This window comes from Rhizobium sp. USDA 4016 (assembly GCF_056279705.1).
Window position 1 is genome coordinate 4,320,772 of the sequence record NZ_JBWCCY010000004.1, and the last position, 50,021, is coordinate 4,370,792.

Annotated in this window: 40 protein-coding genes and 4 pseudogenes (1 of these 44 running past the window's edge); 32 read left to right on the plus strand and 12 right to left on the minus strand. The window is 60.1% G+C overall.

The annotated features are described in order from the left end of the window. From sucC to lpdA, 9 genes and pseudogenes are all read left to right on the plus strand, one after another. Positions 1-219, plus strand: the 3' end of a protein-coding gene (gene sucC / locus ACZ9DP_RS37105; RefSeq protein ID WP_476205361.1) for an ADP-forming succinate--CoA ligase subunit beta. 978 nt of this gene lie to the left of the window's left edge; only the last 219 of its 1,197 coding nucleotides appear in the window; its start codon lies off the left edge, out of view; its stop codon occupies positions 217-219. A gap of 3 nt (positions 220-222) precedes the next feature. Continuing rightward, entirely contained in the window at positions 223-1,128 is a 906-nt protein-coding gene (gene sucD, locus ACZ9DP_RS37110; protein WP_074069912.1) for a succinate--CoA ligase subunit alpha, read from the plus strand. 169 nt (positions 1,129-1,297) lie between these two features. After that, positions 1,298-4,282 carry a 2-oxoglutarate dehydrogenase E1 component gene (locus ACZ9DP_RS37115; protein WP_476205362.1) on the plus strand — a complete coding sequence of 995 codons (2,985 nt, stop codon included), beginning with the start codon at positions 1,298-1,300 and terminating at the stop codon, positions 4,280-4,282. Positions 4,283-4,294: 12 nt separating this feature from the next. Beyond that, a complete protein-coding gene (locus tag ACZ9DP_RS37120; protein WP_476205363.1) occupies positions 4,295-4,612 on the plus strand; it encodes a YciI family protein in 318 nt (105 codons plus the stop codon). Positions 4,613-4,641: 29 nt separating this feature from the next. After that, complete coding sequence (gene odhB, locus ACZ9DP_RS37125; protein WP_194728377.1) at positions 4,642-5,904, plus strand: 2-oxoglutarate dehydrogenase complex dihydrolipoyllysine-residue succinyltransferase; 1,263 nt, start codon at positions 4,642-4,644, stop codon at positions 5,902-5,904. 53 nt (positions 5,905-5,957) lie between these two features. After that, positions 5,958-6,512: a hypothetical protein gene (locus ACZ9DP_RS37130; RefSeq protein ID WP_418335969.1), complete on the plus strand. Its 555-nt coding sequence runs from the start codon at positions 5,958-5,960 to the stop codon at positions 6,510-6,512. Further along, complete coding sequence (locus tag ACZ9DP_RS37135) at positions 6,509-7,261, plus strand: SDR family oxidoreductase (RefSeq protein WP_476205364.1); 753 nt, start codon at positions 6,509-6,511, stop codon at positions 7,259-7,261. The genes ACZ9DP_RS37130 and ACZ9DP_RS37135 overlap by 4 nt, the downstream gene beginning before the upstream one ends. A gap of 24 nt (positions 7,262-7,285) precedes the next feature. After that, positions 7,286-7,428: pseudogene (locus ACZ9DP_RS37140) on the plus strand (LysE family translocator); the annotation flags it as partial. Positions 7,429-7,454: 26 nt separating this feature from the next. Then, positions 7,455-8,861 (plus strand): dihydrolipoyl dehydrogenase, encoded by a 1,407-nt coding sequence (gene lpdA / locus ACZ9DP_RS37145; protein WP_476205365.1) that lies wholly within the window; start codon positions 7,455-7,457, stop codon positions 8,859-8,861. Between the two features lie 180 nt (positions 8,862-9,041). Here lpdA and ACZ9DP_RS37150 read toward each other — a convergent pair whose 3' ends face one another. Then, positions 9,042-10,118 (minus strand): TraB/GumN family protein, encoded by a 1,077-nt coding sequence (locus ACZ9DP_RS37150; protein WP_476205366.1) that lies wholly within the window; start codon positions 10,116-10,118, stop codon positions 9,042-9,044. Between the two features lie 86 nt (positions 10,119-10,204). Continuing rightward, entirely contained in the window at positions 10,205-11,140 is a 936-nt protein-coding gene (locus tag ACZ9DP_RS37155) for a tyrosine recombinase XerC (RefSeq protein ID WP_476205367.1), read from the minus strand. 141 nt (positions 11,141-11,281) lie between these two features. On the opposite strand from ACZ9DP_RS37155, the gene ACZ9DP_RS37160 reads away from it, so the two are divergent. The 10 genes and pseudogenes from ACZ9DP_RS37160 to ACZ9DP_RS37205 all read left to right on the plus strand — a co-directional run bounded on the left by ACZ9DP_RS37160 (position 11,282) and on the right by ACZ9DP_RS37205 (position 20,834). After that, entirely contained in the window at positions 11,282-12,229 is a 948-nt protein-coding gene (locus ACZ9DP_RS37160) for a GNAT family N-acetyltransferase (protein WP_476205368.1), read from the plus strand. 135 nt (positions 12,230-12,364) lie between these two features. Next, positions 12,365-12,584, plus strand: a pseudogene (locus tag ACZ9DP_RS37165) (AAA family ATPase); the annotation flags it as partial. 157 nt (positions 12,585-12,741) lie between these two features. Further along, positions 12,742-14,958: a primosomal protein N' gene (locus ACZ9DP_RS37170; protein ID WP_476205369.1), complete on the plus strand. Its 2,217-nt coding sequence runs from the start codon at positions 12,742-12,744 to the stop codon at positions 14,956-14,958. An 82-nt stretch (positions 14,959-15,040) separates the two neighbouring features. After that, on the plus strand, positions 15,041-15,430 hold the full coding sequence (locus ACZ9DP_RS37175) for an AGROH133_08824 family phage infection protein (protein WP_194728370.1): 390 nt from the start codon (positions 15,041-15,043) through the stop codon (positions 15,428-15,430). 254 nt (positions 15,431-15,684) lie between these two features. Then, positions 15,685-16,251: a F0F1 ATP synthase subunit delta gene (locus ACZ9DP_RS37180; protein ID WP_074069901.1), complete on the plus strand. Its 567-nt coding sequence runs from the start codon at positions 15,685-15,687 to the stop codon at positions 16,249-16,251. Beyond that, positions 16,251-17,781, plus strand: a pseudogene (atpA, locus tag ACZ9DP_RS37185) (F0F1 ATP synthase subunit alpha). Before ACZ9DP_RS37180 ends, atpA begins: the two are co-directional and overlap by 1 nt. A 26-nt stretch (positions 17,782-17,807) precedes the next feature. Continuing rightward, a complete protein-coding gene (locus ACZ9DP_RS37190; RefSeq protein ID WP_239596628.1) occupies positions 17,808-18,692 on the plus strand; it encodes a F0F1 ATP synthase subunit gamma in 885 nt (294 codons plus the stop codon). 23 nt (positions 18,693-18,715) lie between these two features. Then, positions 18,716-20,188 carry a F0F1 ATP synthase subunit beta gene (gene atpD / locus ACZ9DP_RS37195; protein WP_476205370.1) on the plus strand — a complete coding sequence of 491 codons (1,473 nt, stop codon included), beginning with the start codon at positions 18,716-18,718 and terminating at the stop codon, positions 20,186-20,188. Continuing rightward, positions 20,188-20,427, plus strand: a complete 240-nt coding sequence (locus ACZ9DP_RS37200; RefSeq protein WP_022717430.1) for a hypothetical protein — start codon at positions 20,188-20,190, stop codon at positions 20,425-20,427. The genes atpD and ACZ9DP_RS37200 overlap by 1 nt, the downstream gene beginning before the upstream one ends. Beyond that, positions 20,427-20,834, plus strand: coding sequence for a F0F1 ATP synthase subunit epsilon (locus ACZ9DP_RS37205; RefSeq protein ID WP_022717431.1), 408 nt, complete (start codon positions 20,427-20,429; stop codon positions 20,832-20,834). The genes ACZ9DP_RS37200 and ACZ9DP_RS37205 overlap by 1 nt, the downstream gene beginning before the upstream one ends. A 68-nt stretch (positions 20,835-20,902) precedes the next feature. On the opposite strand, the gene ACZ9DP_RS37210 is transcribed toward ACZ9DP_RS37205, so the two are convergent. Further along, the gene (locus ACZ9DP_RS37210; protein ID WP_476205372.1) at positions 20,903-22,087 is read right to left on the minus strand and encodes an acyltransferase family protein; all 1,185 of its coding nucleotides are present in this window, start codon (positions 22,085-22,087) and stop codon (positions 20,903-20,905) included. A gap of 221 nt (positions 22,088-22,308) precedes the next feature. After that, positions 22,309-22,885: pseudogene (locus ACZ9DP_RS37215) on the minus strand (NADPH-dependent FMN reductase). 66 nt (positions 22,886-22,951) lie between these two features. Here ACZ9DP_RS37215 and soxR point away from each other — a divergent pair. Further along, entirely contained in the window at positions 22,952-23,413 is a 462-nt protein-coding gene (gene soxR / locus ACZ9DP_RS37220; RefSeq protein ID WP_074069895.1) for a redox-sensitive transcriptional activator SoxR, read from the plus strand. A 244-nt stretch (positions 23,414-23,657) separates the two neighbouring features. Here the strand turns inward: soxR and ACZ9DP_RS37225 are convergent, their stop codons facing one another. Further along, positions 23,658-24,701, minus strand: coding sequence for a saccharopine dehydrogenase family protein (locus tag ACZ9DP_RS37225; protein WP_476205373.1), 1,044 nt, complete (start codon positions 24,699-24,701; stop codon positions 23,658-23,660). Between the two features lie 103 nt (positions 24,702-24,804). Here ACZ9DP_RS37225 and ACZ9DP_RS37230 point away from each other — a divergent pair, with 103 nt between their 5' ends. Beyond that, positions 24,805-25,401 carry a TetR/AcrR family transcriptional regulator gene (locus ACZ9DP_RS37230; protein WP_074069893.1) on the plus strand — a complete coding sequence of 199 codons (597 nt, stop codon included), beginning with the start codon at positions 24,805-24,807 and terminating at the stop codon, positions 25,399-25,401. A gap of 202 nt (positions 25,402-25,603) precedes the next feature. Here ACZ9DP_RS37230 and ACZ9DP_RS37235 read toward each other — a convergent pair whose 3' ends face one another. Further along, complete coding sequence (locus ACZ9DP_RS37235; protein WP_074069892.1) at positions 25,604-26,380, minus strand: DeoR/GlpR family DNA-binding transcription regulator; 777 nt, start codon at positions 26,378-26,380, stop codon at positions 25,604-25,606. Positions 26,381-26,474: 94 nt separating this feature from the next. On the opposite strand from ACZ9DP_RS37235, the gene ACZ9DP_RS37240 reads away from it, so the two are divergent. From ACZ9DP_RS37240 to ACZ9DP_RS37280, 9 genes are all read left to right on the plus strand, one after another. Next, on the plus strand, positions 26,475-27,245 hold the full coding sequence (locus tag ACZ9DP_RS37240) for an SDR family NAD(P)-dependent oxidoreductase (RefSeq protein ID WP_476205374.1): 771 nt from the start codon (positions 26,475-26,477) through the stop codon (positions 27,243-27,245). A gap of 102 nt (positions 27,246-27,347) precedes the next feature. Beyond that, entirely contained in the window at positions 27,348-27,689 is a 342-nt protein-coding gene (locus ACZ9DP_RS37245) for an ArsR/SmtB family transcription factor (RefSeq protein WP_074069891.1), read from the plus strand. A gap of 69 nt (positions 27,690-27,758) precedes the next feature. Then, a complete protein-coding gene (locus tag ACZ9DP_RS37250) occupies positions 27,759-28,652 on the plus strand; it encodes a LysR family transcriptional regulator (protein ID WP_039846333.1) in 894 nt (297 codons plus the stop codon). 140 nt (positions 28,653-28,792) lie between these two features. Then, on the plus strand, positions 28,793-29,272 hold the full coding sequence (locus ACZ9DP_RS37255; RefSeq protein WP_239596644.1) for a formate dehydrogenase subunit gamma: 480 nt from the start codon (positions 28,793-28,795) through the stop codon (positions 29,270-29,272). Beyond that, complete coding sequence (locus ACZ9DP_RS37260) at positions 29,269-30,825, plus strand: formate dehydrogenase beta subunit (RefSeq protein ID WP_476205375.1); 1,557 nt, start codon at positions 29,269-29,271, stop codon at positions 30,823-30,825. The genes ACZ9DP_RS37255 and ACZ9DP_RS37260 overlap by 4 nt, the downstream gene beginning before the upstream one ends. Positions 30,826-30,831: 6 nt before the next feature. After that, complete coding sequence (gene fdhF / locus ACZ9DP_RS37265) at positions 30,832-33,711, plus strand: formate dehydrogenase subunit alpha (protein WP_476205376.1); 2,880 nt, start codon at positions 30,832-30,834, stop codon at positions 33,709-33,711. A 59-nt stretch (positions 33,712-33,770) separates the two neighbouring features. After that, a complete protein-coding gene (gene fdhD / locus ACZ9DP_RS37270) occupies positions 33,771-34,538 on the plus strand; it encodes a formate dehydrogenase accessory sulfurtransferase FdhD (protein ID WP_372432660.1) in 768 nt (255 codons plus the stop codon). Continuing rightward, positions 34,528-34,773 carry a formate dehydrogenase subunit delta gene (locus ACZ9DP_RS37275; protein WP_074069886.1) on the plus strand — a complete coding sequence of 82 codons (246 nt, stop codon included), beginning with the start codon at positions 34,528-34,530 and terminating at the stop codon, positions 34,771-34,773. The genes fdhD and ACZ9DP_RS37275 overlap by 11 nt, the downstream gene beginning before the upstream one ends. A 91-nt stretch (positions 34,774-34,864) precedes the next feature. Then, positions 34,865-36,523, plus strand: coding sequence for an OFA family MFS transporter (locus tag ACZ9DP_RS37280; protein WP_074069885.1), 1,659 nt, complete (start codon positions 34,865-34,867; stop codon positions 36,521-36,523). A 113-nt stretch (positions 36,524-36,636) separates the two neighbouring features. Here ACZ9DP_RS37280 and ACZ9DP_RS37285 read toward each other — a convergent pair whose 3' ends face one another. The 3 genes from ACZ9DP_RS37285 to rocF form a co-directional block, all read right to left on the minus strand. Then, positions 36,637-37,113, minus strand: a complete 477-nt coding sequence (locus ACZ9DP_RS37285) for a chemotaxis protein CheW (RefSeq protein WP_074069884.1) — start codon at positions 37,111-37,113, stop codon at positions 36,637-36,639. Between the two features lie 228 nt (positions 37,114-37,341). Beyond that, the gene (gene rocD / locus ACZ9DP_RS37290) at positions 37,342-38,541 is read right to left on the minus strand and encodes an ornithine--oxo-acid transaminase (RefSeq protein ID WP_074069883.1); all 1,200 of its coding nucleotides are present in this window, start codon (positions 38,539-38,541) and stop codon (positions 37,342-37,344) included. A gap of 12 nt (positions 38,542-38,553) precedes the next feature. Continuing rightward, complete coding sequence (rocF, locus tag ACZ9DP_RS37295) at positions 38,554-39,489, minus strand: arginase (RefSeq protein WP_476205377.1); 936 nt, start codon at positions 39,487-39,489, stop codon at positions 38,554-38,556. A 132-nt stretch (positions 39,490-39,621) separates the two neighbouring features. On the opposite strand from rocF, the gene ACZ9DP_RS37300 reads away from it, so the two are divergent. After that, on the plus strand, positions 39,622-40,050 hold the full coding sequence (locus tag ACZ9DP_RS37300) for an Lrp/AsnC family transcriptional regulator (protein ID WP_074069881.1): 429 nt from the start codon (positions 39,622-39,624) through the stop codon (positions 40,048-40,050). On the opposite strand, the gene ACZ9DP_RS37305 is transcribed toward ACZ9DP_RS37300, so the two are convergent. From ACZ9DP_RS37305 to ACZ9DP_RS37315, 3 genes are all read right to left on the minus strand, one after another. Further along, positions 40,047-47,114, minus strand: coding sequence for a translocation/assembly module TamB domain-containing protein (locus ACZ9DP_RS37305; RefSeq protein ID WP_476205378.1), 7,068 nt, complete (start codon positions 47,112-47,114; stop codon positions 40,047-40,049). The genes ACZ9DP_RS37300 and ACZ9DP_RS37305 overlap by 4 nt on opposite strands. Before the next feature lie 62 nt (positions 47,115-47,176). Beyond that, the gene (locus ACZ9DP_RS37310; RefSeq protein WP_476205379.1) at positions 47,177-49,099 is read right to left on the minus strand and encodes an autotransporter assembly complex protein TamA; all 1,923 of its coding nucleotides are present in this window, start codon (positions 49,097-49,099) and stop codon (positions 47,177-47,179) included. Between the two features lie 155 nt (positions 49,100-49,254). Beyond that, the gene (locus ACZ9DP_RS37315; RefSeq protein ID WP_074069878.1) at positions 49,255-49,509 is read right to left on the minus strand and encodes a YMGG-like glycine zipper-containing protein; all 255 of its coding nucleotides are present in this window, start codon (positions 49,507-49,509) and stop codon (positions 49,255-49,257) included. A 285-nt stretch (positions 49,510-49,794) separates the two neighbouring features. Here ACZ9DP_RS37315 and ACZ9DP_RS37320 point away from each other — a divergent pair. After that, a partial coding sequence (locus ACZ9DP_RS37320; protein WP_476205380.1) for a (2Fe-2S)-binding protein occupies positions 49,795-50,021 on the plus strand: 227 nt, incomplete at its 3' end.

The following is a 50,021-nucleotide window of genomic DNA, read 5'->3' on the forward strand; positions in this document are numbered from 1 at the left end:
AATATCTTCGGCGGCATCATGCGCTGCGACGTCATCGCCGAAGGCGTGATCGCGGCGGTGAAGGAAGTAGGCCTCCAGGTGCCGCTCGTCGTCCGTCTCGAAGGCACCAATGTAGAACTCGGCAAGAAAATCATACGAGAGAGCGGGCTGAACGTGATCCCTGCCGACGATCTTGACGACGCGGCGAAGAAGATCGTCGCTGCTGTGAAAGGGAACTAAGGTATGTCCATTCTCGTCAATAAAGACACCAAGGTCCTGGTCCAGGGGCTGACCGGCAAGACCGGCACTTTCCACACCGAGCAGGCGCTTGCCTATTACGGCACCAAGATGGTCGGCGGCATCCATCCGAAGAAGGGTGGCGAGACTTGGGGGTCGCTCGAAGGCGAAGCACATCTGCCGATCTTCGCCTCCGTCGCCGAGGGCAAGGAAAGGACCGGTGCCGACGCATCGGTGATCTATGTGCCGCCGGCCGGCGCCGCCGAGGCGATCATCGAGGCGATCGAGGCGGAAATTTCGCTCATCATCTGCATCACGGAAGGCATTCCGGTCGAGGACATGGTCAAGGTCAAGTCCAAGCTCGACAAGTCGAAGTCGCGCCTAATCGGTCCGAACTGCCCGGGTGTTTTGACGCCTGAGGAATGCAAGATCGGCATCATGCCGGGCTCCATCTTCAAAAAGGGTTCGGTCGGCGTTCTCTCGCGCTCCGGCACGCTGACCTATGAAGCCGTCTTCCAGACCTCGAATGAAGGTCTCGGCCAAACCACGGCAGTCGGCATCGGCGGCGACCCGGTCAAGGGCACCGAGTTCATCGACGTACTCGAGATGTTCCTTGCCGACGACGAAACCAAGTCGATCATCATGATCGGCGAAATCGGCGGATCGGCTGAAGAAGACGCGGCTCAGTTCCTCAAGGACGAAGCCAAGCGTGGACGCAAGAAGCCGATGGTCGGCTTCATCGCCGGGCGCACGGCACCTCCGGGCCGCACCATGGGTCATGCCGGCGCCGTGATTTCCGGCGGCAAGGGCGGCGCGGAAGACAAGATCGCGGCTATGGAAGCGGCCGGCATCACGGTGTCGCCGTCTCCGGCTCGTCTCGGCAAGACGTTGGTTGAAGTCCTCAAGGGCTAAGCCAACTTATATATCCGGGCGGAAGAAAGCACCTGCGCTTCCGCCCGGGCCCCAGGTTTTCGACAGCAGGTGTGCCGCGGACAGGCGGCAAATTCGAATGCGGCAGCCGGGTAGAGCCGGCAAATTCATCAAAAGTCAGGAGGCGGGCGGAAAGCGTCCGCGTAAAACCATGGCACGGCAAGAAGCCAACGAGCAGTTTCAGATCACCTCGTTTCTGGATGGCGCCAATGCTGCCTATATCGAGCAGCTCTATGCGCGCTACGAAGAGGATCCATCATCGGTCGACGATCAGTGGCGGACTTTCTTCAAGGCGCTGGAAGACGATCCGAACGATGTGAAGAAGGCGGCCAAGGGCGCTTCCTGGCGCAAGAAGAATTGGCCGATTCAGGCCGGCGGCGATCTTGTATCTGCGCTCGACGGTGATTGGGGCGCGGTCGAGAAGGTCATCGAAACCAAGGTGAAGGCAAAGGCCGAAGCTGCCGGCAAGCCGACCGACGGCGCTGACATCCTCCAGGCGACGCGCGATTCCGTGCGTGCCATCATGATGATCCGTGCCTATCGCATGCGCGGCCATCTGCATGCCAAGCTCGATCCGCTAGGCATCGCAGCACCGGTCGAAGACTACAAGGAACTGTCGCCGGAAGCGTACGGCTTCAGCGCGGCCGACTACGATCGCAAGATCTTCATCGACAACGTGCTCGGTCTCGAATACGCGACCATTCCGCAGATGATCGAGATCCTCGAGCGAACCTATTGCTCGACTCTCGGCGTCGAGTTCATGCACATGTCCAATCCGGAAGAGAAGGCTTGGGTTCAGGAACGCATCGAAGGGCCGGACAAGGGCGTTGCGTTCACGCCGGAAGGCAAGAAGGCGATCCTTGCCAAGCTCGTCGAAGCGGAAGGCTATGAGCAGTTCCTCGACGTCAAGTTCAAGGGCACCAAGCGCTTCGGCCTCGATGGCGGTGAATCACTGATCCCGGCTCTTGAGCAGATCCTGAAGCGTGGCGGCCACCTCGGCCTGAAGGAAGCCGTGTTCGGCATGGCGCATCGCGGCCGCTTGAACGTGCTCAGCCAAGTCATGGGAAAGCCGCATCGCGCCATCTTCCATGAGTTCAAGGGTGGTTCCTATGCGCCCGACGAGGTCGAAGGTTCAGGCGACGTGAAGTACCATCTCGGTGCATCTTCCGACCGCGAATTCGACGGCAACAAGGTTCACGTTTCGCTGACGGCAAACCCTTCGCACCTTGAAATCGTCGACCCCGTCGTCATGGGCAAGGCGCGCGCCAAGCAGGACATGAGTGCTACCGTCTGGGAAGGCGATATCATTCCGCTCTCCGAGCGCGCCAAGATTCTGCCGTTGCTGATCCACGGCGATGCGGCTTTCGCGGGCCAGGGCGTCATCGCTGAAATTCTCGGCCTTTCGGGTCTTCGCGGTCACCGTGTCGCCGGCACGATGCATGTCATCATCAACAACCAGATCGGCTTTACGACGAACCCGGCCTTCTCCCGTTCGTCGCCCTATCCGTCCGACGTTGCGAAGATGATCGAGGCCCCGATCTTCCACGTCAATGGCGACGATCCGGAAGCTGTGGTCTACGCCGCGAAAATCGCGACCGAGTTCCGCATGAAGTTCCACAAGCCGGTCGTGATAGACATGTTCTGCTACCGCCGCTACGGCCACAACGAAGGCGACGAACCGTCCTTCACCCAGCCGAAGATGTACAAGGTCATCCGTGGCCACAAGACGGTGTTCCAGCTTTACGCCGAGCGTCTTGTTGCGCAAGGCCTGCTGACCGAAGGCGAAGTCGAGAAGATGAAGGCCGACTGGCGCGCTCATCTCGAGCAGGAGTTCGAGGCCGGGCAGTCCTACAAGCCGAACAAGGCCGACTGGCTGGACGGCGAATGGTCTGGTCTGCGCACGGCCGACAACGCCGATGAGCAGCGCCGTGGCAAGACGGCCGTGCCGATGAAACAATTGAAGGAGATCGGCCGCAAGCTCTCGGAAGTGCCGGCGGGCTTCAACGCGCACCGCACGATCCAGCGCTTCATGGAAAACCGGGCCAACATGATCCAGACGGGCGAAGGCATCGACTGGGCAATGGGCGAGGCGCTCGCTTTTGGCGCACTCTGCCTCGAAGGCCATAAGATCCGCCTTTCGGGTCAGGATTGCGAACGCGGCACTTTCTCGCAGCGCCATTCGGTCCTTTACGATCAGGAGACCGAAGCGCGTTATATCCCGCTCGCCAACCTGTCGCCGACGCAGGCCCGCTACGAGGTCATCAACTCGATGCTCTCCGAAGAGGCCGTTCTCGGCTTCGAATACGGCTATTCGCTGGCGCGCCCGAACGCGCTCACGCTCTGGGAAGCGCAGTTCGGCGATTTCGCAAACGGTGCGCAGGTCGTCTTCGACCAGTTCATTTCGTCGGGCGAACGCAAGTGGCTGCGCATGTCGGGTCTCGTCTGCCTGCTGCCGCATGGTTACGAAGGTCAGGGTCCGGAACACTCTTCGGCGCGCCTGGAACGCTTCCTGCAGCTTTGTGCGGAAGACAACATGCAGGTTGCCAACGTCACGACCCCGGCGAACAACTTCCATATCCTGCGCCGTCAGTTGAAGCGCGACTTCCGCAAGCCGCTGATCCTGATGACGCCGAAGTCGTTGCTGCGCCACAAGCGGGCGGTTTCGAGCCTCGCAGAGATGGCCGGCGAATCCTCTTTCCACCGCCTTCTGTGGGATGATGCAGAGGTCATCAAGGACGGACCGATCAAGCTGCAGAAAGACAACAAGATCCGCCGCGTCGTCATGTGCTCCGGCAAGGTTTATTATGATCTTCTGGAGGAGCGCGAAAAGCGCGGTATCGACGATGTCTATCTGCTGCGCGTCGAACAGCTCTACCCGTTCCCGGCCAAGGCGCTCATCAACGAGCTCTCCCGCTTCCGCAATGCCGAAATGGTCTGGTGCCAGGAAGAGCCGAAGAACATGGGCGCATGGTCGTTCATCGATCCGTATCTCGAGTGGGTTCTTGCCCATATCGATGCGAAGTATCAGCGCGTCCGCTACACCGGACGTCCGGCTGCCGCTTCGCCGGCAACGGGCCTGATGTCCAAGCATCTGTCGCAGCTCGCTGCATTCCTTGAGGATGCGCTGGGCGGCTGAGGAGTTGGGGCGATGGCATATTTCTTCTTGAGACTTGTGCCGCCTCGTTCCCGCTTTCCGAACGACGCGACCGGGGAGGAAATGGCTGCGATGGAACGGCATGCCGAATATTGGCGCCACAACGCAGAAGCGGGATCGGCAATTGCTGTCGGCCCCGTCTTCGAGGGCGAAGGCGCCTGGGGTATGGCGGTCGTTTCAGTCGAGGATCGGGAGGCCGCAAAGGCGCTCGCCGATGCCGATCCGATCATCCGCTCCAGTTTCGGTTTCCACTTCGAAATTTTACCAATGCCCTCGATCATTCTCCGGCCGTCTGCTGCCGGAAACGAATAAACGAAAACAAGCAAATCAGGATTTGAACAATGGCCACAGAAATCCGCGTTCCAACTCTCGGTGAATCCGTCAGCGAGGCAACCGTCGGCACCTGGTTCAAGAAGGTTGGCGACGCCATCAAGGCCGATGAGCCGATTCTCGAGCTTGAAACCGACAAGGTGACCATCGAAGTCCCGGCACCGAGCTCCGGCACGCTGTCCGAAATCGTTGCCCAGGCCGGCGAAACCGTGGGCCTCGGCGCTCTGCTCGGCCAGATCGCCGCAGGCGCTGCAGCCCCGGCTGCCGCTCCCGCCAAGGCCGCCGAGCCGGCCGTCGCTGCTCCCGCCCAGGCAACGCCTGCTGCTCCGGCGGCTGCCGCTGCGGCACCGGTTGCTTCCGCCCCGGCCCCGGCTTCCACCATGCCGGCGGCGCCGGCTGCCGCCAAGATGCTCGCTGAGAACAATCTCTCGGCCGATCAAGTCGAAGGCAGTGGCAAGCGCGGCCAGGTGCTGAAGGGCGATGTGATCGCTGCCGTCGCCAAGGGCCTTTCCGCCCCGGCTGCTGCGCCTGCCGCTCCCGCTGCAGTTCGTGGCCCATCGACGGTCGAGGACGCCGGCCGCGAGGAGCGCGTGAAGATGACGCGCCTGCGCCAGACGATTGCCAAGCGCCTCAAGGATGCGCAGAACACCGCAGCCATGCTCACCACGTACAACGAGGTGGACATGAAGGCAGTCATGGACCTGCGCGCCAAGTACAAAGACGTCTTCGAAAAGAAGCATGGCGTCAAGCTCGGCTTCATGGGCTTCTTCACCAAGGCTGTGACGCACGCCCTGAAGGAACTGCCGGCCGTCAACGCCGAGATCGATGGCACCGACATCATCTACAAGAACTACTGCCACATCGGCATGGCTGTCGGCACAGACAAGGGCCTGGTCGTTCCGATCATCCGCGATGCCGACCAGATGTCGATCGCCGAGATCGAGAAAGACCTTGGCCGTCTTGCTAAGGCCGCACGCGACGGCACGCTCTCGATGGCCGACATGCAGGGCGGCACCTTCACGATCACCAATGGCGGCGTCTATGGTTCGCTGATGTCCTCGCCGATCCTCAATGCGCCGCAGTCGGGCATTCTCGGCATGCACAAGATCCAGGAGCGTCCGGTCGTTGTCGGCGGCCAGATCGTCATCCGTCCGATGATGTATCTGGCACTCTCCTACGATCACCGCATCGTCGACGGTAAGGAAGCCGTGACCTTCCTCGTCCGCGTCAAGGAAAGCCTGGAAGATCCGGAGCGTCTGGTTCTCGATCTCTAAGAGAATGATGGGGCCGCGCGAGCGGCCCTGTCTTTCGCGGCAAGGAGTGCCTTATGGCGCGTGGAGTTCCGGCAGTGGACGGCAGTTCGCTCCTAATCGTTAGGCCGAAATTGGCGGCTGCCTTGGCGGCGCCACTTTTCCTGTGCGCGATGACGGGAGCTGCGCTTTCGGCCGAGTGCAAGCAGTCTGATGCCGTCTATGCCGATCGCGACGGCGCTTATGAACTCCGCTTTTCGCCGCTCGGTTCCGAAGCCGCTGCGGCAAGCAATCAGTTCAAGATCAATGTCTTGAAGACCTCGATCGTTCTGGACGGCTATGTGATGCCGTCGGAGGATCCCGATCGTGCTATCGGCATCGTCATGTTCAAGTGCCCGGATGGTGATGTGACGGGTGCGGATCTCGATGCCTGCACGATCTGGCAAGGGCCGGTCTACAGCGTCCGTGCCCCGGGCGAACTGGATAATCTTCAGGCTGAGGCGCAGGGCGCTGCTGACAGGATCGTGCTACCTGGTCTCGGTCCGGCGATCCGCGAGTCCTCGATTTGGGGCGAAGGCAAGGCGACGGTCGCGCCCTGGGATGTCCTGACATTCAAGGAATGCGCGAAATGAGTGATGTGCCTGTTCTGCTCGTGACCGGCGCAAGCCGCGGCATCGGTGCTGCCGTCTCAAGGCTTGCTGCCAAGCAAGGCTGGCGGGTTGCCGTGAATTATGTCTCGAACAGGGCAGCCGCGGATGCCGTCATTGAAGCGATCACGGCGGACGGCGGCGAGGCGATTGCCGTCAAAGGCGATGTCGGCAACGCCGCTGAAATCACCTTGATGTTCGAAACCGTTGATCGCCATTTCGGGCGGCTTGACGGGCTGGTGAACAATGCCGGTATCATCGATACGGCTCAGCGCGTCGACGAAATGAGCGTCGAGCGCATCGAGCGGATGATGCGCGTCAATGTCACCGGCTCCATTCTCTGCGCGGCGCAGGCCGTTCGCCGCATGTCGAGCAAGCATGGTGGCAAGGGCGGAGCGATCGTCAACGTCTCGTCGATGGCGGCGATCATCGGATCACCGTCGCAATATGTGGATTACGCCGCTTCGAAGGCGGCGATCGATACCTTCACGATCGGGCTCGCCCGCGAAGTCGCTGCGGATGGCATCCGGGTGAATGCGATCCGCCCGGGAATTATCGACACCGATATTCACGCCTCCGGCGGACTGCCAGACCGTGCGCGCGACATGGCGCCGAGCATTCCGATGCAGCGGCCGGGAACGGCAGAAGAGGTGGCCGATGCCGTCCTCTATCTTCTTTCTCCTGCGGCCTCCTATGTCACCGGTGCAATCCTCAACGTCAGCGGTGGGCGGTAGGTCGCAAAGGGTAAACGATGCAAATTCTTCGCCGGCGTCTCGATCTTCTTCACCGTCAAGCCCGTCACGACCGCTTCATTGCCAGCGGCAAATGGTTCAACCGCATCACCGGCGCCGCATTGGTCGGCTTCGGCTTCCGCCTCGCACTCACCCGCGCGGCCGACTAAACGATTAAAGCAAAGGAAAAGAAACAATGTCCTATGATGTGATCATTATCGGAACCGGCCCCGGCGGCTATGTCGCCGCGATCAAGGCGGCCCAGCTCGGCCTCAAGGTTGCGGTCGTCGAAAAAAGCGCGACCTTCGGCGGCACCTGCCTTAATGTCGGATGCATTCCCTCCAAGGCGTTGCTGCATGCTTCCGAAATGTTCCATCATGCCAGTCATGGCATGGATGCGCTCGGCATCGAAATACCGGCTCCGAAGCTTAATCTCGAAAAGATGCTGGCGCACAAGGATGCGACGGTGAAGTCGAATGTCGACGGCGTCGCCTTCCTCTTCAAGAAGAACAAAATCGATGCCTTCCAAGGCACCGGCAAGATCGTTTCCGCCGGGAAAGTTTCCGTGACCGCCGACGACGGCAAGATCCAGGAGATCGAAGGCAAGAACATCGTGATAGCCACAGGCTCCGATGTTGCCGGCATCCCAGGCGTTCAAGTCGAGTTCGATGAAAAGGTGATCATCTCCTCGACCGGCGGTATTGCGCTGGAGAAAGTGCCGGAAACGATGATCGTCGTCGGTGGCGGCGTCATCGGTCTCGAACTGGGCTCTGTCTGGTCGCGCCTCGGTGCGAAGGTGACCGTCGTCGAATATCTCGACACGATCCTCGGCGGCATGGATGGCGATGTAGCCAAGCAGTTCCAGCGCATGCTCGCCAAGCAGGGCATCGAATTCAACCTCGGCGCCAAGGTCGTCGGCGTCGAGAAGGGCGGCACGGGTGCCAAGGTGACGTTCGAACCGGTCAAGGGCGGCGACAAGGTGACGCTCGAAGCGGAAGTCGTTCTCATCGCCACTGGCCGCTTGCCCTATACGGCAGGCCTCGGCCTTGAAGAGGCGGGTGTCAAGCTCGACAATCGCGGCCGCGTCGAGATCGACGGCCATTTCAAGACCAATGTCGCCGGCATTTATGCAATCGGCGACGTCGTGAAGGGTCCTATGTTGGCGCACAAGGCGGAAGACGAAGGCGTGGCGCTTGCCGAAATCCTTGCCGGCCAGGCCGGTCATGTGAATTACGACGTCATCCCGAGCGTCGTCTACACACAGCCGGAAGTCGCTTCCGTCGGCAAGACCGAGGAAGAACTGAAGGCTGCAGGCATCGCCTATAAGGCTGGCAAGTTCCCGTTTACGGCAAATGGCCGCGCTCGCGCGATGCTCGCGACAGACGGCTTCGTAAAGATCCTGTCGGACAAGGCAACGGACCGCGTTCTCGGCGGTCATATCGTCGGCTTCGGTGCCGGCGAGATGATTCACGAGATTGCCGTTCTCATGGAATTCGGCGGTTCTGCCGAGGATCTCGGCCGCACCTGCCATGCGCATCCGACAATGTCGGAAGCAGTGAAGGAAGCGGCACTCGCTGCCTTCTTCAAGCCGATCCATATGTAAATCCCGAAGACCGAAGCTCAGACGCCGCGGTTCGCAAGGACCGCGGCTTTTTTAATGGGCTTTAGCCAAATGCCTTCACCTTACTGGTCTGAAGAGCGATTAAGTCATGGCTTCGCTCCCGCGGCACGGGCAACCGGATAAAACTGAAATGAAGGATATACCCGCGCTTTGCGCGTAGCTTCAATTCACTTGCGTGACGGTGAAACCCTGTTTGCGCAGAAGTTCGATGATTCCGCCATCGCCCGGCAGATGTAGGGCGCCGACAGCCATGAAGACATTACCACTGGCGAGAATCGGAGCTGCGCGCTCGGCCATTATTTTGTTGCGGTCGAGGATGATGCGCTGCTCGAAGCTGGCGTAATCGCTCTCCTCGTCCTTGCCGTCCGGCGAAACTGTTTTCAGCATCGGTATTGTCATGCCGATGTCGCCGGAGAGATAGAGATCAGTCATCGTTTCCACGACGTCGTTCATCTTGGAGCCGAGCTCCAGGGTCTCGATCAGTGACTTCAGATGGAATTCGACCGGAAGTTCGGCCATTGCCTGCAGTTGTTCGGCAAGCGTTTCGAGCCCGCGCACCTGCTTGCCTTCGGCGGCTGCGTCGGCTGCGATCTTCTGATCGAGGAAGGGGATACCCTTGGCCTTGCGGGAAATCTCGCAGGCGGGGAGCGCGACGGCGCTCGCAATCATCCAGGGGCGCATGCGCGAAACGGCGGAGAGCGGAATGCCGCGTCGCTGGAGGCCCGCACCGAGTCGGGCGTAATCCTCGCGCGACAGGAGTTTTTCGATCGTCGTCCCATCGGTGAACATAGTGAGATCCGGCCGGGTGAGGAGAGCGGCGGCCGCCTTTTTTTCGCTCAGGATCTCATCGGATTCGATGACGATCGTATCGGCGCCATCACGAGCGGCCTGGGCGTAGAGCGGCAGGTTCAGCACGCGCGGATCAGTAACATGCATGCTGCCAAGCAGCCACGAGGTCTTCAGGCCGGGCTTTTCGATCTTCCAGAAAATGCCTTTGCCGTTCGGCGTCGCATCCGCTTCCTTGACGACCTCTGCATAGCGGGCAGGATCGTTCTGCTGAAGCTCGGTCATCAGGTTCTTGCCGGTGCAGGTATCGTCGGCAGCCTGCGCCGAAGACACCGCAAGGAGCACGGCGAGAAGCGCGGCGGCAAGCAGCATATGGAAGGCTGCAATCAGCCCGAGCAACATATTGCCCGGTGTCGCAACGCGCAGACTACGGTGGCCGACGGTGATCGTCATGATGATGTTCCGGTCACAATGTATGAGAGCTCATGCTCTACGCCTCGCATGCGCATATTGCCTTAAGAGAATGCGTTAACAAAAGATTACGCCCTCGGATGGGCACGGTCGTAAACTTCCAGCAAACGCGATGAATCGACGCCGGTATAGACCTGGGTCGTGGACAGGCTTGCGTGACCGAGCAGTTCCTGGATCGTCCTCAGATCGCCGCCGCCAGCCAGCAGATGGGTTGCAAAAGAATGCCGCAGCGCATGCGGTGTTGCCGTTTCCGGCAAACCGAAGGCGCTGCGCATCCGCTGCATCGTGCGCTGGATGATCCCAGCCTGGAGCTTGCCGCCGCGAGCGCCGCGGAAGAGCGGTTCTCCTTTCTCCAGATGGTACGGGCAGAGAGAGCGGTATTTCTCAACGGCTTCAAGAACAATGGGCAGCAGCGGAACCAGGCGCGTCTTGTTGCCCTTGCCGGTGATGCGCAGTGTCGTGGCGCCTGCGTGCAAGCTGTCCGCAGTCAGGTCAAGTGCCTCGGCAATGCGCAGACCGCAGCCATAGAGGAGCGTGAAAACGGCGGCGTCGCGCGCAGCGATCCATGGTTCCTCGTGAAGCTGTGCCTCGTCGCTGGCGACATTGATCGCCTGCTTGTCGGAGAGTGGTTTCGGCAGCGATTTCGGCTGTTTCGGTGAGCGAACGGCTCCTGCTCCGGCGGCGTTCACCAAACCTTTTTTTTCCAGATATCGCAGCAGCGACCGAAGACCGGCGAGATTGCGGCCAAGCGATCGCGCCCCGGAACCTTCTTTCCGGCGGGCAGCCAGGAAGCCGCGGAAATCGGCCGGGCGAAGAGATTCAATGTCCTTCAACGTCGCCGGGCCGCCGATATGGCCGGTCAGGAAGGTGAGGAACTGGCGGCTATCACGCTCGTAGGCGTCGAGCGTGTGTTCGGAAAAGCGCCGCTCGCGCTCGAGATTTTCAAGCCAGGCGCTGCGTTCCGCCATCAGGCGCGGGTCGGCGATAATCAAAAGTTCGTTCACTGGCGCGGGCCTTGATTTTGTTCTTGCCTTTGCCAAGTTTGAAGGAGGGACCGTTAGGGAATTGCTAATATCGGCCAAGCTCTTGTCATGCTTCCATCATAATAGGTTGCGATAGCTGTTCCGAACGAAACAGGACTTTGCATGGCACGGCGCCAATCCACGACGGCTTTCGGACAGCTCGCGGAAGCGATCGCTCTGGTTTCCAACGGCAACCCCGGACACATCGTTGATACTCTGATCGCCGAGCGCGGCCAGCGAATCGTCCGAAACCCGCTTTGGCCGGTGATGCGGCCCTTTCTCTATGCGCTTTTGCGCTATAACAAGGCGCTTCAGTTCGCCAACGACGTAGCGAACATGCCGGGCTTTCAGTGCTTCGAATATATGAGCAACCTGCTGACGCTGGACATCGCGGTTAGAAATGCCGAGCGTATCCCTGCTTCCGGCGGCTTCATACTCGTCAGCAATCATCCGACCGGCATTGCCGATGGTGTTGCAGTTTTCGACCTCCTGAAGAACCGCCGCCCGGACATGATGTTCTTTGCCAACCGGGACGCGGTGCGCGTCAATCCGCGTTTTGCGGAAATGGTGATCCCTGTGGAATGGCGGGACGAATACAAGACCAAACTCAAGACCCGTGAGACGCTGCAGCTTACGAACCACGCCGTGAAGCAAGGAAAGGCAACTGTATTGTTTCCCTCGGGCCGCATCGCCTATTGGGCGAACGGCCGGCTGAATGAAAGGCCGTGGAAAAACTCTGCGGTCGGCCTTGCCCGCAAATACAATCTGCCGATCTTGCCAGTGCACATGACCGCGCGCAACTCCGGTCTTTTCTACTGGTTTGCAAAGTGGTCGACCGAACTGCGCGACATGACGGTGTTTCACGAACTTCTCAACAAGCGCGGCGATCGTTTTGATTTCATCATCGGCAATCTCGTTCCGGTGGGGCATCTGGACGGCGACATAAACGAAGTGACCAAGGCGCTTGAAAAACACACGCTACATGATCTGCGTGCGGACAGCGATGCACGGTTCCTGCCGCTTATGCAGCCGCCCGCGCCGGAGATAGTGGCGGCCCATTCATTTCGTTGAGCGGACAGGTTAAAGCGAGGCATGCTGCTCCGCTCGATGTTTGCCCAGAAGGAAAGGTCGCTGCGATCGATCCGCATGGATCTTTCGGGCATCAATCTTTTCGTCGGCGAAAACGGCGCGGGAAAAGCAACGCTCCGGCGCGCTATCGATGGCTGGCGCTTCTTTCATGGATTGAGGGCCGACCGATCGTCGCCCCTGCGCACGCCATGTCTGGCGGTCACGGCACCGATGCTCGACGAGGACGGAAGCAATCTGGCGGCTGTTTTGGCATCATTGGTGCATAGGGGAGGATACCGTCGATCTCGACCGCGCGATTGCTTCCGCACTTGGCGCTGCCAGGCCGATTGTGCCGGAGAGCTTCTTGCCGCCGCGGCCGAGGAGTGATGCCGGCGTGCGGCAGGACGGCTCACATGGATCGAGGGCATGCGGTTGACCGGCGTCATCGATGAGGACGAGCAGGCGATGTTCTCGCAGGTTTTCTTTTTGCTTTATTGCGGGCATGGTCACGGCCGATGAGCACAGATTCTTCCGATCTCTTTGGCGCGTTACTCGAGGCACCAGCCGGAACCCGCACGGTTCCGGTTCTCGTGCCCATGCCTGCACCGAAACCCTATTCCTATTCCGTGCCGGATGGCATGGCGGCCGAGCCTGGTTCGGTCGTGCAGGTGCCGCTCGGCCCCAGACAGGTGATCGGCGTTGTCTGGGACGGCGGTGAAGATGGCGTCGATCCGAAGAAGCTTAGACCGATCACGCATGTCTTCGATTGCCCGCCGCTTTCCAAGGAAATGCGGGAGTTCATCGACTGGGTGGCTGCGTACACGCTGTCGCCGCCCGGTCTTGTTGCCCGCATGGCGCTTCGTGCACCGAATGCCTTCGAGCCGGAGCCGATGGTGGAAGGATTGCGCTTCGTCGGCGGCGAACCGGAGCGGATGACGCCTGCGCGTGCCCGAGTGCTCGATACGGCATCGGACGGTATCTCGTGGACACGGACCGGACTTGCACATGCCGCCGGTGTTTCCACGAGCGTTGTCGATGGCCTCATCAGCCAAGGGCTTTTCGAGACAGTTTTCCTGCCTCCGCCTCCGGTCGTGGCAAAACCCGATCCGGACTTTGCCTCGTCGCGGCTGCAGGGGCCGCAGAAGGATGCCGCCGAAGAGATTTTGAGCGAAGTCACAAAAGGTGAGTTTGCCGTTTCGCTGATCGATGGCGTGACGGGATCTGGCAAGACCGAGGTCTATTTCGAGGCGATCGCCGACACGCTTCGCCGCGGCAAGCAGGTGCTGATCCTCCTGCCGGAAATCGCGCTCACCGCAAGTTTCCTAGAGCGCTTCCAGGACCGGTTCGGCGCAAAGCCGGCCGAATGGCATTCCGATCTCGCGCCGCGCATGCGCGAGAAAGTCTGGCGGCAGGCGGTGACCGGCGGGGTTCGCGTGGTTGCCGGTGCCCGGTCGGCATTGTTTCTGCCGTTCGAAGACCTGGGGCTCATCGTCATCGATGAGGAGCATGATCCTGCCTACAAGCAGGAAGACCGCGTCTATTACAATGCCCGCGACATGGCAGTCGTGCGCGGTCGCATCGGCAATTTCCCGGTTGTTCTCGTGTCGGCGACGCCTTCCGTCGAAAGCCAGGTGAACGGTCAGAACGGACGCTACAGCACCATCCATCTGCCGACACGCTACGGCGACGCGGCGCTGCCCGATCTGCATCTCGTCGATATGCGGCGGCACGCGCCGAAAAGGGAAGGTTTTCTCTCGCCGGTCTTGATCCGGGCGATCGGCAAGACGGTCGAAAAGGGCGAGCAGGCGCTGCTCTTCCTCAATCGCCGCGGCTACGCACCGCTGACGCTCTGCCGTGTCTGCGGCCACCGCTTCCAGTGCCCGCAATGTTCGAGCTGGCTCGTCGAGCACCGTTTCCGCAGCCAGCTGCAGTGCCATCAATGCGGCCATACGGAGCGGACGCCGGAGGCTTGTCCGGAATGCGGAACGCTCGATCACCTCGTCGCCTGTGGGCCGGGGGTCGAGCGCATCGCGGAAGAAGTTGAGCGTCATTTCCCCGACGCGCGGACCATCGTGTTATCCTCGGACATCATGGGCGGCGTCAAACGCCTGCGGCTGGAACTCGAGGCGATCGCCAAGGGCGAAGCGGATATCGTCATCGGCACGCAGCTCGTCGCCAAGGGGCATAACTTTCCGTTGATGACACTGGTCGGCATCGTCGATGCGGATCTCGGTCTCGCCAACGGCGATCCGCGCGCGGCGGAAAGAACATTCCAGCTTCTTTCACAGGTGACGGGCCGGGCGGGGCGAACGGGTCTGAAGAGCCATGGGCTGCTGCAGACGTACCAGCCGCAGCATCCCGTCATGCAGGCGATCGTTTCAGGCGACGCGAGCGCGTTTTATGAGCGGGAAATCGCCGAGCGCGAGAGGGCAAGTTTGCCGCCTTTCGGACGCCTCGCGTCGATTATCGTCTCGGCCGAAACGCGCCATGACGCGGAAAACCATGCCCGCGGCATGCGGAGCGCGGCGCCGCAGGTTTCCGGCATTTCCGTGCTCGGCCCCGCCGAAGCACCGCTGGCGCTGGTGCGCGGCCGCTACCGTTTCCGGCTCCTCGTACACGGGCGGCGGAGTTCCGACATGCAGGCATTTCTGCGCAGTATGCTTGCGCAGGCGCCGAAAGAGCGTGGCTCGGTGCACGTGCAGCTCGATATCGACCCGCAAAGCTTCCTGTAGATCGGCGATTGACCGCCGTTTTCCACCCGGCGCAATCATGCCATAAGGGGCAAGCATTCGCAGCGTGATTTGGGGTTGATCCATGGAATTTTATTTTCCCGAGACCTTTGGCGAGCAGCTCGCATTCTGCTCGGCGGCGTTCACCGCTCTTGCGGGTCTCGTCATCATGTTCGCGCCCGGATATGCGATGCAGCTTTTCGGCCTTCAGCCGCGTGGAGAGCGCCGGGATGGTTTCGCCGAGCAACGCTCCGTCGGCGGTTTCTATCTCGGATTTGGACTGGCGGCGATCATGCTGGCGCAGGATTTCATCTACATGGCGCTTGGGGCGGCATTTGCGATGGCGGCTTTCGCCCGGATCGTTTCGCTTCTTTCCGATAAGGGGAGCACGATTCTCAACTATTTACTTCTGGTTGTGCAGGCCGTTCTAGCGGCACTCCCGCTCGCCTATTCCTTGGGCTTCTTCGCAACCTAGATTACAGCGCCGCGAGCCGCTCGCTCGCCGGGCTTTGCGCCATTTCACGATTTTGCCGATAGAAAAGCATTCGAAAGGCATATTCGGGCATTACGCGTGTTGCGAGTCCCGACATCCTATGTTAGACGGACCCCGAATTTCGGAAGAAGCAAGAGGCTTCTCTTGCGATTTCTGGGGGAAATCAAAACGAATTCAAGAGCATAGGTCGGGCGCCCGCCAAAGGCCGGATTCTTGGGTTGAAATCAGGGAAATTTGTGCCCGTGGCAGACACGTCCCAGCTTGCTTCTGGTGTTGCAGAACGATATGCGTCCTCGCTGTTCGAACTGGCTCTTGAAGAAGGCGCCGTCGAGAGCGTCACTGCAGATCTTAATCGTTTCCAGGCGATGCTGGACGAGAGCGACGACCTGAAGCGCTTCGTTGCAAGCCCGGTATTCTCCGCAGACGATCAGCTCAAGGCGGTCGCTGCAATCAGCGAGAAGGCCGGCATCAGCGGCTTCTTTGCGAATTTCCTGAAGGTTGTGGCGCGTAACCGCCGCCTCTTTGCCCTTCCGGGCATGATCAAGGCCTTCCGCATCATTGCTGCTCGCCAGCGTGGCGAAATTTCTGCCGAGGTCGCCTCGGCCCATGCGCTGACGGCAGCGCAGGAAACCGAATTGAAGGCGGCGCTGAAGGGCGTCACCGGCAAAGACGTGACGATTGCCGTCACGGTTGATCCGTCAATTCTTGGTGGTCTGATCGTGAAGGTCGGGTCCCGTCAGATTGATACGTCGCTTCGTACCAAACTTTCTACCCTCAAGCTTGCATTGAAAGAGGTTGGCTGATGGATATCCGCGCCGCGGAAATTTCCGCAATTCTCAAAGATCAAATTAAAAATTTCGGCAAAGAGGCGGAAGTCTCGGAAGTCGGCCAGGTGCTTTCTGTCGGTGACGGTATTGCTCGCGTTTACGGTCTGGATAACGTTCAGGCGGGTGAAATGGTCGAGTTCCCCGGCGGCATCCGCGGCATGGCGCTGAACCTTGAGTCCGATAACGTCGGTGTCGTTATCTTCGGCAACGACCGCGACATCAAGGAAGGCGACACCGTCAAGCGGACCGGCGCCATCGTTGACGTTCCGGTTGGCCCGGAACTGCTTGGCCGCGTCGTTGACGCTCTCGGCAATCCGATCGACGGCAAGGGCCCGATCAACGCGACGCGCCGTGCGCGTGTCGACGTCAAGGCTCCCGGCATCATCCCGCGCAAGTCGGTTCATGAGCCGATGTCGACCGGCCTCAAGGCAATCGACGCTCTCATCCCCGTCGGGCCGCGGCCAGCGCGAGCTTGTCATCGGCGACCGCCAGACCGGCAAGACCGCGATCCTTCTCGACACGATCCTGAACCAGAAGGCCATTCACGACTCCGGTCCGGAAGCTGAAAAGCTTTTCTGCGTCTACGTCGCCGTCGGCCAGAAGCGCTCCACGGTTGCACAGTTCGTCAAGGTTCTCGAAGAACGTGGCGCCCTGAAATATTCGATCATCGTCGCCGCGACGGCTTCCGATCCCGCTCCGATGCAGTTCCTGGCTCCGTTTGCCGGCTGCGCCATGGGCGAGTATTTCCGCGACAACGGCCAGCATGCGCTGATCGGTTACGACGACCTGTCCAAGCAGGCTGTTTCCTACCGTCAGATGTCGCTGCTGCTGCGCCGCCCGCCGGGCCGCGAAGCCTATCCGGGCGACGTCTTCTACCTGCATTCGCGTCTCCTCGAGCGCGCTGCAAAGATGAGCGACGCAATGGGCGGCGGTTCGCTGACTGCTTTGCCGGTCATCGAAACGCAGGGCAACGACGTTTCGGCTTTCATTCCGACCAACGTGATCTCGATCACCGACGGCCAGATCTTCCTCGAAACCGACCTGTTCTACCAGGGCATCCGTCCGGCGGTTAACGTCGGTCTGTCGGTTTCGCGCGTCGGCTCGTCCGCACAGATCAAGGCGATGAAGCAGGTTGCAGGCTCGATCAAGGGTGAGCTCGCCCAGTATCGCGAAATGGCCGCCTTCGCCCAGTTCGGTTCGGACCTTGACGCTGCGACGCAGCGTCTGCTGAACCGCGGTGCCCGCCTGACCGAACTCCTGAAGCAGCCGCAGTTCTCGCCGCTGAAGGTGGAAGAGCAAGTCGCGGTCATCTTTGCAGGTGTCAACGGCTACCTGGACAAGATCGCTGTCGCTCAGATCGGCAAGTTCGAGCAGGCATTGCTCTCGTACCTGCGCTCGGAAGGCTCGGCCATCCTCGACACGATCCGCACGGAAAAGGCAATCAGCGACGATACCAAGGGCAAGCTTGTGGCTGCTCTCGATACCTTCGCGAAGTCTTTCGCCTGATCGCACCTAATTAGGACGGAAAACGGATGCCTTCACTTAAGGATCTGAAAAACCGGATCGCCTCCGTCAAGGCGACGCAGAAGATCACCAAGGCGATGAAAATGGTCGCCGCGGCGAAGCTTCGGCGTGCGCAGGAGGCGGCCGAGGCCGCCCGGCCCTATTCGGAGCGCATGGCGGCTGTTCTTTCGAACATCTCCAAAGCGATGACGGATGGCGATAGCGCACCAGTGCTCATGACGGGTACGGGCAAGGCTCAGGTTCACCTGCTCGTTGTCTGCACCGCCGAGCGCGGCCTCTGCGGCGGCTTCAATTCACAGATCGCGCGCTTTGCCCGCGACCATACCCGCAGGCTCATCGCCGAAGGCAAGACCGTCAAGATCTTCACCGTCGGCAAGAAGGGCTATGACGTTCTTCGTCGCGAATTTGCTTCGCTCATCGTCGAGCGCAAGGAGCTTCGCGACGTGAAGCGCATCGGCTTCGAGAATGCCGACCAGATCGGCAGGCGCGTTATCGAGATGTTCGAAGCCGGCGAATTCGACGTTTGCACGCTGTTCTACTCGGAGTTCAAGTCGGTCATCTCGCAGGTGCCGACGGCTCAGCAACTCATCCCGGCTTCGGCTCCGGAAGCTGTTGCTGAAGACGTTGTGCATGCAGGTGCCGTCTATGAATACGAGCCGGATCCGGCATCGATCCTGAACGATCTGATCCCGCGCAACATTTCGGTCCAGATTTTCCGCGCGCTCCTTGAGAACGTCGCCGGCGAAATGGGCGCGAAGATGAGCGCGATGGACAGTGCGACGCGCAATGCTGGTGAGATGATCAACAAGCTGACGCTCAGCTACAACCGGCAGCGTCAGGCTCAGATCACCAAGGAACTCATTGAAATCATTTCGGGCGCGGAAGCGCTCTGAGGTTAGAGAAAGAGGGTATGAAAATGGCTAGGGCAGCTACCCCGAGGGCGGCAGCGAAGACCGCTGCTAAGAAGACCGCCACAGGCTCTGTCGGCAGGGTCACACAGGTTATCGGCGCCGTCGTCGACGTTGCTTTCGAAGGCGAACTGCCGGCGATTTTGAACGCGCTCGAAACCACCAACATGGGCAACCGCCTGGTTCTGGAAGTCGCGCAGCATCTCGGTGAAAACGAAGTCCGCACGATCGCCATGGACTCGTCCGAAGGCCTGGTCCGCGGCCAGGAAGTCATGGACACCGGCGCTCCGATTTCGGTTCCGGTCGGCCCGGAAACGCTCGGCCGCATCATGAACGTCATCGGCGAGCCGGTTGATGAAGCCGGTCCGCTGGTTACCGCTTCCAAGCGTGCGATCCACCAGGACGCACCGTCTTACGTCGAGCAGTCGACGGAAGCACAGATCCTCGTCACCGGCATCAAGGTCGTCGATCTTCTGGCTCCTTACGCCAAGGGCGGCAAGATCGGCCTCTTCGGCGGCGCAGGCGTCGGCAAGACGGTTCTCATCATGGAACTGATCAACAACGTTGCCAAGGCGCACGGTGGTTACTCGGTGTTTGCAGGCGTTGGTGAGCGCACCCGCGAAGGCAACGACCTCTATCACGAAATGATCGAATCGGGTGTCAACAAGCATGGCGGCGGTGAAGGCTCGAAGGCAGCCCTCGTTTACGGCCAGATGAACGAACCGCCGGGCGCTCGCGCTCGCGTCGCTCTGACCGGTCTGACGGTTGCCGAAAACTTCCGCGACCAGGGCCAGGACGTTCTGTTCTTCGTCGATAACATCTTCCGCTTCACGCAGGCAGGTTCGGAAGTGTCGGCTCTGCTTGGCCGTATTCCTTCGGCCGTTGGTTATCAGCCGACGCTCGCAACCGACATGGGCCAGATGCAGGAACGCATCACGACGACGACGACCGGCTCGATCACCTCGGTTCAGGCTATCTACGTTCCGGCCGACGACTTGACCGACCCTGCTCCGGCAACTTCGTTCGCGCATCTTGACGCGACGACCGTTCTATCGCGCTCGATTGCCGAAAAGGGTATCTACCCGGCCGTCGACCCGCTCGACTCCACCTCGCGCATGCTCGACCCGATCGTCGTCGGCGAAGAGCACTATGAAGTTGCTCGCAAGGTTCAGTCGACGCTGCAGCGCTACAAGGCCCTGCAGGACATCATCGCCATCCTTGGCATGGACGAACTGTCCGAAGAGGACAAGCTCGCCGTCGCCCGTGCCCGCAAGATCGAGCGTTTTCTGTCGCAGCCGTTCTTCGTTGCCGAAGTCTTCACCGGTTCGCCGGGCAAGCTGGTTGCTCTCGAAGACACGATCAAGGGCTTCAAGGGTCTCGTCAACGGCGAATACGACCACCTGCCGGAAGCTGCCTTCTACATGGTCGGCTCGATGGACGAAGCCATCGAGAAGGCCAAGAAGCTCTCCGCAGCTGCTTGATGAACGACGCTCGTGACGAGATTTTCTGCTGCGACTCCCTGAAGGAAGTCGTGGCAGGACTTCCCGCCCCGGCGGCGCCGACCGTTTACAGAGCAGATAACGGCGTGCTGATGATGGTAGTGGGTTTGGTCCAGACCGAGGAAGGTCTGGGATATCTCGATCAGGCGATAATGCACTGCCCGTTCTGCGGGACCAAACTGCAAGATGCAAAGGCCATAGCCGAGAAGGTAAGTCACTGATGGCTGACAATTTCAATTTTGAACTCGTATCTCCGGAGCGCCTGCTCCTGTCGGAGATGGTGACGGAAGTTGTCATTCCGGCAACCGAGGGCGAGATGACCGTCATGGCGCACCACGCCCCGACGATGACGACCATCAAGCCGGGCATCGTCAGCGTCCGCTCCAGCGGTGGCTCCAAGCAGGACTACGTTGTTTTCGGCGGCTTCGCCGACATCCTGCCGACCGGTTGCACGCTGCTTGCAGAATCCGCTGTCGCGGTCGAGGACCTGAGCAAGGACGAGTTGACCCGTCGTATCGAGGCTGCGAAGAAGGAGCTTGAGGATGCCCTGCATCACGAGCACAAGTCCAAGCTCGAGCATTTCATCATGGAACTGACGCATCTGCGCGGCATCGTCCAGCAGGACTGATCGGGATTGCAACGAAATGACCCAAAGCGGCCTCAGCGGGCCGCTTTTTGTTTGCGGCAGGGGCCGGCTTAACGTGGGACGGCATGGACTTTCACTAAGACCGGCCGTTCGACGAAAATATAGCTGAGGCTTCCGATGACGAACACAAGGGCTGCTGCGAGGAGCGACCAGAGCAGCCAGCCGTAGAGAAGATTGTCGCTGATCGGGCCGAAGGCGGAAGGAAAAAGCGCCTTCACGGCTGAAATGACCGGATCCTGCCAGATATAGATGCCGAACGAGATTTTCGCGGTGAAGCGGACCGCTCGACTATCGAGACAGTTCCCAAGCCATAGCGAGCGCGCCAGCGCGACAAGCGCCACTGCAATAGCGATCGGAAAGAGCGGAAACCTATAAGGAATTCCGAGCCAGCCATAGGCCTCCCAAGGCCCGCCTGCGGACGAGACGAGGGCAGCGACGCTACCGGCTATGGCGAGACAGGCGAGGACATCGAAGAGAGCTACCCTTCGCTTCGGCAGGATCGTCTCGACACCCGAAGCAAGGATACCGAGCGCGAAAATCGCAAAGAAGCCGATCGGATTGTAACGCGGCATCCATTCCTTCGCACCGCCCGCCATGCCGAACTGCCAGCCGCGCTGCACGTGGTCCGGCTGCAAGGCGTTGACGATTAACCAGTGCAAGACAAGAGCGGTCGCTATGGCGCCAAGCCAAAGGAGACGCGTGGACAAGCGCGGCAGCGGGCGGCTGAAGTGATGAAGAGCGAGCATGAACGCCGGCAGCAAAACATAACAGGTCGCTTCGAATGGAATCGACCAAAGCGGCCCGTTCCCTTCGACCGGAAACAAAGTGCGCCAATGCCACTGGCTCATCAAAAGGAAGCCTGCGGCATAACGCATGCCGAGCTCGGCCGTTGGTGGATCTCCGAGCAGCGTGATGCTCAAAACGAAGCCTGCGGTCAGCGCCACCCAGTAGCCAGGCAGGATACGTGCCGCACGATGTATGGCGTAAGTCTTCATACCCGGCAATGGGCGGTGCTCATCGAGAGCTCGCCAGAAGGGCCGCGCAAGCAGATAGCCGCTTAGAACAAAGAAGATCGCCACGCCGAAATTGCCGAAGCGGGCAATGACCAAGGCCGATTGCGCGGCCGGATCCACCTGATTGATGTCGATGCGCAGGACAAGATGATGAATGAGCACGAGCAGGCACGCGGCCGCACGCATGGCATCGGCACCTGCCAGCCTCCGATCTCTCTCCATTCGTGCCTCGCCTGTCTGCTTTTCCTCAGGCCTAGGACATGATGGCGCGTAGGACAAGGGCGCTGCTTTGGGACCGCCGGCATGTGGACGAGCGCGCGATCATCTTCGCCGGCCATCGGGCGCGAAAGCTAACATATGCACCGGGCGAACACCCGGACATAGGCCAGCCCGGGTGCTCGCCGGCGTTTTCCGTACCTGCCGGGAACGGAAACAGGCGTGGTTCAGGCGGCGATGTTTCGATAAGGTCGCTCGGCGCGCGCGGCGGACAACGCATGCGCCCACCATTGCAGCCTTGCCATCATCCTGGCGAGAAGCTTGAGCGCGTCTTCGGGCCGCTCGAGGTTGCCGTCTTCATCGAAACGGTTCCAAGGTGCCGCAATGCTCACGGTGTCACGTATGGTGACGGCATGGAGTTCGGCGAAGACAAGCCGCAGCTGTTCGACAGCACGCAGACCGCCCGAGATGCCTCCATAGGATACGAAGGCTACAGGTTTGCCGTGCCAGGGTTCGTTGAACGAAATCGAGCACGAATTTGAGTGCCGCTGTGAAGCTGTGGTTATATTCCGGCGTGACGACGATGAAGGCATCTGCCGTATTCAGACGAGAGGCGAGACGCTCTATTTCCGGATGATCGCTATCATGCCGGGCAGGCAGATCGAAGTCGAGCGGATCGATGATATCGAGGTCGATCAGCGGGTAGAGCGTGAGCTGCCGGGTCAGCCATTTCACCACCCGGTCGCAGATCCGGCCTTCGCGTATGCTTCCGTAGATGACGCCGATTTTGATGGCTGTTTGCATATATTGCCCCTTCTTTACGCTGCAAGGAGCTTGGCTTATAAAACCTCAACCAACATTGAGGTCAATATGCAAACAAGTTCGTCGACCAATTTCAGCAGGCTTCTCACTGTAGGCGAAGTGGCAGAGCGTAGCGGACTGGCCGTCTCGGCACTGCATTTCTACGAGGCCAAAGGCCTGATTTCGAGCATGCGGTCGCGCGGCAACCAGCGGCGTTACGGGCGCGATGTCCTGCGCCGTCTCGGCATCATCAAGGTGGCGCAGAGGGTCGGCATACCGCTGGCCGAAATTCAGGCGGCCTTCGATACGCTGCCGCAGGGGCGCACCCCAACTGCGGGTGACTGGCAGAAGCTCTCGCAGATGTGGAAGGACGATCTGGATTCGCGGATCAAGCGGCTGACGTTGCTTCGCGATCGTTTGACCGGTTGCATCGGCTGTGGTTGCCTGTCGATCGAAAGCTGCCCGTTGCGCAATCCCTGCGACAAGCTTGGGAAAGAGGGAACCGGTGCGCGCCTGCTGGAGGAGGCTTAGGCGGCCGCTGCAATCGCCCGCATGTAGCTGTCCAGGGCAGCCGCCTCATCCATTTGCAGATATAGCCCGTTCTTTGTCCTTCGCCACAGGATGTCTTGAGCGGTGACGGCCCATTCGGGGTCGTTTGCGGGAGGGGGCGATTTACTACCTAAAGGCCTCGTCGGCCCGAAGCTGCGGATACGCGGGAGAATCAAAGTCCCCCACGCCATTGTGAGGGACTTTCTGAAAATCTGAGGTTTCCGAACTAAGTTTCCGATATCTCGACCGACAGATCCGGGTCGAGCGCCTGCAGGAAGCTGGCGGCATTGAAAATGGCTGCCGGCGGCTTTGCGCCGACATCGCGGATATCCCTCGACAGGATACGCTGGACCGCTTCGCAGATAATCGGCGCCGAGACGGCGTAGATGTCCTGCCCCTGCGCGACGATCCGGCGGCGCATGTCACCCTGCGCGACGATCACCTCTACCGCGAAGCGCTGCGCCGAACGCCCGGTTTCGTCGATCGCCTGCGGCGGAGGCGTCGATGGATCACGAACATCCCGCAGGGCGATTGTGCTGAGAAAGGTGTGCAGCTCCTTCGTCCGGACGTGACGGGCTATCAGCGGCACCTCCGAAAAGGGAAGTTCGACAAACGTCTGCCGGCCGAACGGGGCCGGTAGGATCGACACCCTTTCGGCAGGCGGTTGATGCACCGGCTCCAGCTGCCCGCCGCTGACGGCCAGGCGCCGCGCGGTGTTTTTTTCTCCGGTCACACGTGTGCCTCTCGTCGGGAGCCAGCTGTCGAGCGCAACTCGAATTTCGATGGTGTCGGCGTGCTCCCACTCGTCCATGACGGCCGCCACGAGCAGGTCGGCCAGGCCGCCATAGAAACCCATGGCCGGGATGATGGCCACGCCTGCTTTCCGGGCTGCGACCTCGTGGCGCTCGAACGTGGCTTGTACGCTCGGCTGCTCTGCCGTCACGTCGAGATAATGAATCCCCGCCCGCAACGCGGCACGCGCCACCGCGTCGGCCGTATCCATGAACGGGCCTGCGCAGTTGATAACTGCCGCCGCGCCGGCGAGCGCCCTGTCCAAAGCCCCATCATCCTCGACAACTGCTTCGCGGCATTGGATGCCGCGCTCCGGAAAGCCCGCAGCCGCCAGCCTCTCGGCATTCCGTCCGATGGCGATCGGTTTCAGACCGCGCCGCAACAGCTCGGTCACAACAAAACGACCGGTATGGCCGTTCGCTCCCAAGACCGCGACGGATTGGGTTGTCTTCGTGATGTCAGTTTTATCGATGGTCATTGCTCTCTCCTTCGCTACAGACCTGTCTGTACCTACTAAAACATACAGGTCTGTAGCGTGTCAATCCGTTTGCTGTTATGGTCGCGGAATTGGAGGTGCACGAATGACGAAAAGCACAACCAACTCCCCTGCCTCACGCGGCAACGAGGTGCGGGACAGGATTCTCGAGACAGCGTCGGAACTCTTTTACCGGCGCGGCGTGCGCGCCGTCGGCGTCGATCTTGTGGTCGAAAAGTCCGGTGTGGCCAAAACCAGCCTCTATCGCCATTTCGGCACGAAGGACGACCTCATCGCGGCCTTCCTCAAGCGTGAGGACCTGGACTTCTGGAGCACCTGGGATCGAGTGAGGGAACGGCATCCGGACGATGCCTGGGCCGAGCTTGTCGCCCATTTCGAGTGGATCGGCGAACGGGTCGGGCGGGAAAATTACCGGGGCTGCCCGCAGATCAATACCGCGGCCGAGTTCCCCGAAGCGGATCACCCCGCCCGCAAGGTCGCCGAAGCCCACATGCGCGAGATGCGGCGGCGTCTGAAGACCATCGCCGAGGGGCTGGCGGTTGCCGCACCCGATCGGCTCGCCGGCCAACTGGCGGTTCTGATCAACGGCGCCTTTGTCAGCATGCAGCTGTTTGAACCCGGCGAGGCAACTGGATTGCTCCGTGATGCAGCGCATGCCCTGGTCGCCGCCAGCCGTAGCTGATTACACTGGACGTCCACTGGAAGCACAGATTACTGGGTGAGGACGCAAAGCTCATAGCTGATCCGGTTCACACGGCCATCGTCATTTATGACGGAATTGCGCCATCTGGCCGCAATAACCTCGTCAATCGGCACTTCCTCCATCGGCACGAACGAAACAATATAGCGCCAAAACGAAGAAAACCGAATGTCAAACGAACGCTCTACGACAATTCTTTTTCCGAGGTTTCGATCAGATTGATGCCGCTTTCCGCGCAGACCTTCCTGAGGGATTCGACATTGCAGTCGTCGGTGACGAAGGTGTGGACCTGTGACAGATGGCCGATGCGCACCGGAGCTGTGCGTTCGAACTTGGTGGAGTCGGCAACGAGGACGACGTGGCGGGCATTCGCCATGATTGCCTGCGCGACCTTCACCTCGCGGAAATCGAAGTCGAGAAGCGCACCATCCGGATCGATCGCCGACGCGCCGATGACGGCGTAATCGACTTTGAACTGCCGGATGAAATCGACGGCTGCTTCGCCGACGATGCCGCCATCCGAATGGCGCACCACGCCGCCCGCGATGACGACCTCGATCGAGGGAAAAAGGCGCAAGCGGCTGGCAACGTTGATATTATTGGTGATCACCATCAATTCCTGATGGTCGACGAGCGCTTCCCCGACGGCCTCGGTCGTCGTTCCGATATTGATAAAGAGCGAGGCTTTGTCGGGAATAAGATCAGCGGTCGCGCGGCCGATCGCGAGTTTTTCGCTGGCGGCGATCGAGCGGCGCGCCTCGTATTTCACGTTCTCCGTCCCGCCAGGAAAAATCGCTCCGCCGTGAATGCGCGTCAGCACATGCCCATCGCAAAGATCGTTCAGATCCTTGCGGATGGTCTGCGGCGTGACGGAGAAGCGCGATGCCAGATCTTCGACCAGCACGCGGCCTTCCGCTTTGGCGATATCGAGGATCTCCGTCTGCCGTCCGGACAGAAACATGGTTTCGCTCCCTTTCTTTCGTTGGGCCGGATCATATGTTAAAGCGAAAATTGCGCAATCGGCGACTGGCGGCCGGAGCCGGGAGGGTTCAAGCGTGTTTCATCCCAAGCTTTTTGAGAATCGCAATGTTGTGGTGACCGGAGCAGGACGTGGAATCGGCCTCGAAGTCGCGCGGCAGTTCCTAGATTGCGGCGCGCACGTCCTGGTTCACACTGGCCGCAACAGCGAAAGGGATTTGCCGGATTTCCTGCTGACGGCAGAGCAGGAGCGGCGTGCGGTTCTCGTTGCAGCCGATTTTCTCGCGCCGAACGGCACTGCCTCTTTCGCAGCGAAAGCTCTGGATACTTTCGGCATCATACACGCACTCGTCAACAATGCCGGCACCATGGTCGGCCGGTTTTTGGCAGACACGTTGACCGATAGGGAGTACGACACGATCGTCAGACTCAACCAGACATCTGTCGTCGAACTCACGCGTGCGCTGCTGCCGGCGTTGCGGGCAGCCCACGGGGCGGCGATCGTCAATACGGTTTCCATCTCGGCGCTGACCGGCGGCAGTCCCGGTTCGGCAATCTATTCCGCCTCCAAGGCTTTCGTCGCCACTTATTCTAAAGCGCTCGCACGCGAGCTGGCGCCGGATGCGATCCGGGTCAATTGCGTGTCGCCCGGCACGATCGAAACCGACTTCCACGGGCGTTATTCCTCGCCGGAGAAGCTGGAGCAGACCCGCAAGGGCATACCGCTGCAACGTCTCGGGACTGCCGAGGATTGCGCGCCCGCCTATCTCTTTCTGGCTGCGCCATCGCTCTCCGGCTACATCACGGGCCAAGTGCTCGAAATCAACGGTGGCCAGCTTATCTGCTGATTTGTTTGGACTTTTTTTGGTATTTCGCCAATTGAGTACAATGCCGGCGTGTGGATATGTTATCGTTGCGGCTACCTGAAGTGCATCCAGCAGAGATTCAGAATGCCCTTGCCAACGACCGAACCGGGAATAACCGGCCAGGAACTGCAGAAGCTTGCTGTAAAAGCCCACGAAGCAAGCGATCTGCTGAAAGCAATGGCGCATCAAACCCGGCTTCTCATTCTCTGCATCCTCGCCAACGAGGAAAAGACGGTCAGCCAAATCGAAGAATTGCTCGGTATGCAGCAAGCGATGGTTTCACAGCAGCTTGCGCGGCTGCGCATGGAGGGCCTCGTCAACACTCGCCGGGCAGGCCGGCTGGTCTATTACAGCATCGGCAATGCCAATCTGACGATTTTCCTGGATTCTCTCTTCGGCTTGTTCGAAGCGACCGATCCCGACTGATTCCTGCCCTTGCGATTATTGGCGGCTAGCGCCAAAGATGGCTTGTCCCCGAAGCGGGCGGGAGGCCGGATGATCGACAAACTTGAATTCTTCATTGCCCTTGCCAACGAAAAGCACTTCGGCCGTGCTGCCGAGGAGTGCGGCATCTCGCAGCCCACGCTGTCGGCTGCAATTCGGCAACTTGAAGATCAACTGGGCGTCATGCTGGTGCAGCGGGGCTCACGATTCCAGGGTCTGACGCCGGAAGGCCAACGTGTCCTCGAATGGGCAAGGCGCATCGTCGGTGACACGCGCACCATGCGCGAAGAGATGCGCGCGGCGCGCAAAGGTCTTTCCGGCCATCTGCGCCTTGCTTCCATTCCGACAGCTCTGGCGATGCTACCGCGTATTACGACGCCTTTTCAGGAGCGGCACCCGGACGTCACCTTCTCCATCGTTTCGCGCAATTCGCTGCAGGTGTTGAGCATGCTCGAAAATCTCGAGATCGACGCCGGGGTGACGTATCTTGAAAACGAGCCGCTTGGGCGTGTAACGACCGTGCCGCTTTATGCCGAGCGCTATCACCTGATCACTGCCGCTGGAAGTCCGCTTTCCGATCGCGAGACCGTGACCTGGCGCGAAGTGGGCGACCTTCGGCTTTGCCTATTGACGGCTGACATGCAGAACCGCCGCATTATCAACCGGCACCTCGCGGAAGCGGGCGCCAGCGCGCATCCCACTTTGGAATCCGGTTCGATGATCGTGCTGTTTTCTCACGTCAGAACCGGGCGCTGGGCGAGCATCATGCCGCGTAATGTCGCTGAATCCTTTGGATTTCCGGCCGAAATACGCATGATTCCGATTGTCGAGCCGGCGGCCCATCATTCGGTGGGCTTGGTCGCCACACATCGCGAGCCTTTTACGCCTCTCGTGTCTGCGTTGCTGCACGAGGCGAGAATACTCGCAGAGAGCGAAAGTCTCTGATAGAAATTTCCTATCAGTCGACGGAACAGCTTTATTGATCGCTCGATGTTTCCCTGAAAGACTCCCTTCGAGATACCGGATCGGCATGGGGAGGCCGTTGCGGTGAGCGACACAGCAAAGCCTCGGGAGGCCTGCCGAAAATGAATGCTCATGTCGCCAATGGCGATATTGCCGAACGCACGCGCGCGATTGTTGGTGCCTTGCGCTCTCTTGAAGGCCCGCTCCTTCCAATCCTTCACGAAGTGCAGGATGAATTCGGCTATGTGCCGCACGAAGCGCTGCCGGTTATTGCGAGCGAGCTCAATCTCTCGCGCGCCGAAGTGCATGGTGTGATGACGTTCTATCACGATTATCGCGATCATCCTGCCGGCCGCCATGTCCTGAAGCTCTGTCGTGCCGAGGCCTGTCAGTCGATGGGCGGCGATGCTGTCGCCGATCGTATGAAGACACTGCTCGGTGTCGATTTCCATCAGACCGCGCTCGACGGCAGCGTGACCTTGGAGCCAGTTTACTGTCTCGGGCTCTGCGCTTGCGCGCCCGCAGCCATGCTCGACGGCGAGCTCTATGGGCGGGTCGATGATGAGACAATTGCCGACCTCGTTGCGCAGGTGCGGCGATGAGCGTGACGATTTTTGTTCCGCGCGACGCCGCAGCGCTAGCGCTCGGTGCCGAGAAGGTGGCTGAAGCGGTTACCCAGGAGATCGCAGCCCGCGGCATCGATGCGAAGATCGTGCGCAACGGCTCGCGCGGAATGTTCTGGCTAGAACCTCTGGTAGAGGTCGAGGTATCGGGCAAGCGCATCGGCTACGGGCCGGTAAAAGTGAAGGATGTCGCTGCACTTTTCGATGCGGGGTTGGTCAGCGGCGGCGATCACGCGCTCTGTCTGGGGGAGGTCGAAGGCCTCCCATTCCTCAAGGAACAGACCCGCCTGACCTTCGCCCGCTGCGGCGTCGTCGATCCGCTTTCTTTGAAAGATTATGAGGCACATGGCGGCCTTGCCGGCCTTCGCCGCGCGGCGGCCATGGCTCCCGCGGACGTGGTCAAGGAGGTGACCGATTCCGGTCTTCGCGGCCGCGGCGGTGCTGGTTTTCCAACCGGCATCAAATGGAAGACGGTACTCGATGCCGCGGGCGAGCGGAAATACATCGTCTGCAATGCAGACGAAGGCGACAGCGGCACCTTCGCAGACCGCATGATCATGGAGGGTGATCCCTTCGTGCTGATCGAAGGCATGGCAATTGCCGGGCTCGCGACGGGTGCGACGAAGGGCTTCATCTATATCCGCTCCGAATATCCCCATGCGATCGCGACAATGACGGAAGCGATCGAGGTCGCCGGCGGCGCCGGCATTCTCGGCGCTTCGGTACTCAGTTCTGGCCGCGCGTTCGATATTGAAGTCAGAACCGGTGCGGGCGCTTATGTCTGCGGCGAGGAAACGTCGCTGCTGAACAGCCTGGAAGGCAAGCGCGGCGTCGTGCGCGCCAAGCCGCCGCTGCCGGCGCACAAGGGACTCTTTGCCTGTCCCACGGTCATCAATAACGTGATCTCGCTGGCCTCCGTTCCGGTCATCCTGGACAAAGGGGCTGTTTTTTACCGCGATTTCGGGATGGGCCGGTCGCGCGGCACAATCCCGCTGCAGATCGCCGGGAACGTCAAGCATGGCGGTCTTTATGAGACGGCCTTCGGGCTATCACTCGGCGATATCGTCGACAGGATCGGCGGCGGGACAGCAACGGGCCGGCCGGTGAAGGCGGTGCAGGTCGGCGGTCCGCTTGGTGCCTATTTCCCAAGGACACTCTTCGATACGCCTTTTGACTACGAAGCCTTTGCTGCCAAGGACGGCCTCATCGGTCATGCGGGCATCGTCATATTCGACGACACCGTGGACATGCTGAAACAGGCGCGGTTCGCCATGGAATTCTGTGCGGTCGAAAGCTGCGGCAAGTGCACGCCCTGTCGCATCGGCTCCACGCGCGGCGTCGAAACCGCAGACAAGATCGCGCAAGGAATCGAGCCGGAAAAGAACCGGGCATTACTCGCCGATCTCTGCAACACCATGAAATTCGGCTCGCTTTGCGCACTCGGTGGTTTCACGCCCTATCCGGTGACGAGCGCGATGACGCACTTCCCGGACGATTTCGCGCCAACACCCCTCATCGAAGCGGCGGAGTAAGGATCCATGTCTCTCGTTCACGAAATCGACTACGGCACCCCAGCTTCGAAATCCGAAACAAGCGTGACGCTGACCATCGATGGCCGTCAGATCAGCGTGCCGGAGGGTACGTCCGTCATGCGCGCCTCGATGGAGGCCGGAATTCAAGTGCCGAAGCTTTGTTCGACCGATATGGTCGACGCCTTTGGCTCCTGCCGCCTCTGTCTCGTGGAGATCGAAGGCCGTAATGGGACGCCCGCATCCTGCACGACGCCGGTTGCAGCGGGCATGGTGGTCCATACGCAGACCGGACGCCTCAAGGATATTCGCCGCGGGGTGATGGAGCTCTACATTTCCGATCACCCGCTCGACTGTCTGACCTGTGCTGCCAACGGCGATTGCGAGTTGCAGGATATGGCAGGCGCCGTCGGCTTGCGCGACGTTCGCTACGGTTATGAAGGCGACAATCACGTCAAGGCACGCAACAACGGCGACAACAATCTCAAATGGATGCCGAAGGACGAGTCGAACCCGTATTTCACGTATGATCCGTCAAAGTGCATTGTCTGCTCCCGCTGCGTGCGTGCCTGCGAGGAAGTGCAGGGAACCTTTGCGCTGACGATCGAGGGCCGCGGTTTCGGCTCGCGCGTTTCGCCGGGCATGCACGAGCACTTCATCGATTCCGAATGCGTTTCATGCGGTGCGTGCGTGCAGGCCTGCCCGACGGCGACGCTGACCGAAAAATCGGTCATCCAAATCGGCCAGCCGGAACATTCGGTGGTGACCACCTGTGCTTATTGCGGCGTCGGCTGCTCGTTCAAGGCGGAGATGCGCGGCGAGGAGCTGGTGCGCATGGTGCCGTGGAAGGACGGCCAGGCCAACCGCGGGCATTCCTGCGTCAAGGGGCGTTTTGCCTATGGCTACTCGGCGCATAAGGACCGGATCCTCAATCCGATGATCCGCGAGAAGGTCACCGACCCTTGGCGTGAAGTGACCTGGGACGAGGCTTTTGCGCACGTGGCGTCGGAATTCCGCCGCATCCAGTATCAGTATGGCCGCGATTCGATCGGCGGCATAACGTCGTCGCGTTGCACGAACGAGGAGACGTTCCTCGTTCAGAAACTCGTGCGCGCGGGCTTCGGCAACAACAATGTCGATACCTGCGCTCGCGTCTGCCATTCGCCGACGGGCTATGGCCTTGGCCAGGCCTTCGGCACCTCTGCCGGTACCCAGAATTTCGACAGTGTCGAGGATTCGGATGTCGTCATCGTCATTGGTGCCAATCCGACGGACGGCCATCCGGTCTTTGCCTCGCGACTGAAAAAACGGCTGCGTCAGGGCGCCAAGCTGATCGTCATCGACCCGCGGCGCATCGATCTCGTCAAAACACCGCATGTCGAGGCTGCCTATCACCTGCCCCTGAAGCCTGGCACAAATGTCGCCGTCATGACGTCGCTGGCGCATGTAATCGTGACCGAAGGGCTCTATGACGAAGCCTTCATTCGCGAGCGCTGCGATTGGTCTGAATTCGAAGATTGGGCGGCTTTCGTCTCGGAGCCCTATCACAGCCCGGAAGAGACCGAGAAGTTCACCGGCGTTCCGGCGCAATCCGTTCGTGGCGCAGCGCGCCTTTATGCGCGCGGCGGAAACGGGGCGATCTACTACGGCCTCGGCGTCACCGAGCACAGCCAGGGTTCCACGACCGTTATGGCGATCGCAAACCTGGCGATGGCGACCGGCAATATCGGCCGTCCGGGCGTCGGCGTTAACCCGCTGCGCGGCCAGAACAATGTGCAGGGCTCCTGCGACATGGGTTCCTTCCCGCACGAGCTGCCGGGTTACCGCCATATCTCGGACGATGCGACGCGCGATATCTTCGAAAAGCTGTGGGGCGTCAAACTCAACAACGAACCCGGACTTCGCATCCCGAACATGCTGGACGCCGCCGTGGATGGCACGTTCAAGGGTTTGTATGTCCAAGGCGAGGACATTCTCCAATCCGATCCGGATACGAAGCATGTGGCGGCCGGTCTTGCTGCAATGGAATGCGTCGTGGTTCAGGATCTCTTCCTGAACGAGACGGCAAACTACGCGCATGTCTTCCTGCCGGGCTCGACCTTCCTGGAAAAGGACGGCACTTTTACCAACGCCGAGCGTCGTATCAACCGCGTGCGCAAGGTCATGACGCCCCGCAACGGTTATGGCGATTGGGAGGTGACGCAGAAGCTGGCACAAGCCATGGGGCTCAGCTGGAATTACCAGCATCCGTCCGAGATCATGGATGAGATCGCGGCAACGACACCGAGCTTCGCGCTGGTTTCATACGACTACCTGGAAAAGATGGGATCGGTTCAGTGGCCCTGCAACGAAAAGTCCCCGCAAGGTTCGCCGATCATGCATGTGAACGGCTTTGTTCGCGGCAAGGGCAAGTTCATCCGGACGGAATATGTCGCGACTGACGAACGGACCGGACCGCGCTTCCCGCTTCTGCTGACGACCGGCCGTGTCCTCAGCCAGTATAATGTCGGCGCCCAGACGCGGCGCACCGACAACGTCGTCTGGCATGCCGAGGACCGGCTGGAAATCCATGCGCATGATGCCGAAATGCGCGGTATTCGCGATGGCGACTGGGTGAAGCTTGCCAGCCGCTCCGGCGATACGTCGCTGCGGGCGCTGATTACCGATCGCGTCGCACCCGGTGTCGTCTACACGACCTTCCATCATCCGAACACGCAGGCAAACGTCATCACCACCGATTTTTCCGACTGGGCGACGAACTGCCCGGAATACAAGGTGACGGCGGTACAGGTCTCGCCGTCGAACGGCCCTTCACAGTGGCAGACCGAATATGACGAGCAGGCACGCCAAAGCCGTCGCATTGCCGGCAAGCTGGAAGCGGCCGAATAATGGAAAGGCGGGCGGCGCGCATTTCCGTCAAACGCATCGCCCGAAAGGGCGGGGTCGTTATGCCGGGTGAGCGCGTCGTGCCGGAGGAGATACCGGTTGCCTTTTCCTACGGCGGCACGGCGCATGCGGTAATGATGGCGACGCCGGAGGACATAGAAGACTTTGCGATCGGATTCAGCCTGACGGAAGGCATAATCCAGGACGCGGGCCAGATCTCCGCAATCGAAATCGTCGATGAGCCGCAGGGTATCGATGTCCAGGTAACGCTGACAGACGATGTCGCCGACGCGTTGCGTGCGCGCCGACGCAGCATGGCTGGACCGGTTGGTTGCGGGCTTTGCGGCATCGAATCGATCGATCAGGCTGTCCGTCCGGTGCCCGATGTTTCCTCTGCGGATCTCAAGCTGACGCATGGCGACATCGTCCGAGCCGTCTCGCTCCTTAATGCCGCCCAGCCGCTTCACAGGGAAACACGTGCGGTCCACGGAGCGGGCTTCTACATTCCTGGTAAAGGCTTGCTCGCCGTTCGCGAGGATGTCGGCAGGCACAATGCACTCGACAAGCTCTGTGGAGCTGTCATTGGCACCGGAACGACCGGCTCAAAGGGGGCTGTAGCCGTCACGAGTCGGCTGTCGGTCGAGATGGTGCAGAAAGCCGCGATCCTGGGAAGCTCTGTCCTCATCGCGATTTCTGCGCCGACGGCTCTTGCCATCCGAACTGCCGAGCAAGCCGGCATGACGCTCGTTGCGCTTGTGCGCGGCGATGACTTCGAGATTTTCACCCACCCGCACCGTATTTTGCCTGAAAGCATTGCCGATGTCGCATGATCCGCATTCAAAGCTCGTCTACATGGCCAACCAAATTGCGACCTTTTTCAAGAGCCAGCCTGAGAGCGAGGCAGCTCAAGGTGTTGCGACGCATATCAACAAATTCTGGGAGCCGCGCATGCGGCGGCAATTGTTTGAAATTCTCGAAAGGGACGACAACCGCTTGAACGCGCTCGTCATTCAAGCCGCACCTCTGATCCGCAGGCCCGAACCGGCCGAATCAATCCGGAAATAAATATCGATTTCACGCTGGAGGGGGCACAGGCATTTCGCCTGCTCAAGCATGAATTATTGCAAGAAAAGTCTTTAATCAGGAGGAATTATTCATGACTGCAGCGGACACAGATACCACAGGTGATTTAGCCGAACTTGGCCTGCTTGATCGGGAGAGGATCATTGCTAAGCCGGGTTTCAATCGCTGGCTTGTGCCGCCGGCAGCGCTCGCCATACATCTTTGCATCGGCATGGCTTACGGCTTCAGCGTCTTCTGGCTGCCGCTTTCGAAATCGCTCGGGATCACGGCATCGACGGCATGCCCCGATCTGACGCTCGCGTCCGCGCTGTTCACGACGATATGTGATTGGCGTGTCGCCGACCTCGGCTGGATCTATACCCTCTTCTTCGTTCTGCTCGGTTGCTCCGCCGCCATCTGGGGCGGCTGGCTGGAGCGTTCCGGACCGCGCAAAGCGGGCTTTGTATCCGCTTGCTGCTGGTGCGGCGGCATTCTCGTTGCTGCCTTGGGCGTGATGACGCATCAGCTGTGGCTGATGTGGCTCGGCGCCGGCGTCATCGGCGGCATCGGTCTCGGCCTCGGCTACATTTCGCCGGTGTCGACGCTCATTAAGTGGTTTCCGGACCGCCGCGGCATGGCGACGGGCATGGCCATCATGGGGTTTGGCGGCGGGGCGATGATCGGCGCACCGCTCGCTAACCTGCTGATGAACCATTTCAAGACCGACACCTCGGTTGGCGTCTGGCAAACCTTCATCGTTATGGCGATCATCTATTTCGGCTTCATGATGGGCGGTGCGTTCGGTTATCGCATTCCACCCGCCGGCTGGCGTCCGGAAGGCTGGACCGCCCCTGCAGCCAAGAGCGCGATGATCACCACCAAGCACGTTCACCTGCGCGATGCGCACAGGACGAAGCAGTTTTGGCTGATCTGGGCGGTGCTCTGCCTCAACGTGTCTGCAGGTATCGGCGTTATCGGCATGGCCTCGCCGATGTTGCAGGAAATCTTTGCTGGTTCGCTGATCGGTTTGCCGGATGTTGGCTTTGCGCAGCTTGACGCGGCGCAGAAAGCATCCATCGCCACGATCGCTGCCGGGTTCGCCGGACTTCTGTCCCTCTTCAACATTGGCGGCCGCTTCTTCTGGGCCTCGCTCTCCGACAGAATCGGCCGCAAGAACACCTATTATTGCTTTTTCATCCTCGGTATCGCGCTTTATGCACTTGCGCCAACCTTTGCGGGCATGGGCAACAAGGCGCTCTTCGTCCTCGCCTTCGCCATCATACTCTCGATGTATGGCGGCGGTTTCTCGACAATTCCAGCCTATCTTGCCGATATTTTCGGCACGCAATTCGTCGGCGCTATCCACGGCCGCCTACTGACAGCGTGGGCAACCGCCGGCATCGTTGGTCCTGTGGTCGTGAACTATATTCGCGAAGCGCAGATAGCAGCCGGTGTTGCGCCGGGACCGGCTCTCTACACAGGGACCATGTATATCCTGGCTGGCATGCTGGCGCTGGGTCTGTTTGCCAACGCCCTCGTCCGGCCGCTTGCCAGCAAGTGGTTCATGTCCGATGAGGAGGTCGCAGCACTTCAGGCGAAATCCGCAGCCGCAAGCATAGGCCCGACCGGCTCGTTCGGTATCGGCAAAGGCGGCTTCGACGCGAAGGCTCTGCTTGCCTGGGCCGTCGTCGGCATCCCGCTGCTTTGGGGCGTATGGGTCACGCTGAAGGCAACCTTTGCGCTGTTCGGTTGATTTGACCATTCTCGAAAATCAAGGCACGCGCGTCGGCGCGTGTTTTTTAATGATGCGCCACCATGAAAAAAGCCGCCTTGCGGCGGCTTCTCCGGAAATCATGCTTAGGTGGCTTACGCTGCCAGTTCGTCGGTTTCGTTTTCCTTGAACATCTTGGCAAGGTTCAGGAAGCAGATCATGCCGTTCTCCGAGGCGATGACGCCTTCGCAGTAAGCGCGATCGAAGGATGCCGTCACTTCCGGTACGGGCTGAACCTGGCTGGAGGCAATCGTCAGAATGTCGGAGACGCGGTCGACAAGCATGCCGATGACCATGCTGTGCACTTCGGCGACAACGATGGCGCTTCGCTCATTGGCGACGGTGCTCTTCATGCCGAGCTTATAGGCGAGATCGATGATCGGGATAACTGAGCCGCGAAGGTTCATGACGCCGATGACATCAGCGGGCGCATGCGGGATCGGCGTCGAGGGCGCCCAGCCGCGGATTTCGCGGATGGTGGTCGTCTTTACGCAGAACTCCTGATCATGCAGGCGGAATGCGATGATCTCGAGAGTGTCGCCGCTGAAGTTTTTTGAGTTGATCGTCGTCATTAGAAAGTCTTCCCAAGCCCGGCAGAAGCGGCTGCGCCACCATTGGCGCGAACACCCCGTGCCTTCACACCACGCGACGCCCTCGCAATGATCTTCGAGGCCTCGTTACGGTTATCCGGGACATTACCGGAAGAGTGTTGCACAAATCTAAATTGTCACAGGAGACCACAAGGTTTTTGGGTTCATTCGCGGTCTTGCATCAACAATAGAAACGAGAAGGTGCTTGCCTTATGCGATCGTCTTCTCGATCTCAGAGATCGCCCATTCCACCTGTTCCTTGGTGATGACGAGCGGCGGCGCCAGGCGGATCGTATTTTCATGCGTATCCTTTGCCAGCAGGCCCCGTTCCTTGAGATTATAGCAGTACTGCCGCGCGCCGCCTGCTTCCGGCTCCAGCTCGATCGCCATCATCAGGCCGCGGCCGCGCACGTCCTTGACGATGTTGGAGCGGATCGACCTCAGGCCGTCGAGGAAGTATGCACCCATCTTCTCGGCATTTTCGATCATGCCTTCCTCAGTGAGCACCTTCAGCGCCGCACGCGCGACGGCGCAAGCAAGAGGGTTGCCTCCAAACGTCGAGCCATGCTGGCCGGGTTTCAGCACGCCGAGAACTTCCGAGTTGGAAAGGACGGCCGATACCGGATAGAAACCACCGGAAAGCGCCTTGCCGATCAGCGTCACGTCGGCTTCAATGCCCTCATGCTCCTCCGCCAGGAATTTGCCCGTCCGGCCGAGACCTGTCTGGATCTCGTCGAGGATCAGCGTGACGTTGTTGGCGGTGCACAACTCACGGACACGCTTGAAATATCCCTCAGGCGGGATGATGACACCGGCTTCGCCCTGGATCGGCTCGATGAGGGCGGCAACGGTGTTCTCGTTGATGGTGGCGGCGAAGGCTTCCGCATCGCCGAAGGGAACCATGCGAAAGCCTGGCGTATAGGGGCCGAAGCCGGCACGTGCGTCCGGATCGGTGGAAAAGCTGACGATAGTGAGCGTCCGGCCATGGAAGTTATCGGCGCAGACGATGATCTCCGCCTTTCCTTCCGGAACGCCCTTTACTTCATAGCCCCATTTGCGAACCGCCTTGATGGCCGTCTCAACGGCTTCGGCGCCGGAGTTCATCGGCAGGATCTTGTGAGAGCCGGTGAGCGTGGCCAGCTCCTCATAGAGATGTGCGAGCTGGTCGTTGCGGAATGCGCGCGAGGTAAGAGTGAGCTTTCCGGCCTGTTCGACCATCGCCGCCAGGATCTTCGGATGGCAGTGTCCCTGATTGACCGCCGAATAGGCGGAAAGGCAATCTAGATACCGCTTGCCGTCCGTATCCCAGACGTACACCCCTTCGCCGCGGGTCAGGACGACGTCGAGCGGCTTGTAGTTATGCGCACCAAGCTGGTGTTCGGTGGCGATCAGATCTGCGGATGTGCTCATGGCTGCTTCCCCTTATGCGGCGCGTGTCGGACGATCGAAGATGCGGCGGCCGAAGAGGCTTGCCGTCAGTTCCACGAGAACGCGGGCACTCTTGCCGCGATCGTCCAGAAACGGATTGAGCTCGACGAGATCAAGCGACGAAACGAGCCCGCTGTCGGAAAGCATTTCCATGACGAGGTGCGCTTCGCGAAATGTCGCGCCGCCCGGGACGGTGGTGCCGACGCCAGGTGCGATATCCGGGTCGAGGAAATCGACATCGAGGCTTACATGCAGAAGGCCGTTCGCTTTTTCGATTGTGCTGACGATATGGCGCATGGTGGCTGCGATGCCCTGCTCATCGATCGAGCGCATGTCGAAGACGTTGACGCCGTGCTTTTGGATTTCCACGCGTTCGGACGGATCGACGGAGCGGATGCCAACCTGGAACACATTGCGCGGGTCAACGAGGGGCCGGTCCTTAGGCAGGATTTCGGCGACCTCGGCCTGACCGCTGAAGAAAGCGACGGGCATGCCGTGCATATTGCCGGAAGGCGACGTCGCCGGCGAATTGAAGTCGGAATGGGCGTCGAGCCAGAGCACGAAGAGCGGGCGGTCTTTTTTGGCCGCGTAACGTGCCATGCCGGAGACACTGCCCATCGACAGGCTGTGGTCGCCGCCGAGAATCAGCGGAAAGCGTCCGGCCGCAGCGGCCTCGTAGGTGCTGGCTTCCAGCGCACGCGTATAGGCGCCAATGAGACGCAGATTGTGCGCCTTCGGATGGTTCGGAAGGTCACGTGCCGGAACGACGTGGATGTCGCCTTCATCGCGCACATCGTGGCCGAGGTCTATCAGTGTCTGGTCCACACCGGCAATGCGTAGCGCTGCCGGCCCCATCGCCGCCCCGCGCCGGCCCGAGCCTTCCTCTACCGGAACACCAATGAGTGTGACTGATCGAGATTGAACTTCCATTCTGGGCGCTCCGGATTCGAAATTGGATTAGCGCATATTCGGATATCGACGTGACGGCAAAAAGATGGAAAAGTGTCAGAAATGAAATCCGATTATGCACTTTGCTAAGTGTGTTTCGACAAAGTGATCGCCATGGACGACCTTGATCAAGAACTTCTAAGCGCGCTTCGCCATAATGCTAGAACGCCGGTATCCTCTCTCGCCGCGATGACTGGCGCGTCGCGCGCGACCGTTGCCGCCCGTATCGACCGGCTTGTTGCAAGCGGCACCATTGCCGCTTTTACCATCCGGACCGGCCATGAAACGCGCGCCGCCGGCGTTCGTGCCATCGTCATGATCGAGGTACTCGGCAAGCTCGCCGACCGAGTAGCCGATCAGTTGCGCGGTCTCCCGCAGGTACGCGCGCTGCACAGCACCAACGGCAAATGGGATTTCGTCGCGGAGCTTGAGGATCGCGATCTCGTCTCCTTCGACGAGACGCTCCGCCGTATCCGGCTCATCAACGGCATCAATTCGACTGAAACCAGTATCCTGCTGAAAACCCGGAAGTCCGGATTCTAGTATTCATGTTCGTAGACGATGCCGGCTTCGCCGGCGCCATTTCCACCCGCAGCACCACGTAATTTCACGCCACGCCCGACATCGAGATTGATGACTGCCTTGGCGCCTGCTTCGCCGCCTTGCTGCAACTCGAAATAGGTGCGCTCGTTCAGATAGCGGCCGACGCTGACACTTGTCTGCCCCTTCTCGTCGGTGCTGATGTTGAGGTCGTCGACACCAAGTTGGTTGCGGAGCCCCTCGAAAAGCGAGGTCGAACGTCCACCCGCCAGCTGGCTCACCGCATCGGCGAGCTGCGCGATCTGGACCGGCGAGAGCTTCGACATCGATTGGCCGAATATGAGCTGCGCCAGCACTTCATCCTGCGGCAAGGTCGGCGAGGACGAGAAGGTGATCGAGGGATCTGTCGCAAGTCCCGTGACATCGACGGTGAGCGTCGTCGTTCCCGAAGTGGAGCTCGCTTCCATATCGAGCGCCGGCGTCAAGTCGCCAGCAAACGTAATGCGGCTCTTGTCGGTGAAGTTCAGGCGGCGATTAAGCATGGTCAAGCGTCCGCGACGCATGGTGAAGCCGCCGGAAACGACGGGCGTTGCCGCCGTTCCTCTGATCGTGACACTGCCTCCAAGTTCCGAATCGATGCCGCGGCCGCGGACGAAGATTTTCGACGGCGCGCTAATCTGCAGGTCGAGCGCGAGCGTCGTTGATTTCTCGCCGGCCTTCTGCGCGTTTTCGTCGCGCAGCTGGGCACGCACCGCAGGTGGTGCATTCACGTGCTTAATGTTGATTTCGCGCAGTGAAGTCGGCAGCTTGTCCGGCACGGTGATCGATGCTTTTTCGACGTTCAACCTGCCGCTCAGCACCGGGTTGGTGAGAAGCGGACCCCGCAGACCGAGATTGCCATCGACCGTCGCGACGACAAGCGTTCCGTCAACATAGACTGCCTTGTCCAGCCTAACCTCGATGTTTACCGGATAGCCGCTGCCCGGCCGGATCCCGACCGTACCGCTCGCCGTAACGCTGCCGCCGCTCGCGAAATTGCCGCTTAGGCGGGAAATGGTGGCCTGCTCGCCATTCATGGTGATGTTGGCGACGACATTGTCGAGCGCAAGGTTCCTGCGGACATCGACCAGCTTGGCGCCGCTGGTCGCGATAGACCCGTTGATGACGGGGCCGGCGGCCGTGCCGGTGACACGGAGGTCTATGTCGGCGGTACCATCCGCGACAAAGCCCTGTTGCGCCAACTGTGCAGCCAAGATGGCAAAGGGGAGGTTGCCGCGGAATTGCAGGTTGAGGGCCTGACTGCCGGTGATCGCAACGGTGCCGCCACCCTTCATCGAAAGGCCGCTGTCGCCGGTAAGGTCGGTATCGATGGTGAGTGTGTTATCGGCGAGCTCGCCGTTCGCGGTGATTGCGAAAGGCGAGAGCCCGGCGCCTTTGGTTTGGCTGGTCGCCGCATTCTTCCAGTTGAGCTTGAAATCAACCTTCGGAGCGGAAAGCGACCCCGAAACCGATGCGGTTCCGGAGATCGTTCCTTCGGCGGCGAGGCCCGGTACGAAACCGTTTGCCACGCTCGCCGGAAGATTGGAGACATTGGCGTCCACCTTGAGGCTCTTGACGACTGTGCCCTCTATCATGACATTGCCGCCGGCTTTCAGCGTGACGTTGTCAGCGCCGTTCATGTTAGCATCGAAGTCGAGCCTGTTGTTCGCAAGCTTGCCGGTCGCGTTCACCGCGAGCTGGGACAGTCCTGCCTTCTTGGTGTGGCTGGTTGCCGCGTTCTTCCAGTTGAGTTTGAAATCGGCTGTCGGGGAAGCAAGGCTTCCCTCAGCCACAACCGTGCCAGAAAGGACACCTTCTGCCGCAAGGCCTGGCACGAAATTGTTGGCGATGCCTGCCGGTAGATCGGCAATGTCGGCGTCCACCTTCAGGCTCTCGACTGTCTTGCCGGCAATTGCGACATTGCCGATAGCTTTCAACGAAGCTCCGTCAGCACCGCTCGCATTCGCGTCGAAATCGAGCTTGTTGTCGGCAAACTTTCCGGTCGCGCTGAGGTTCAGCGACGACAGCTTGGCGCCCTTCGTCTGACTTGTCGCCAAGTCCTTCCAATCGAGTCTGAAATCAACGGCAGGTGAGGAGAGCGTCCCAGAGGCTGTCACCGTTCCCGAAACGGTACCCCCGGCAGCCAGGCCCGGGACGAAGCCGTTTGCGATGCTTGCTGGAACGTTGGTGACGTTCGCGTCAATCTCCAAGCTCTGAATAGTCTTTTCAGCAACAACGACCTTGCCCGCCGCTTTCAAAGCCACGCCATCGGCGGCATTCGCACTTGTATCGAAGTCGAGCCTGTTATCGGCAAATTTGCCAGTGGCGCTCAGCCCGAGCGCTTTCAATCCGGCACCCTTGGTCTGGCTTGTGGCTGCGTCTTTCCAGTCGAGGTCGAAATCGACGGCCGGCGCAGCAAGTGTTCCCGATGCCTTGGCAGTTCCGGAGATCGTGCCCTCCGCGGCAAGTGCGGGCACGAAGCTGTTTGCAATGCTTGCCGGGACATTGTTGAGATTGGCATTGACGTCGAGACTTTGGACCGCCGTGCCGGCGATAACAATGCTCCCGTCCGCGCTCAGTCCCGTGTTGGCTGCCCCGGTCAGATCTGCATCGAAGTCGAGCTTGTTATCTGCGAGTTTGCCGGTGGCGCTCAGGCCGAACGGAGCAAGCTTCGCCTGTTTCGTCTGGCTCGTGGCTGCGTCTTTCCAGTCGAGATCGAAATCGACGGCCGGCGCAGCAAGTGTTCCCGATGCCTTGGCAGTTCCGGAGATCGTGCCCTCCGCGGCAAGTGCGGGCACGAAGCTGTTTGCAATGCTTGCCGGGATATTGTTGAGATTGGCATTGACGTCGAGACTTTGGACCGCCGTGCCGGCGATAACAATGCTCCCGTCCGCGCTCAGTCCCGTGTTGGCTGCCCCGGTCAGATCTGCATCGAAGTCAAGCTTGTTATCTGCGAGTTTGCCGGTGGCGCTCAGGCCGAACGGAGCAAGCTTTGCCTGTTTCGTCTGGCTCGTGGCTGCGTCTTTCCAGTCGAGGTCGAAATCGACGGCCGGCGCAGCAAGTGTTCCCGATGCCTTGGCAGTTCCGGAGATCGTGCCCTCCGCGGCAAGTGCGGGCACGAAGCTGTTTGCAATGCTTGCCGGGACATTGTTGAGATTGGCATTCACGTCGAGGTTTTGGACCGCCGTGCCGGCAATCACGACATTGCCGTTTGCCTTGAGACCCATTTCGGCTGGGCCCGATAGGTTCGCATCGAAGTCGAGCTTGTTATCGGCAAATTTGCCAGTGGCGCTCAGCCCGAGCGCTTTCAATCCGGCACCCTTGGTCTGGCTTGTGGCTGCGTCCTTCCAGTCGAGGTCGAAATCGACGGCCGGCGCAGCAAGTGTTCCCGATGCCTTGGCAGTTCCGGAGATCGTGCCCTCCGCGGCAAGTGCGGGCACGAAGCTGTTTGCAATGCTTGCCGGGACATTGTTGAGATTGGCATTCACGTCGAGACTTTGGACCGCCGTGCCGGCGATAACAATGCTCCCGTCCGCGCTCAGTCCCGTGTTGGCTGCCCCGGTCAGATCTGCATCGAAGTCGAGCTTGTTATCTGCGAGTTTGCCGGTGGCGCTCAGGCCGAACGGAGCAAGCTTCGCCTGTTTCGTCTGGCTCGTGGCTGCGTCTTTCCAGTCGAGATCGAAATCGACGGCCGGCGCAGCAAGTGTTCCCGATGCCTTGGCAGTTCCGGAGATCGTGCCCTCCGCGGCAAGTGCGGGCACGAAGCTGTTTGCAATGCTTGCCGGGATATTGTTGAGATTGGCATTGACGTCGAGACTTTGGACCGCCGTGCCGGCGATAACAATGCTCCCGTCCGCGCTCAGTCCCGTGTTGGCTGCCCCGGTCAGATCTGCATCGAAGTCAAGCTTGTTATCTGCGAGTTTGCCGGTGGCGCTCAGCCCGAGCGCTTTCAATCCGGCACCCTTGGTCTGGCTTGTGGCTGCGTCCTTCCAATCAAGATCGAAATCAACGGCCGGTGCGGAGAGCCTTCCAGAAGCGGATACGGTCCCGGTTATCGCGCCTTCGGCTGCAAGATCCGGAACGAAGCCGTTGGCGATGCGCGCCGGAAGGTTGACGACATCGGCATCGATTTTCAGGCTTTGTCCGTCCGTTCCGGCCACAACAACATTTCCGCGGGATTTCAAGGACAGTCCCTCGGAACCATCGACACTTGCGTCGAAGTCGAGCTTGTTATCGGCGAATTTTCCGGTCGCGGCGACGCCGAACGGCGCAAGATGCGCGCTCTTGGTGTGGCTAGTTGCGGCATTCTTCCAGTCGAGCTTGAAATCCGCAACCGGCGTCGCCGGCGTTCCCTTGACCGATACCGTGCCGGAGATGGCACCTTCGGCATTCAGCTTGGGAACGAAACCGTTGGCGAGGCTTGCGGGCAGGTCGCTGATGACCGCATTGATGTCGAGCGTCTCGCCCGCCGAGCCGGTCACCGCCACGGAACCGCTTCCGGTCTTGACCGTGAGGCCGCTCAACGCGGCCTGGCCGTTCGCAATCGCGATTTCGGCGGGTTGGGAGAGCTCAACCGGAATGTTGCGTGGTTTGCCTGAAAATCGATCGAGCCGGATCGTCGTCGCGCCTGCTTTTGTTTCAAGATCACCTTCGGCAAGCACCGGATTATCGTCGTAGGCAGCGTTAAGATCGAACTTCGTGCGGTTCTGTTGCTGCACGAAGTTCAGCACCGGTTCAGCGAGCTTGTTGGCGCCTGCCGACATCTCGCCGGCCTTGACGATGCCGTTGGCGGAAAGGGCTTTGAGATCGGTGACGGTGATAGCGATGTCCGGTCTCACGATCGAAAACGTGTCGCGCTGCAAGCCATTTCCTGCGGCCGTCACCCTTAGCGCGATCTTGCCATTGTCGTTGGCGATGTCGAGCGCACCCTTGAGATCGCCTTGGGCTCTCTGCCCGCCGAGTGCGGCTAGCAGGCCGATATCCGGAAAATCGAAGGTGAGCGCTCCGGTCGGCTCGAAGCGTGAGGACAGTTGGACATTGCCTCGCAGCCGGTTGCTGCCGACGTCCGCACTGAAAGACGGAACGTTGATGACACCGCCTTTGGACTGTGCGTCGGCAACGATGGAAATCGGTTGGCCGTCGATCGTGACCTTGGCATTGATGGTACCTTGCGGTGCGTCAGGATCAGCCGCGCCGGAAATGTTGACGTCCAGGTCACCAAGCGTGCGGCCAGCGGTGCGAAGAGTTGCGGCCTTCAGATTTGCCTTTATCGCCAGGGCTGTCAGTGGGCCGCTAGCATTGACCGTATAGCTCGCCTCGCCTTCGGCAGTTTCCAGAAGCTTCCTTACATCCGGCAGCCGCCCGGAAAGGCTGGCGGTGAGGCTTTCGCCGTCAAGCACCACGGAGCCGGCAGTTTCGATCGTTCCGGATTTGACGACGAGATCCGAGAGGTTGATCTTGGACGGAATGGTTCCGGCGATCTGTGTATCGATCGAGATCGGCGTATCGAAGCGCGACGCGATAGCAGGCGGCAGTGCCGCGGGTTGAACTGTAAGCTTCGCATTTCCCGTCAGCGTGTTGTCGGTAAGCTTGTAGGTGCCGTTGACGGTGCCGCTTGCATTGGCGCTTTCAAATGTCGTCCCGTTGAAGCCTACGCCATCGGCGGAGATTTGGAGCGGCGCGGCAAGCGTTACAGGACCTCGTACTGCCCGATTGACATCCGGGTTCAGGAACGTCGTATCACCGGCAACCATGCGCAATTGAATGGCACCGGAACGCTTGGCCAGGTTGAAAGCGTCGCTCTTTGCCGTCAGCTTTACGTTGCCGATCGTCGCCTGAGGCAATGTTGCGGCATCGAGCGAAGCACTGGCGTTCAGCCGTGCCGATTGCGCATCGCCCGTGAGGGCGAGGTTTAGACCGGTCACCATGAAACGGGCTTCGCCATCGGCAAGCGGCCAACGAAAATCGACGGGGCCCGACGTACCGAGCACGTTGACGTTCAGGCTGTTGTTTCCCGCCCGATCGAGGGTGCCGGATGCCGCAATGACGACGCTGCCGGTTGCTATGTTGCCAGTCTGGATATCGAGTTTGCCTCTATTGTTGAAGGTGGCGGAGACATCGATGTTCGTCTGGCCGGAAAACAATGGCCGGAAGGCCGGCGGCAGAAGGGTGCTCAGATCGCCGCCGCCCTTGAGATCAAGATGGTGCAGGCCGTCCTGTGTGAGCGCATGATGTCCTTTGATTGAAGCGCGTTGCTGACCGTCCAGGGCGGCTTGAAGCCTGCCGTTCCAATCCGAAACCGGCCCTTCGCCATCGACGACGATATCGACTGAAGGATCGCCCGGCAGCGATAGGAAAGCTGCAACCAGCCCCCCCTTCGGTTCAGATAGCTGCGCCTTCAGCCGCAACTGGTTCTGATCGGGCATGAACGCCAAATCAGCCGAGAGCTTGGCGTCCGGCACATCGTGACGACTGATATTGATTACGGCATTCCCGCCATTCTGGTCGGCCTGCAGATTGCCGCGCGCCGTTAAAGTAAACGCGCGTCCCGCGAATTTCTCGCTCAGATTGATGTCCGAGATGGCGATCCTGTCGACATCGATCTTGATCGGCAGGCTGAATCCCTCGTCCTCACCGCTTGCTGGTGGTGAGGGAATGGTACGCACCGGCTTTCGGATAATATTGACCGAGCCGAGGGAGAGTTCGCTTGCGTGGAATGCGCCGCGGAGCAGCGCCAGCGGGTTCCAGTCTATCGAGAGACCGGTTATCTGCGCGAATACCCCGCGCGTATCTGAGATCGTTATCTCCGCAGCGCGTAATCCGCCGGTCAGCAGGCCGCTTGGCTCGCGGACCGCAATTTTCATGTCGCGGTTCGAAAGGGCTTCCGCGACTTCCTCCGTGACAATGCGCGAGCCGAACGAGGTGAAGCCGAAGATCGCAATGGCTATCGCGGCAAGGATCAGTGCAGCACCGGTCGCAAAGCCGATCACACGGATGGTCCAACTCACGAATTTCGTCAGCGCTTGCATGAAGGCGGAACTACCCTGTTCTCGTCATTGTTCGCGGGTTTGAAATCCGCGAACATCGCATTCTAGAATGACTGGCCGATCCCGGCATAGATGCCGTAACTCGTGCCATTCTCGTACTTGTTCAACGGTACGGCAAAATCAAGCCGCAGGGGCCCAAAAGGCGTGGCGTAACGTATTCCGATGCCGGCACCGGCCCGGATGTCGGAAAAATCGGGAAACTCCTCGCTCCCCACTGTTCCGACGTCGATGAAAGGAACGATGCCGATGGTCTCGGTGATCCTGACGCGCGCTTCCAGCGAGGCGGTGACATAGGATTTGCCGCCCGTCGCTTCATCCTCAGCGTTGTAGGGGGAAATCTCCTGATAGCCATACCCCCGAACCGAGCCGCCACCGCCGGCAAAAAAACGTCTCGTTGCGGGAATGTCCGGCAATTCTCCGCCAATCAGCAGGCCGGCCGCCACCTTGCCAGCGAAGACAACATTGTCTTCCGCGCCGATCGACTGGTAGCCGGTTATCGAACCCTCGAAGGACGAGAAGATCGTGCTGCCGAACATCTCATAGCTCGGCGTCGCTGCAAGCGTTGCCCGGTACCCTTCCGTGGGGTTGAGTTTGTTGTCGCGCGCATCGCGCTCGTAGGTAAGCGGCAGGGCGAAAGTCAGATATTCATTGTCGCCGAAGGCGTCATCGTCCTTTTCATAGCTGATTTCAGTGCTCGCCGAGGCGGTATCCTGATCCGTCAGCTCGTAAGACAGGCCGAGCGACGCGGTGATCAGGGATGCGTTGTAGGCATCGGGATTTTCGGTCTTTGCGAGAATGCCGGCCTTCAGCGTTGCGGCAGGGAAAAAGGCGCCGGGTTTGGTGAAGAGAATACCTGTCGAGTAGTCGAGATTTCCGATGTCGTTTTCGCCGAGGCGGCCAACGGTGCCCTCGATTCGAAGGGATTCCGCTTCGCCGAAAAGGTTGCGGTGTCCCCAATAACCTTGGACCCCCATGCCGTCTATCGTCGAATAATTGGCGCCGACACCGAAATAGCGCTGCTTGCCTTCCGAGACTTCGATCGTCATCGGCAACGTACCATCGGCGGCGAGGCTATCGGCTTCGTGAATGGTGACGCTCGAAAAAACGCCGAGCGCGCGCAACCGTTCGCCAGCCTTCTTGAGTGCCTCGGGAGAATAGGCGCCCCCTCTTTCAAGGCGCGAATAACGCTGGATGAACGCAGGTTTGACGGCTTTCTGCCCGGTGACGCCGATATTGCCGATCGGGGCTACCGGACCGCCTTCCGTCGCGATGACGATATCGACCGTCTTGGTGCGGTGATCGGCCACCACTTGGCGTGTGGTCAGCTTCGCAAGCGGTCGGCCCTCGCTCTTCAGCTGTTCGACGATCTTGTCCCCGGCCTTGATGATCGTCAGCGATCCGGCCACTTCGCCAGGCGCCAGGTCGTAATCGGCGGGATTGCGGCTTGCAGCATCGCCGCCGAACTGCACTTCCTTGACCCGGAAGACCGGTCCCGGCTCGATGGCGACTTGAACGGGAACGGACCTGGACCGGTCGAAGGTCGGGTTGGGAGGCAGGTCGTCGATGTTCTTTCCGTCGATCGTGATCGTCACGACGCCGCCGTAGCGCGCATTTTCATAGAGCGCCGCGATCAGGCGGTCGCGGTCGTCGCGTGCCTTGACGACAATGCCGAGATCGCCGGAAACGGGGCGTTCCTCGTCGCCGATCAGACGCGAACTATTCTCCAAAGCCTCTTTGAGATCAGGATCGGCGGTATTCGTTGTAAGATTGGCGTCGTAGCGCACAGGATCAGGCACCTGCTCGCTGTCATTCTCGTCTTCGCCAAAAATGGTAATTCCGAAAAGCTTGAATGCATGGGCCTCGCCAGTCAGAACCGGTGAAAACGCAGCCGTCGCCGCGATCACCATCATGGTGCCTGCCCGCCGATACGCAAAACCCGATTTCGGTGTCTTCCCTCTGATATGCATCCGCCGCTTTTGATTACATGCGTTGCCCAGCAATTAACAGCTTAGCGGCAAAAATGCACGAGGTGTACCGATTTAAGCTATTTTCGAGCTAATTTAGCACGAAAGATGAAAAATCCCGGTTTGCAGCCGGGATTTTAGGACCTTGGCACTCCGTCTCAGGGGCAATCGTCGATGTAGCGGCGACCATAGCGGTCGCGATAGTAGCATTGCCCGGGCTGTTCCGAGACTCTGCCAATGACGGCACCTGTGACGCCGCCGATCGCAGCGCCGACTGCGGCTCCGCGAACATTGCCTGTGGCGACCCCGCCGATGACCGCGCCAGATGCCGCACCGATCCCGGCACCCCGCTCCGTCGGCGTGCAGCTCGCGATCGAGAGGCCGATCAGAGCAAATGCAATTGCTTTCTTCATTTTTTCTCTCCGAGGTTGACTGCCGCTTGGCAGCCGCTGTCCCTTCACGGTGTCTTTTTGACGGTGTCTTTTTGACAATTAAAACTATGTCGCAAGAGGATGGCGTCCAGCTTGCAGCTGAAATTTTTGTGATCACGGTTGTTTTCAATCCGATTCAGATGTCATGAGGAGTCATGCAGTCGTCCGTAGAGCAAATTTGGCAGAACTCCCCAAAGTAGCGGTTGATCCCCAAGCGAAAAAGTCAAATGATGTTCCTGTGCCTGGAGGAGGCACGAGGAGAAAATCATGGCGAAGGTGAAACTGACGGTGAACGGCCGGGCGGTGAGCGGCGACTGTGAAGAGCGCACGCTTCTCGTCCATTTCATTCGCGAAAAACTAGGCCTGACGGGAACTCATGTGGGCTGCGATACGACGCAGTGCGGCACCTGCGTCGTTCATATGGACGGCAAGTCGGTCAAGAGCTGCACGATCCTCGCCGTTCAGGCATCGGGCTCGTCGGTCACGACGATTGA

Excerpts from the sequence above, each read along its gene's own strand:
- ACZ9DP_RS37285 (WP_074069884.1), bottom strand. The coding sequence starts at position 37,113 with ATGACGACGATCAACTCAAAAAACTTCAGCGGCGACACTCTCGAGATC.
- ACZ9DP_RS37230 (WP_074069893.1), top strand. The coding sequence starts at position 24,805 with ATGACGAAAAGCACAACCAACTCCCCTGCCTCACGCGGCAACGAGGTG.
- sucD (WP_074069912.1), top strand. The coding sequence starts at position 223 with ATGTCCATTCTCGTCAATAAAGACACCAAGGTCCTGGTCCAGGGGCTG.
- ACZ9DP_RS37255 (WP_239596644.1), top strand. The coding sequence starts at position 28,793 with ATGAATGCTCATGTCGCCAATGGCGATATTGCCGAACGCACGCGCGCG.
- ACZ9DP_RS37235 (WP_074069892.1), bottom strand. The coding sequence starts at position 26,380 with ATGTTTCTGTCCGGACGGCAGACGGAGATCCTCGATATCGCCAAAGCG.
- ACZ9DP_RS37315 (WP_074069878.1), bottom strand. The coding sequence starts at position 49,509 with ATGAAGAAAGCAATTGCATTTGCTCTGATCGGCCTCTCGATCGCGAGC.
- odhB (WP_194728377.1), top strand. The coding sequence starts at position 4,642 with ATGGCCACAGAAATCCGCGTTCCAACTCTCGGTGAATCCGTCAGCGAG.
- ACZ9DP_RS37250 (WP_039846333.1), top strand. The coding sequence starts at position 27,759 with ATGATCGACAAACTTGAATTCTTCATTGCCCTTGCCAACGAAAAGCAC.
- ACZ9DP_RS37130 (WP_418335969.1), top strand. The coding sequence starts at position 5,958 with ATGGCGCGTGGAGTTCCGGCAGTGGACGGCAGTTCGCTCCTAATCGTT.
- ACZ9DP_RS37200 (WP_022717430.1), top strand. The coding sequence starts at position 20,188 with ATGAACGACGCTCGTGACGAGATTTTCTGCTGCGACTCCCTGAAGGAA.
- ACZ9DP_RS37175 (WP_194728370.1), top strand. The coding sequence starts at position 15,041 with ATGGAATTTTATTTTCCCGAGACCTTTGGCGAGCAGCTCGCATTCTGC.
- ACZ9DP_RS37275 (WP_074069886.1), top strand. The coding sequence starts at position 34,528 with ATGTCGCATGATCCGCATTCAAAGCTCGTCTACATGGCCAACCAAATT.
- ACZ9DP_RS37120 (WP_476205363.1), top strand. The coding sequence starts at position 4,295 with ATGGCATATTTCTTCTTGAGACTTGTGCCGCCTCGTTCCCGCTTTCCG.
- ACZ9DP_RS37115 (WP_476205362.1), top strand. The coding sequence starts at position 1,298 with ATGGCACGGCAAGAAGCCAACGAGCAGTTTCAGATCACCTCGTTTCTG.
- fdhD (WP_372432660.1), top strand. The coding sequence starts at position 33,771 with ATGCCGGGTGAGCGCGTCGTGCCGGAGGAGATACCGGTTGCCTTTTCC.
- ACZ9DP_RS37280 (WP_074069885.1), top strand. The coding sequence starts at position 34,865 with ATGACTGCAGCGGACACAGATACCACAGGTGATTTAGCCGAACTTGGC.
- atpD (WP_476205370.1), top strand. The coding sequence starts at position 18,716 with ATGGCTAGGGCAGCTACCCCGAGGGCGGCAGCGAAGACCGCTGCTAAG.
- lpdA (WP_476205365.1), top strand. The coding sequence starts at position 7,455 with ATGTCCTATGATGTGATCATTATCGGAACCGGCCCCGGCGGCTATGTC.
- ACZ9DP_RS37210 (WP_476205372.1), bottom strand. The coding sequence starts at position 22,087 with ATGGAGAGAGATCGGAGGCTGGCAGGTGCCGATGCCATGCGTGCGGCC.
- ACZ9DP_RS37225 (WP_476205373.1), bottom strand. The coding sequence starts at position 24,701 with ATGACCATCGATAAAACTGACATCACGAAGACAACCCAATCCGTCGCG.
- soxR (WP_074069895.1), top strand. The coding sequence starts at position 22,952 with ATGCAAACAAGTTCGTCGACCAATTTCAGCAGGCTTCTCACTGTAGGC.
- ACZ9DP_RS37150 (WP_476205366.1), bottom strand. The coding sequence starts at position 10,118 with ATGACGATCACCGTCGGCCACCGTAGTCTGCGCGTTGCGACACCGGGC.
- ACZ9DP_RS37305 (WP_476205378.1), bottom strand. The coding sequence starts at position 47,114 with ATGCAAGCGCTGACGAAATTCGTGAGTTGGACCATCCGTGTGATCGGC.
- rocF (WP_476205377.1), bottom strand. The coding sequence starts at position 39,489 with ATGGAAGTTCAATCTCGATCAGTCACACTCATTGGTGTTCCGGTAGAG.
- ACZ9DP_RS37205 (WP_022717431.1), top strand. The coding sequence starts at position 20,427 with ATGGCTGACAATTTCAATTTTGAACTCGTATCTCCGGAGCGCCTGCTC.
- ACZ9DP_RS37245 (WP_074069891.1), top strand. The coding sequence starts at position 27,348 with ATGCCCTTGCCAACGACCGAACCGGGAATAACCGGCCAGGAACTGCAG.
- rocD (WP_074069883.1), bottom strand. The coding sequence starts at position 38,541 with ATGAGCACATCCGCAGATCTGATCGCCACCGAACACCAGCTTGGTGCG.
- ACZ9DP_RS37190 (WP_239596628.1), top strand. The coding sequence starts at position 17,808 with ATGCCTTCACTTAAGGATCTGAAAAACCGGATCGCCTCCGTCAAGGCG.
- ACZ9DP_RS37160 (WP_476205368.1), top strand. The coding sequence starts at position 11,282 with ATGGCACGGCGCCAATCCACGACGGCTTTCGGACAGCTCGCGGAAGCG.
- ACZ9DP_RS37300 (WP_074069881.1), top strand. The coding sequence starts at position 39,622 with ATGGACGACCTTGATCAAGAACTTCTAAGCGCGCTTCGCCATAATGCT.
- ACZ9DP_RS37135 (WP_476205364.1), top strand. The coding sequence starts at position 6,509 with ATGAGTGATGTGCCTGTTCTGCTCGTGACCGGCGCAAGCCGCGGCATC.
- ACZ9DP_RS37260 (WP_476205375.1), top strand. The coding sequence starts at position 29,269 with ATGAGCGTGACGATTTTTGTTCCGCGCGACGCCGCAGCGCTAGCGCTC.
- ACZ9DP_RS37170 (WP_476205369.1), top strand. The coding sequence starts at position 12,742 with ATGAGCACAGATTCTTCCGATCTCTTTGGCGCGTTACTCGAGGCACCA.
- ACZ9DP_RS37310 (WP_476205379.1), bottom strand. The coding sequence starts at position 49,099 with ATGCATATCAGAGGGAAGACACCGAAATCGGGTTTTGCGTATCGGCGG.
- fdhF (WP_476205376.1), top strand. The coding sequence starts at position 30,832 with ATGTCTCTCGTTCACGAAATCGACTACGGCACCCCAGCTTCGAAATCC.